Origin of the sequence: Rhodohalobacter sp., from assembly GCF_034521535.1 — a bacterium.
Lineage (GTDB): Bacteria > Bacteroidota > Rhodothermia > Balneolales > Balneolaceae > Rhodohalobacter.
Window position 1 is genome coordinate 449,947 of the sequence record NZ_JAXHMF010000005.1, and the last position, 57,671, is coordinate 507,617.

Annotated in this window: 49 protein-coding genes, 1 tRNA gene and 1 pseudogene (2 of these 51 only partly in view); 29 read left to right on the plus strand and 22 right to left on the minus strand. The window is 43.3% G+C overall.

The annotated features are described in order from the left end of the window. The 7 genes and pseudogenes from U5K35_RS09015 to U5K35_RS09050 all read left to right on the plus strand — a co-directional run. A protein-coding gene (locus tag U5K35_RS09015; protein WP_322571129.1) for an acyl-CoA dehydrogenase crosses the window boundary here: on the plus strand, positions 1 to 1,820 show its 3' portion. 682 nt of this gene lie to the left of the window's left edge; 1,820 of the gene's 2,502 nt are visible here — the last part of the coding sequence; its start codon lies beyond the left edge, outside the window; it ends in the stop codon at positions 1,818 to 1,820. A 786-nt stretch (positions 1,821 to 2,606) separates the two neighbouring features. Next, positions 2,607 to 5,081, plus strand: a complete 2,475-nt coding sequence (gene thrA, locus U5K35_RS09020) for a bifunctional aspartate kinase/homoserine dehydrogenase I (RefSeq protein WP_322571130.1) — start codon at positions 2,607 to 2,609, stop codon at positions 5,079 to 5,081. 40 nt (positions 5,082 to 5,121) lie between these two features. Next, positions 5,122 to 6,073: pseudogene (locus tag U5K35_RS09025) on the plus strand (homoserine kinase). A gap of 38 nt (positions 6,074 to 6,111) precedes the next feature. Then, on the plus strand, positions 6,112 to 7,431 hold the full coding sequence (gene thrC / locus U5K35_RS09035; protein WP_322571133.1) for a threonine synthase: 1,320 nt from the start codon (positions 6,112 to 6,114) through the stop codon (positions 7,429 to 7,431). Positions 7,432 to 7,759: 328 nt separating this feature from the next. Then, entirely contained in the window at positions 7,760 to 7,972 is a 213-nt protein-coding gene (gene rpmE / locus U5K35_RS09040) for a 50S ribosomal protein L31 (protein ID WP_322571134.1), read from the plus strand. Between the two features lie 70 nt (positions 7,973 to 8,042). Then, positions 8,043 to 8,249 carry a hypothetical protein gene (locus U5K35_RS09045; RefSeq protein WP_322571135.1) on the plus strand — a complete coding sequence of 69 codons (207 nt, stop codon included), beginning with the start codon at positions 8,043 to 8,045 and terminating at the stop codon, positions 8,247 to 8,249. Continuing rightward, positions 8,236 to 8,679: an MBL fold metallo-hydrolase gene (locus tag U5K35_RS09050; RefSeq protein ID WP_322571136.1), complete on the plus strand. Its 444-nt coding sequence runs from the start codon at positions 8,236 to 8,238 to the stop codon at positions 8,677 to 8,679. The genes U5K35_RS09045 and U5K35_RS09050 overlap by 14 nt, the downstream gene beginning before the upstream one ends. A 223-nt stretch (positions 8,680 to 8,902) precedes the next feature. On the opposite strand, the gene U5K35_RS09055 is transcribed toward U5K35_RS09050, so the two are convergent. From U5K35_RS09055 to U5K35_RS09065, 3 genes are read right to left on the minus strand one after another with little or no spacing between them, the layout of a single operon-like run. Further along, positions 8,903 to 9,532: a hypothetical protein gene (locus U5K35_RS09055; protein WP_322571137.1), complete on the minus strand. Its 630-nt coding sequence runs from the start codon at positions 9,530 to 9,532 to the stop codon at positions 8,903 to 8,905. 28 nt (positions 9,533 to 9,560) lie between these two features. Beyond that, positions 9,561 to 10,076 carry an LPS assembly lipoprotein LptE gene (gene lptE, locus U5K35_RS09060; RefSeq protein ID WP_322571138.1) on the minus strand — a complete coding sequence of 172 codons (516 nt, stop codon included), beginning with the start codon at positions 10,074 to 10,076 and terminating at the stop codon, positions 9,561 to 9,563. After that, positions 10,063 to 11,352: a sigma-54 dependent transcriptional regulator gene (locus tag U5K35_RS09065; RefSeq protein WP_322571139.1), complete on the minus strand. Its 1,290-nt coding sequence runs from the start codon at positions 11,350 to 11,352 to the stop codon at positions 10,063 to 10,065. The genes lptE and U5K35_RS09065 overlap by 14 nt, the downstream gene beginning before the upstream one ends. Before the next feature lie 234 nt (positions 11,353 to 11,586). Between U5K35_RS09065 and U5K35_RS09070 the strand changes: the two genes are divergently transcribed. From U5K35_RS09070 to U5K35_RS09090, 5 genes are all read left to right on the plus strand, one after another. Then, positions 11,587 to 12,159, plus strand: a complete 573-nt coding sequence (locus U5K35_RS09070) for an RNA polymerase sigma factor (RefSeq protein ID WP_322571140.1) — start codon at positions 11,587 to 11,589, stop codon at positions 12,157 to 12,159. Beyond that, positions 12,156 to 12,857: a hypothetical protein gene (locus U5K35_RS09075; protein WP_322571141.1), complete on the plus strand. Its 702-nt coding sequence runs from the start codon at positions 12,156 to 12,158 to the stop codon at positions 12,855 to 12,857. Before U5K35_RS09070 ends, U5K35_RS09075 begins: the two co-directional genes overlap by 4 nt. Beyond that, the gene (locus U5K35_RS09080) at positions 12,854 to 14,104 is read left to right on the plus strand and encodes a glycogen-binding domain-containing protein (RefSeq protein ID WP_322571142.1); all 1,251 of its coding nucleotides are present in this window, start codon (positions 12,854 to 12,856) and stop codon (positions 14,102 to 14,104) included. Before U5K35_RS09075 ends, U5K35_RS09080 begins: the two co-directional genes overlap by 4 nt. 11 nt (positions 14,105 to 14,115) lie before the next feature. Then, entirely contained in the window at positions 14,116 to 15,003 is an 888-nt protein-coding gene (locus U5K35_RS09085) for a hypothetical protein (RefSeq protein WP_322571143.1), read from the plus strand. A 145-nt stretch (positions 15,004 to 15,148) separates the two neighbouring features. Beyond that, the gene (locus tag U5K35_RS09090; RefSeq protein WP_322571144.1) at positions 15,149 to 15,973 is read left to right on the plus strand and encodes a DUF4382 domain-containing protein; all 825 of its coding nucleotides are present in this window, start codon (positions 15,149 to 15,151) and stop codon (positions 15,971 to 15,973) included. 167 nt (positions 15,974 to 16,140) lie between these two features. Here U5K35_RS09090 and miaB read toward each other — a convergent pair whose 3' ends face one another. From miaB to pgsA, 7 genes are all read right to left on the minus strand, one after another. After that, positions 16,141 to 17,502 (minus strand): tRNA (N6-isopentenyl adenosine(37)-C2)-methylthiotransferase MiaB, encoded by a 1,362-nt coding sequence (gene miaB / locus U5K35_RS09095; protein ID WP_322571145.1) that lies wholly within the window; start codon positions 17,500 to 17,502, stop codon positions 16,141 to 16,143. A 154-nt stretch (positions 17,503 to 17,656) separates the two neighbouring features. Next, complete coding sequence (locus U5K35_RS09100) at positions 17,657 to 18,970, minus strand: hypothetical protein (protein WP_322571146.1); 1,314 nt, start codon at positions 18,968 to 18,970, stop codon at positions 17,657 to 17,659. 82 nt (positions 18,971 to 19,052) lie between these two features. Next, positions 19,053 to 19,889, minus strand: a complete 837-nt coding sequence (locus U5K35_RS09105) for an FKBP-type peptidyl-prolyl cis-trans isomerase (protein ID WP_322571147.1) — start codon at positions 19,887 to 19,889, stop codon at positions 19,053 to 19,055. Between the two features lie 33 nt (positions 19,890 to 19,922). After that, a complete protein-coding gene (locus U5K35_RS09110) occupies positions 19,923 to 20,402 on the minus strand; it encodes a hypothetical protein (protein WP_322571148.1) in 480 nt (159 codons plus the stop codon). Further along, positions 20,390 to 21,058, minus strand: a complete 669-nt coding sequence (pyrE, locus tag U5K35_RS09115; protein WP_322571149.1) for an orotate phosphoribosyltransferase — start codon at positions 21,056 to 21,058, stop codon at positions 20,390 to 20,392. Before pyrE ends, U5K35_RS09110 begins: the two co-directional genes overlap by 13 nt. A gap of 100 nt (positions 21,059 to 21,158) precedes the next feature. After that, a complete protein-coding gene (locus U5K35_RS09120; protein WP_322571150.1) occupies positions 21,159 to 21,638 on the minus strand; it encodes a phosphatidylglycerophosphatase A in 480 nt (159 codons plus the stop codon). Continuing rightward, positions 21,635 to 22,225: a CDP-diacylglycerol--glycerol-3-phosphate 3-phosphatidyltransferase gene (gene pgsA, locus U5K35_RS09125; RefSeq protein ID WP_322571151.1), complete on the minus strand. Its 591-nt coding sequence runs from the start codon at positions 22,223 to 22,225 to the stop codon at positions 21,635 to 21,637. Before pgsA ends, U5K35_RS09120 begins: the two co-directional genes overlap by 4 nt. A gap of 113 nt (positions 22,226 to 22,338) precedes the next feature. Between pgsA and U5K35_RS09130 the strand changes: the two genes are divergently transcribed. The 4 genes from U5K35_RS09130 to U5K35_RS09145 are packed head-to-tail and all read left to right on the plus strand — an operon-like array spanning position 22,339 to position 26,497. After that, on the plus strand, positions 22,339 to 23,625 hold the full coding sequence (locus tag U5K35_RS09130) for a competence/damage-inducible protein A (protein WP_322571152.1): 1,287 nt from the start codon (positions 22,339 to 22,341) through the stop codon (positions 23,623 to 23,625). After that, positions 23,622 to 24,617, plus strand: coding sequence for a hypothetical protein (locus U5K35_RS09135; RefSeq protein ID WP_322571153.1), 996 nt, complete (start codon positions 23,622 to 23,624; stop codon positions 24,615 to 24,617). The genes U5K35_RS09130 and U5K35_RS09135 overlap by 4 nt, the downstream gene beginning before the upstream one ends. Continuing rightward, positions 24,580 to 25,596: a putative porin gene (locus U5K35_RS09140; RefSeq protein ID WP_322571154.1), complete on the plus strand. Its 1,017-nt coding sequence runs from the start codon at positions 24,580 to 24,582 to the stop codon at positions 25,594 to 25,596. Before U5K35_RS09135 ends, U5K35_RS09140 begins: the two co-directional genes overlap by 38 nt. 10 nt (positions 25,597 to 25,606) lie before the next feature. After that, on the plus strand, positions 25,607 to 26,497 hold the full coding sequence (locus tag U5K35_RS09145; protein WP_322571155.1) for a cell division protein FtsX: 891 nt from the start codon (positions 25,607 to 25,609) through the stop codon (positions 26,495 to 26,497). Positions 26,498 to 26,540: 43 nt separating this feature from the next. On the opposite strand, the gene U5K35_RS09150 is transcribed toward U5K35_RS09145, so the two are convergent. After that, complete coding sequence (locus U5K35_RS09150; protein WP_322571156.1) at positions 26,541 to 27,053, minus strand: transcriptional repressor; 513 nt, start codon at positions 27,051 to 27,053, stop codon at positions 26,541 to 26,543. A 169-nt stretch (positions 27,054 to 27,222) separates the two neighbouring features. On the opposite strand from U5K35_RS09150, the gene U5K35_RS09155 reads away from it, so the two are divergent. Then, entirely contained in the window at positions 27,223 to 29,106 is a 1,884-nt protein-coding gene (locus tag U5K35_RS09155) for a long-chain fatty acid--CoA ligase (protein ID WP_322571157.1), read from the plus strand. 1,072 nt (positions 29,107 to 30,178) lie between these two features. Here the strand turns inward: U5K35_RS09155 and U5K35_RS09160 are convergent. The 4 genes from U5K35_RS09160 to U5K35_RS09175 are packed head-to-tail and all read right to left on the minus strand — an operon-like array spanning position 30,179 to position 32,743. Beyond that, positions 30,179 to 30,556, minus strand: coding sequence for a hypothetical protein (locus U5K35_RS09160; protein ID WP_322571158.1), 378 nt, complete (start codon positions 30,554 to 30,556; stop codon positions 30,179 to 30,181). Between the two features lie 13 nt (positions 30,557 to 30,569). Next, positions 30,570 to 30,989 carry a DUF1499 domain-containing protein gene (locus U5K35_RS09165; protein ID WP_322571159.1) on the minus strand — a complete coding sequence of 140 codons (420 nt, stop codon included), beginning with the start codon at positions 30,987 to 30,989 and terminating at the stop codon, positions 30,570 to 30,572. Positions 30,990 to 31,035: 46 nt separating this feature from the next. Next, positions 31,036 to 31,572 (minus strand): TIGR00730 family Rossman fold protein, encoded by a 537-nt coding sequence (locus U5K35_RS09170; protein WP_322571160.1) that lies wholly within the window; start codon positions 31,570 to 31,572, stop codon positions 31,036 to 31,038. A gap of 1 nt (position 31,573) precedes the next feature. Further along, positions 31,574 to 32,743: a cysteine desulfurase family protein gene (locus tag U5K35_RS09175; protein ID WP_322571161.1), complete on the minus strand. Its 1,170-nt coding sequence runs from the start codon at positions 32,741 to 32,743 to the stop codon at positions 31,574 to 31,576. A gap of 205 nt (positions 32,744 to 32,948) precedes the next feature. Here U5K35_RS09175 and purL point away from each other — a divergent pair, with 205 nt between their 5' ends. After that, positions 32,949 to 35,186: a phosphoribosylformylglycinamidine synthase subunit PurL gene (gene purL / locus U5K35_RS09180; protein ID WP_322571162.1), complete on the plus strand. Its 2,238-nt coding sequence runs from the start codon at positions 32,949 to 32,951 to the stop codon at positions 35,184 to 35,186. A gap of 111 nt (positions 35,187 to 35,297) precedes the next feature. Next, a complete protein-coding gene (locus U5K35_RS09185; RefSeq protein ID WP_322571163.1) occupies positions 35,298 to 36,017 on the plus strand; it encodes an SDR family oxidoreductase in 720 nt (239 codons plus the stop codon). Positions 36,018 to 36,532: 515 nt separating this feature from the next. Here U5K35_RS09185 and lat read toward each other — a convergent pair. Then, positions 36,533 to 37,873, minus strand: a complete 1,341-nt coding sequence (gene lat, locus U5K35_RS09190) for an L-lysine 6-transaminase (RefSeq protein WP_322571164.1) — start codon at positions 37,871 to 37,873, stop codon at positions 36,533 to 36,535. Between the two features lie 57 nt (positions 37,874 to 37,930). After that, positions 37,931 to 39,196 (minus strand): ornithine--oxo-acid transaminase, encoded by a 1,266-nt coding sequence (rocD, locus tag U5K35_RS09195; RefSeq protein WP_322571165.1) that lies wholly within the window; start codon positions 39,194 to 39,196, stop codon positions 37,931 to 37,933. 380 nt (positions 39,197 to 39,576) lie between these two features. On the opposite strand from rocD, the gene U5K35_RS09200 reads away from it, so the two are divergent. From U5K35_RS09200 to U5K35_RS09230, 7 genes are all read left to right on the plus strand, one after another. Continuing rightward, positions 39,577 to 39,649 (plus strand) — tRNA-Met (locus tag U5K35_RS09200). A 423-nt stretch (positions 39,650 to 40,072) separates the two neighbouring features. Then, positions 40,073 to 40,321 (plus strand): GIY-YIG nuclease family protein, encoded by a 249-nt coding sequence (locus U5K35_RS09205; protein WP_322571166.1) that lies wholly within the window; start codon positions 40,073 to 40,075, stop codon positions 40,319 to 40,321. A 787-nt stretch (positions 40,322 to 41,108) separates the two neighbouring features. Continuing rightward, positions 41,109 to 42,548, plus strand: coding sequence for a sodium:solute symporter family protein (locus U5K35_RS09210; protein WP_322571167.1), 1,440 nt, complete (start codon positions 41,109 to 41,111; stop codon positions 42,546 to 42,548). Between the two features lie 75 nt (positions 42,549 to 42,623). Then, on the plus strand, positions 42,624 to 43,070 hold the full coding sequence (locus U5K35_RS09215; RefSeq protein WP_322571168.1) for a GNAT family N-acetyltransferase: 447 nt from the start codon (positions 42,624 to 42,626) through the stop codon (positions 43,068 to 43,070). A 67-nt stretch (positions 43,071 to 43,137) separates the two neighbouring features. After that, positions 43,138 to 44,211 (plus strand): alanine/ornithine racemase family PLP-dependent enzyme, encoded by a 1,074-nt coding sequence (locus U5K35_RS09220; protein ID WP_322571169.1) that lies wholly within the window; start codon positions 43,138 to 43,140, stop codon positions 44,209 to 44,211. Positions 44,212 to 44,466: 255 nt separating this feature from the next. Next, entirely contained in the window at positions 44,467 to 44,649 is a 183-nt protein-coding gene (locus tag U5K35_RS09225; protein ID WP_322571761.1) for a hypothetical protein, read from the plus strand. Positions 44,650 to 44,819: 170 nt separating this feature from the next. Next, positions 44,820 to 45,410, plus strand: coding sequence for a peptidoglycan DD-metalloendopeptidase family protein (locus tag U5K35_RS09230; RefSeq protein WP_322571170.1), 591 nt, complete (start codon positions 44,820 to 44,822; stop codon positions 45,408 to 45,410). Positions 45,411 to 45,730: 320 nt separating this feature from the next. Here U5K35_RS09230 and U5K35_RS09235 read toward each other — a convergent pair whose 3' ends face one another. The 3 genes from U5K35_RS09235 to U5K35_RS09245 all read right to left on the minus strand — a co-directional run bounded on the left by U5K35_RS09235 (position 45,731) and on the right by U5K35_RS09245 (position 52,921). Then, complete coding sequence (locus tag U5K35_RS09235) at positions 45,731 to 48,667, minus strand: PAS domain S-box protein (RefSeq protein ID WP_322571171.1); 2,937 nt, start codon at positions 48,665 to 48,667, stop codon at positions 45,731 to 45,733. Next, positions 48,660 to 51,782 carry a PAS domain S-box protein gene (locus U5K35_RS09240; RefSeq protein WP_322571172.1) on the minus strand — a complete coding sequence of 1,041 codons (3,123 nt, stop codon included), beginning with the start codon at positions 51,780 to 51,782 and terminating at the stop codon, positions 48,660 to 48,662. Before U5K35_RS09240 ends, U5K35_RS09235 begins: the two co-directional genes overlap by 8 nt. A gap of 728 nt (positions 51,783 to 52,510) precedes the next feature. Continuing rightward, a complete protein-coding gene (locus U5K35_RS09245; protein ID WP_322571173.1) occupies positions 52,511 to 52,921 on the minus strand; it encodes a transposase in 411 nt (136 codons plus the stop codon). Between the two features lie 309 nt (positions 52,922 to 53,230). Between U5K35_RS09245 and U5K35_RS09250 the strand changes: the two genes are divergently transcribed. The 3 genes from U5K35_RS09250 to tnpA all read left to right on the plus strand — a co-directional run bounded on the left by U5K35_RS09250 (position 53,231) and on the right by tnpA (position 55,713). Continuing rightward, positions 53,231 to 54,358: an amidohydrolase gene (locus tag U5K35_RS09250; protein ID WP_322571174.1), complete on the plus strand. Its 1,128-nt coding sequence runs from the start codon at positions 53,231 to 53,233 to the stop codon at positions 54,356 to 54,358. A gap of 25 nt (positions 54,359 to 54,383) precedes the next feature. Further along, the gene (locus U5K35_RS09255; RefSeq protein ID WP_322571175.1) at positions 54,384 to 54,524 is read left to right on the plus strand and encodes a hypothetical protein; all 141 of its coding nucleotides are present in this window, start codon (positions 54,384 to 54,386) and stop codon (positions 54,522 to 54,524) included. Between the two features lie 727 nt (positions 54,525 to 55,251). After that, positions 55,252 to 55,713: an IS200/IS605 family transposase gene (gene tnpA, locus U5K35_RS09260; RefSeq protein WP_322571176.1), complete on the plus strand. Its 462-nt coding sequence runs from the start codon at positions 55,252 to 55,254 to the stop codon at positions 55,711 to 55,713. A gap of 870 nt (positions 55,714 to 56,583) precedes the next feature. Here the strand turns inward: tnpA and U5K35_RS09265 are convergent. Both U5K35_RS09265 and U5K35_RS09270 read right to left on the minus strand, forming a co-directional pair. Continuing rightward, positions 56,584 to 57,339, minus strand: a complete 756-nt coding sequence (locus tag U5K35_RS09265) for a DUF1670 domain-containing protein (protein WP_322571177.1) — start codon at positions 57,337 to 57,339, stop codon at positions 56,584 to 56,586. After that, positions 57,336 to 57,671, minus strand: partial view of a DUF1670 domain-containing protein gene (locus U5K35_RS09270; RefSeq protein ID WP_322571178.1) — the end only. The gene runs 489 nt beyond the window's last position; the window shows 336 of its 825 coding nt (coding positions 490–825); its start codon lies beyond the right edge, outside the window; the stop codon is at positions 57,336 to 57,338. Before U5K35_RS09270 ends, U5K35_RS09265 begins: the two co-directional genes overlap by 4 nt.

Here is a 57,671-nt window from a genome sequence, read left to right on the forward strand (position 1 = left end):
GTACCCAGGAGCAAAAAGATCACTATCTGCCGCGACTTGCCAAAGGTGAAGAGATGCCGTGTTTTGCACTGACAGAGCCCAATGCAGGCTCAGATGCGGGCGGTATGCAGAGTGAGGGTGAAGTATTTAAAGGCGATGACGGTGAACTTTATCTGAAGTTAAACTGGGATAAGAGGTACATCACACTTGCGGCTATCTCCACAGTCATTGGTTTGGCTTTTAAACTAAAAGATCCCGATAACCTTCTTGGTAAAGGCGAGAATCTGGGAATTACGGCTGCTTTGGTTCCAAGTGATACAGAGGGCGTTGAGCTCGGTAAAAGACATGATCCGCTGGGTGTTCCGTTTTACAACTGCCCGACGCGCGGTAAGGATGTAATCGTTCCTGTCGATGCTATTATTGGCGGAGTTGAAGGCGCAGGTAACGGCTGGAGAATGCTGATGGAATCGCTCGCGGTGGGACGAGGAATTTCTCTGCCCGCTCAGGCGATCGGCGGTGCCAAAACAGCAACTCGTGCTGTGGGAGCCTACGCATTGATTCGAAAACAGTTTGGATTGAACATCGGTAAGTTTGAAGGTATAGAAGAGCCGATGGCCAAGATTGGCGGCTATACTTATATGATGGATGCTGCAAGGGGTTACATCTGCGGAGCCCTGGATAAAGGTGCAAAACCTGCAGTTGTTACCGCTATTGCCAAGTATAACTTTACCGAACTTGGCAGGGAGATTGTCAATGATTCGATGGACATTGTGGGCGGCGCAGGCATTTCTATGGGGCCACGGAATATTTTTGCCCACAGCTATATTGCCATGCCAATTGCCATCACCGTGGAAGGCGCGAATATCCTGACAAGGACGCTAATGATCTTTGGACAGGGTGCAATCCGAAGCCACCCTTATGCGCTGAAGGAGATCGAGGCACTGATGAATAAGGACGTGAAGAAGTTTGATGATGCTTTCTGGAAGCACATCGGTCATGTGGTTAAGAACGAAGTGCGTTCCTGCTTGCTTAGTATTACGCGTGGACGACTGGCTTCCTCGCCTGTAAGCGGACCCGCAGCGAAGTACTATCGAAAACTGGCGTGGGCTTCCGCATCCTTTGCGTTTATGGCCGATATGGCTTTGGGATCATACGGCGGCGCGTTGAAAATGAAAGAGAAGCTTGCCGGCCGCTATGCTGATATTCTCAGCTGGATGCTTCTGGCAACGGCTACGCTGAGAAGATTTGAAGCAGAAGGCCGTAAAAAAGAGGATGAAATATTTCTGCACTGGTCTATGCAGCACGCATTCTACAGAATCCAGACAGCATTCGATGAGATCTATTCAGAGATAGAAGTTCCGGGTCTGAGCTGGCTGTTCAGAGGTCCGGTTGGATTATGGTCTCGAATGAATCGTATAGGGAAAAAACCATCCGATAAGCTGGGTCATAAAGTTGCTCAAGCGATGCAGGTTAGGGGAGATCAACGAGATAGATTGACGTCAGGAATATATGTGCCTGAATCAGCGGATGAAGCTCTTGGTAAGTATGAGTACGCGATGAAAGTGATTGAAGAGTCATTCCCGATTTACAAGAAGCTGTACAAAGCGACCAAGGCGGGAGAAATCAAGAAAGCTCACGTACTGAAGCAGCTTGATGCGGCTCTCGAAAAAGGTGTGATCACCCAGGACGAAGCTGAGATAGTCAAGAAAACCGAGGAAGCTCGTTTTGACGCAATTCTTGTTGATGAGTTTACCCTCGACGAATACAATCGATCCGCTGTTTCCGAGGATGAAATTCCACTGGGCTATCGTAAGGATGACGGTGAAACGGTTTTGGTTTAGCCTTTAAAAGAGAGGATCCGGAGTAGGGTAAGGGTTTATCCGTGAACTCCGGATCACTTTTAAGAGACAAAGTGGATTGTTTTTTTGATGGCCACAATTGTGGATCATGCCTACGGCATTCTGAAATTCGTATGTATTTCATCTACCACAGGTTGAAACCTGTGGCTATAGGTTGAGCCACAGCTACGCTGTTTGGGTTATTCATCCTAATCAATTCGATAGTAATATAGATGTCTTCTTCCCGTTCGTTTTTGACTTTAAAAATTCATCTACAATTAAGGGAAATTCATATATGAGTCCAATCCTGTGTCACTATATGCGATTCATATTATAACGAGGTTGTCCAAAAAGTGAATAAACCAAGCTTAAATAATTTAGACTTTATATCCCTCTCTATTAGTTAGAGAGGGATATAGGGTGAGTTTGAAGGAGAAAACTAAATTATTTAAGCGCTACTCGAACTAATGTCCCTTTTTGGACAGTCTCATTTCTCATGTTGCCATATTCAATGACATAAAATTGAACTCACGATAATTCGCGATAAAATTCAGAATTGAAAGACCACCTGTAAAAGGGAATTATTTTGAGATATTGATCAGGAGTACTATAATCTCACCTCTCAAACTTCTGGAATTTTCCTAATTCATATTTGGGCTAAAATATCTGTTTCTTTCTAAATGCTTGGAAGCCCTTCGTGTTTAAAAGATGCTTTGACTAAAGATTTTGTTGAAGACAGCAGTGCGATTGGGTAACATTGCAGGTATATATTAATCATGAATGTGCAGAATGAGAATTTTAAAATTTGGTGGAAGCTCCGTAGGGACTCCTGAAGCGCTCGAACGTGTAGTTGCAATTATTAAGGAAAAGCAGAAAGAGGACCGACTGATTGTTGTTGTATCTGCATTTAAAGGTGTTACCAATCAGCTTTTTGAATTGGCTTCCCTTGCTGAGGAATATGATAGCCGTTACGAGGATATTTTAACGGATATCGAAAAAAGGCATATCGATACAATCAACCAAGTAATACCTGTTAACAACCGCAGCGATGCTATAACTGATTTCAAGATTATGCTCAATGAACTTGAGAATGTTCTCAAAGGGGTGTCGCTGGTTCAGGAGCTATCAAATAAAACCCGTGACTTTGTTGTTGGATTCGGAGAACGATTTTCTGCATCCATTTTGAGTGCCTGTCTACAGAACAGGGGAATAGATTCGCTTTATACGGATACCCGTCAACTCATCAAAACAGACACAAGTTTTGGCGCGGCCAAGGTAATTACTTCGACTACTTATATGAATATAAAAGAGTTCATCAAGCGGAATGATGAAAATGTAATTGTGGCCACAGGGTTTATTTCATCATCAGAAAAAAATGAATCCACAACCTTGGGCAGAGGCGGATCGGATTATACGGCCTCACTCTTCGGGGCAGCTACCGGCGCAAAAATGATTGAAATCTGGACGGATGTGGATGGTTTAATGACCGCAGATCCAAGAAAAGTTGAGCGTGCATTTTCGGTTGATTACGCCTCCTATGAAGAAGCCATGGAAATGTCTCATTTTGGCGCGAAAGTTATTTACCCGCCAACTATTCAGCCTGTGTTGAAATTAGGTATTCCAATTTTAATTAAAAACACGTTCAAGCCCGAACATCCCGGGACACTTATTCAGCAGAAAAGAGAGACGGTGAACGGGAATATAAGGGGTATCTCATCCATTGATAACATTGCGTTGATTACCATTAAAGGGAGCGGTATGATTGGCGTCAGCGGTGTGGCAGCACGAATTTTCAGTGCACTTGCCAAGGAGAGTATTAATATTATTCTCATCACCCAATCATCTTCGGAACACACGATTTCAATGGCAGTGATGCCAAACCAGGCTCATGCAGCAAAAACGTCGATTGAACTGGAGTTCAGTGAAGAGATTAAGCACGATATCATAGACGAAATACGGATTGAAAAGGAGATGTCTGCCATTGCCGTTGTAGGAGAAAATATGCGCCAGATACCGGGTATTGCCGGTCAGGTATTTTATGCGTTGGGTCGTAACGGTATTAACGTTGTTGCCATTGCACAGGGCTCATCCGAGCGAAATATCTCTTTTGTGGTGGATAGAAAGAATGAGAAGAAAGCCGTGAATACTATTCACGATGCATTCTTCCTATCAGGGGAAAAATCTATCAACCTGTATTTGGTTGGTACGGGATTGATAGGAGGTATGCTTTTGGAACTTCTGGAGAATCAAAAAGAGGAGTTGAGAACCAAATACCAGCTTGATATTCAGTTAAAAGGTCTTGCAACAAGCCGGAAAATGCTGATTGGTGAATCGTCAGTTTCATTGTCAGATTGGGAAAGAGAGCTGGATGAGAATGGACGGGAAATGTCGCTCAGCAAGTTTGTGGAAGAGATGAAAGCGGCAAACTTGTCGAACAGTATTTTTATTGATTGTACAGCCAGCCCGGATATTCAAACGGTGTATGAAGATATTTTGAAACAGAGTATTTCAATCGTTTCACCAAATAAACAGGCAAATTCCTCATCGATGGAGTTTTATAATCTGCTCCAGAAAACAGCCGACAAACATAATTGTGCATTTAAATTCGAAACCAACGTAGGGGCCGGACTCCCGATTATTGAAACCATTCATGAACTGGTGCGAACCGGCGACAAGGTAGATCGTATTGAGGGAGTATTGTCAGGTACACTGAGCTATATTTTCAACAATTTTGATGGACTGTCGTCTTTTAGCGACGTGGTAAAAACCGCAAAAGAAAAGGGATATACCGAGCCCGATCCGCGTGAAGATCTGAATGGCAATGATGTGGGCAGAAAACTTTTAATACTGGCAAGGGTGGCCGGTAATAATGTTGAGATGGAGGATATAGATATTCAAAATCTGGTACCGGAAGACGCCAGGGAAGTGGAAAGTGTGGATGAATTTTTCAATAAATTGAAGAAACACGACGATCACTACAACCGCCTGCAAAAAGAGGCGTCCTCAGATAATAAAAAGCTGTGTTACATCGCCCGATTTGAAAATGGGAAAGGTGTTGTGAAACTGGAAAAAATTGATGACTCACACCCATTTTACAATCTATCGGGCAGTGACAATATTGTAGCATTCTACACAACTTACTATGATGAGTCTCCGCTGATTGTGAAAGGACCGGGCGCAGGAGCCAAGGTTACTGCAGCAGGCGTAATTTCTGATATTTTACGTGTTGCAAATACAAAGGCATCCAATAATGCGGGAGACTAAATTTTATGGCTTGCTTAATTAAACGTTCTAAATAGATAAGATGGGAGAAAGTAAAAGGAAATCAGTTACGGTTTTTGCCCCGGCCACCGTTGCCAATGTGGCGTGTGGGTTTGATGTACTGGGATTTGCAATACACGGGTTGGGTGATGAGGTTACAGCCACGGAAAGTGATCAGCCCGGAATAACGATTGCGGCCATTGAGGGAGATGGAGGTAAACTTCCGCTTGAAACCGAAAAGAATACAGCCGGACTTTCAGCAACATCACTTCTTAAAGAATTGGGCAACGGGGATACACCTGGAATTGAACTCAGAATTAAAAAAAATATGCCTCTTGGCAGTGGTCTGGGTTCCAGTGCCGCAAGTTCAGCCGCAGCAGTTGTAGCGGTTAACGAACTTTTAGGGAAACCGTTTACAACATCAGAACTGTTGCCATTTGCGGTAGATGGAGAAATGGCGGCAAGTGGAACAGCACATGCCGATAACGTAGCCGCTTCACTTTTTGGCGGATTTATACTTGTGAAAACACATCAACCGCCGGATGTAATTACTTTACCCACGCCAAAAAATCTTCACTGTACAATTGTTCATCCGCATATCGAAATAAAAACCAAAAATAGCCGGAAGATCTTGAAAAAAGAGATTCTTCTGGAGAAAGCGGTGACTCAGTGGGCAAATTTAGGAGCGCTGATTGCGGGGCTTTACACGAATGACTACAGCCTGATTGCCCGTTCTCTTACATGATGAAATTATTGAACCGGTACGGTCAGTTTTGATACCCGGCTTCAGTGAAATGAAATCAGCAGCTATACAAGCTGGTGCTTTGGGATGTAGTATTTCAGGATCAGGACCTTCTGTTTTTGCCCTTAGCAAATCAAAAAAAGAGGCTCAGGTTATTGGAGAAAAAATGGGAGAGACCCTGAAAAATTTGGGGCTCGATTTTGATATTCATATATCTAAAATCAACACAGAAGGTGCCAAAGTTACGGGATGAATTCGCTTTGGATATTAAACAGTTAAAATGCCAAATAGATGAAATTTATTAGCACCAGGGATAACTCTCCTGCAGTCAGCTTTTTTGAAGCGATGCGCAGAGGTCTTGCACCGGATGGAGGCCTGTATATGCCGGAGCAAATACCCAAGATTTCGGAGGATTTTTGGTCATCCATTCCGGGCAAAAGCTTTCCGGAAATAGCATTTGAGATGGCCAAACCTTACCTGGAAGAGGAGTTAACGGAAAACACTTTAAGAACTGTAGTTGAAGAAGCTTTCGACTTTCCGGTTAGAATGAAAAGCCTTGGAAACAGACAGCACGTTCTCGAACTATTTCATGGCCCGACGCTTGCTTTTAAAGATTTTGGTGCCCGTTTTATGGCTCGCCTGTTCTCTGAGAATGCTCAAAAAGAGAGTGAAGAAGTGACTATCCTCGTCGCAACATCGGGTGATACAGGAGGGGCTGTGGCGCATGGGTTTTATAAGGTGCCCGGCGTTAAAGTATGTCTGCTGTATCCAAAAGGGAAGGTGAGTCCTCTGCAGGAGAAACAGATGACAACCCTTGGCGAAAATATTACAGCTCTTGAAGTGGACGGTGTATTTGATGATTGTCAGCGCCTGGTGAAGAAAGCGTTTTTGGATAAAGAACTGAATGAAAAACTTCAGCTCAGCTCAGCCAATTCCATCAATATTGCCAGGCTTCTCCCTCAGTCTTTTTATTATGCATATGCGGCCGGGAAACTAATGGAGCAGGGTGTATCTGATCCGCCTGTCTTTTCGGTACCCAGCGGGAATTTCGGTAATCTAACAGGAGGGATGCTTGCCGGGCAAATGGGGCTGCCCATCAAACATTTTCTGGCTGCTACCAATGTGAATGATGTAGTGCCTGAATACTTGAGAAGCGGGGATTTTAAACCTAAAGATTCTGTTCAAACCATTTCTAACGCCATGGATGTTGGCAACCCAAGCAATTTTTCCCGAATGAAATTTCTGTTTAAAAGTTCAGGCAGTAAGATGAAAGATCAAATTTCAGGTTATTCGTACTCTGACGAAGAAACACGCCAAACCATATTGGATGTCTATAAAGAAGAAGAGGGTTATCTTCTTTGCCCTCATACAGCCATTGGGTATCGGGCAGCGATTGAATATCAGTCTGAAACAAATACAGGCAACCATTTAATTACACTTGCCACAGCACACCCGGTTAAATTTCGCGATGTAATTGAGCCTGAAATTGATAAAAAGATAGAGCTGCCTGCCAGGTTAAACCGCACCCTCAAGAATAAAAAAAAGGCACTATCAATAGATAAGAATTACGGATCATTCAAGGAACAATTAATGCAATTACATTCACGCTGAATATTTTGATAAGAATGTAAATTGACCTGTGTTCGAGATATGGAACTGAGTCTAGAAAGTCCCCCTTCGAAGGGGGAAGAGTCCGTCAGCCGACGGACGAGGGGGGATGACCTAATGGACTGAGATTTGGCTTAAAAATTCATCAATTAGCTTCGAATCTATTACTTATCATCCCCTGCCCACTATATCAGAAAAGGGACACTCTTTGGCAAATTTTCATCTCTAACCCACGGTAAGTTATTTCATTTTCACCTATGGATTGCAAAAGCGAAAACGATCCCGTATCTTTGAATTCTATAAAAGATTCAACCAACGCCAGACCACGATTATGAAAAAAGGAATTCATCCCGATTATAAAGAAATCACAGTTGTACTAAGTGATGGTACTGAGATGAAAACAAGAAGTACCATGAACGTTTCAGATGGTATCTACAAAAGTGAGGTAGATTCTAAAAACCATCCGTTTTACAACAAAGACCAAAAAATTACGCAAAAAGCGGGACGTATCGATCGTTTCAACAAACGATACGCGAAGAAGTAAAGCCGCTTAATAACCCATTATCTGAGGATGTAGTGAATTTCGCTACATCCTTTTTTTATATCTGACAATTATGGACGTGAAACAGTATACCGTCGGCCCGTTCGCTGAGAACATCTATCTGCTAACAAAAAATCAGAAAGCCATTCTGATTGATCCCGGGTTTTTTGATCCGAGAGAATTTGCCGTTTTTAAAAGTGATCTTGAAGAATCGGACACTGAATTGATTGCAGTAGTTGCTGACACACGCCCACATCGATCACATCATGGGACTGGATAAAGTTCTCAAGGAGTTTGATGTGCCCGTATATCTAAATCACAGCGATCTTTATCTCTGGAATAACTATCCGGATCAGGCTAAAAGATTTGGTTTTAGAACTTCCGGATTTGATTTTACTCCGGAAGAGATGGCGGAACAGCAGGGCTTGTCAGTTGGTCCGTTTACGTTTGATGTGCTTTTCACTCCGGGCCATTCACCCGATCATGTTTCACTTTATTTCAGTGATGATCAGCTCCTTATTGCGGGAGACGCACTGTTTCGTGAAAGTATAGGCCGTACGGATTTGTACAAGGGAGATTTGGATATTCTTACAGAATCAATCAAAGAGAAACTCTATACGCTTCCTGAAGAGACGAAAGTACTCCCAGGTCATGGTCCATCAACTACCATTGGTTACGAAAAAACCAATAATAACTTTGTGAAAGGATAGATCGGTCGGCTAGCGATCTTTTTTTAAACGTGAGTACGATATGTCTTCTTTATAGAAAAGACTTATACCGGTTTTTAAGTACAAGGTAGCCACGGCACATCTTTTGACACGAAGCGAAACACGGAAGCCACTGAATTACTTCTGTAATTTAGTTGCTGATATCAGTGGCCAGTTATATAACACATGATGTTTATGAACTTCTAGCTCAGATTTTATCTCGAGCTCACGTTTTTTTGTTTTCCGCCAGCTTTTGCTGAAGACGGAAAATCTGCTCATCGTAATACTCTTTCTTAGCCGAATTGGTACGTCTCAACTTTTTAAACGTTTCAATTGCGCCTTTGTAATTCCCCTGCTTTTCATGGATTACTGCAAGTGTTTCTGTAACGATATCATCAACATTGTTACTTGCCTCACTTAAATCAGGTTGTTCCTTCTCATCTTCTGAAAGATCCGGTTTGATTCGCTTTTTTTCTGCAGAAGAGAGTTTCGCAATGAGTGAATCGAGATCCTGGATGGGGTGTCCTCTGTCGTTGTTGAATTGACGTTTAAATGGTTCACGTGTGGGCTCCGGCTCCCACGCTTCAAAATGATGGGGGTGGCTCATCATATAGTGCAGACGGTCCATCAGCTTGCTGCCGGGTGCAAGAATTTTTGCGTGCATTGCCGCCTGTACAGCTTCTTGTTTCCGGCTGTTGCGATGATAGAACCATGCCAGGAAAAAATACCCTACCGCACCCGCATTGCGTTTGGTGATATGATTTTCGAGCCGTTCGATTGCAGCCTCCGGATCGGAATCAAACTGCTCGACGTAACTCTGAAGTGATTTGGGTATTTGTTCTGCCGTTAATTGCATGGTCAAAAGTAGGTAATGAAGAGATGATTTACCAATTGCTTACCGCATCGTTGAACATATTATTTGCAATCTGCTGTAGTGCGGTTTCTGCAGCTTCCATTTCACCCTCAACTGGGTTATCAAGAGTATTATATGTAGCACTGCCGCTAAAGCTTTTGTTCCACAATGGTTCATCATCTTTTTGATACTGAAAAGTAGCTCTTACGGTAATCTGAATTTCGTTGATATTTGCCTGTTCATCTCCGCGGACACTGAACGGACGATTTACGTATCTCTGTATCGCACCCTCAACAAATGCATCTGATGATTCCTGATTGTTTGCGAGTGACAACCGGCTCTGATTTACAAAACGATTGATCAACGCCCGGTTTAAACGATCACTCAGATCTCCCAGACCACTTTGAGACTGATCAGGAAAAAAGGGAATATTAATTGTGTTGACATCTGATGGAATAGATGTACCTGTAAAACTATAGCTGATACATCCCGATACAAATACGGAAAGCAGAAGCACAAAAAAGAGGTTTCGTTTATTGAAGGTCATATTGGTCCAATTTTCTGTAGAGTGTACGCTCACTAACACCCAGCGCATCAGAAGCCTTTCTTCTATTTCCTTCAAAACGCTTTAAAGCCTGTTCAATCAAAAACTTTTCAGCCTCTTCAATCGATGGAATCTCTTTATCTGAGAAGAAATCCTGAATTTCATCTGTTTCCTCCTCTTCAGGTGATTCGGCCGGACTTGATATGCCAAGTGAATCCTTGCCAGAAGGATCCCGGTAAATGTGTCCGGAAATATCATTTGGATCGATGTCGCGCGGCACGGCGCTGGGAAGTGCTTTTAATTCTTTATCCGAAAATGTTGAATAGACAAACTTTGCGAGCATCTTTTTCAGGTCGGTTATGTCTCCCTGCATCTCAAGCAGAGCGCGGTAGATAATTCCCATGTCGGTTCCGCCGGGACTTTCAAAAGAGTCATCTTCATCATCCGCGTATTCACTTCTGGAGAGAATGGGCAGGTTATCCGTTGACCCCAGGTGCTGCCGCCCTTTCAGGTATTTTTGCAGGCGGTCTTTATCAATGAATTGAGATTTTTCGAGAACCACCAGCTGCTCCGCCACATTTCGAAGCTCACGGATATTACCCGGCCAGCGGTATGATATCAGCAGATCCTTGGCTTCATCAGAAAATCCCTGAAAAACTGAATCGTACTTTGAGGAGAATTCGGTAACAAATTTTCTAAATATAGGGATGATATCATCCTGGCGATCCCGAAGTGGCGGTAGTTTGATTTTGACCGTGTCCAGACGGTAGTAGAGATCTTCCCGGAATTTTCCCTCTTTTACAAGTTCCCAAAGATCCTGGTTGGTTGCGGCAATTACCCGAACATCGGCGGTGAACATTTTACTTGATCCAACACGGAAAAACTCACCGCTTTCCAGAACCCGAAGCAGTTTTACCTGAATGTTTTTGGGAGTATCACCGATCTCATCCAGGAAGATGGTTCCATTGTCTGCTTTTTCAAAATATCCTTTACGAGCTTCATGTGCACCGGTAAACGAACCTTTCTCATGACCAAAAAGCTCACTCTCTATAATTCCCTCGGGTATGGCGCCACAATTTACAATTACCAGATCATTACGGCTTCGATTGCTGAGCGAATGGATTGCACGTGCAGTTACATCTTTACCAACACCACTTTCACCCTGTAATAAAACCGTTATATCCGTACCGGAAACCTGCATGATTTTATCGATCACCTGCTTAATAGCAGTTGATTCACCAATAATTCCGTAACGCTCCTGTAATGCTTCTCTGTCCATAGTATGTCTTTATTATTTAGACCTTAAAGGTAATAAAGTTCTGATTCTTGGCATAGAGTCGATTTAAGCTTTAGTGGCTTAAAATTCATAAAATGAAGCTGAAATTTATAAATCTGCGGTGTATTAAATTAAGATGCATGGTTACTCAAAATAATTATCAGTAACCTTTTGTAAAATGGATCGTCACACCATCGTATACGCATGCAGGCAAGTTATTAGCTTAAAGTATTTTAGATGAGCGAAGAAGCTGAACACGAGGAATTTCAATTGGTGGATAAAATCCTGGCGGGACAGCGGGATCTATATTCTGTGCTGGTTGAAAGATATTCGTCTATGGTTTTTCATGTAGTACGCCGTTTCGAAAAAGATTCGGATGAAGCTGAAGAGCTGGCTCAGCAGATATTTGTTAAAGCGTATGAAAAGCTTGATCGGTTTAATAAAAAATCAAAATTCTCAACCTGGCTTTATTCATTAGCGATGAACCACTGTCGAGACTATGCGAAGAATGTAAGGCGTGATAATCGAAGGATCAGCGAAATGGAGTCGGGGTTTTTAGACTTGAATTTTACGGATCAGCAAACTCCTCATTTAAAACTGGAGATGAGTGAGTGGAGTAAGCTTTTAAAGCAGTCGTTGCTTGAGCTGTCTGATGATTACTCTCTGCCTTTTTTAATGAAGTACAGGGATGGAATGAGCTATAAAGCGATGTCTGAAAAAACGGGTGTATCCATAAGTGCTTTAAAAGTAAGGGTGCACAGAGCACGGAAAGAACTAAAATCACGATTGGAAAATGAGGTGCAACCATGAGTAACAAAAATTTAAATAATGAGGAACTGTTTCAGCTTTATCTGGACGGTGAGTTGAATGAAGAGCAGGAAAAACGCGCACTGCACATGATTGCTGATGATCCTGAAATGCGTTCCATGCTTCGTTTCGAGCGAACACTGACTCAAAACTTTAACAGCGAACCGGATCCCGATTCTTTTTCTGTGCCTGAAAACTTCAGCAGTAACGTAATGAATCGAATTGAAAGTTTAGACAGAGAAAAAGAGAAAAGTGCAGCAAAAGGCTTGTCTCTTCTGAAGCCCAGAGAGGTTTCGATTCGGCCCATTTATGCAGCTGCGGCAGCTATTTTAATGATGTTTACCTTTGGTTATCTGCTTTTGAATGAACAGGAACAGGATGAAATGGCTTCATTTGTTGAGGAAGACCGGTCTGTCCAACAGGTTGCAGAGCAGGAATCTGAAGTATGGATTCGATTTATCTATTTTGATGAAGAGGCTGAAACCATGGCTGTTGCCGGTGACTTCAGTGATTGGGATCCTGTAAGTTTAACGAGAGATGAAGTTAATGGTAAAACAGTCTGGACAGGCATGATTCCGGTGGTAAGGGGAGAACATCACTACATGTTCGTGAAAAATGGAAATGAGTGGGTTACGGACCCTCTTGCAGACGTAAAGGTTGACGACGGATTCGGGAATAAAAATGCTGTGCTCTATTTATGAAAAAGTGGTTAGCTGTACTTATCAGCGTATTATTTATACCGTTTGACGCTTATGGTCAGGAGTGGGACACTCTGCTTCTTTTAGACGGCAGAACCGGGTATACATCTAATACTTACTTAAACCCGATGTTGTCTGAATGGAGTCGGGAAAGCAATACAGGCTACGGCACAATTACTCCAATGGGGAATATTTTTGTGTCTAAAAATCAATTTTCAGCTGATCTGACTACAGGTGGGTCGTATAGCCAGTTTACGGACGACAACAATGCATGGACGTCACTTTTTCTGCTCCTCAATGCAAATTATCGAATTACAGATCGCTTGGGACTGGGGATTGAAACCGGCGGCAGCGATTATTCTATGCAATCCAAACAGTCCATCTTTTGGGCACAACCGGTTTTAAGTTTTTCTCCCTCGCTGTTTACCAGAGTGAACCTCAAAGCAGGCTCTTCATTTAGGAAGATTAATTTTGATGATGTGGAAGAGCAATCAGGTTATGAACAGTTTAATAACTACGCTGTTGAGTTTGAAACATGGCCGACCTTTAGATGGCAACTGAAATTAGGTGTCTTTGGAGATCTGGATAATCCTGCGGAAAGTTTAGGTGCACGTGCTTCATCAGACATTAACCTAACGAGAAATTGGGATATGAACCTGCGTGCCGGTATTGAAAGGTACCGGTTTCAGATAATGACGGATGGGGGAGGTGGCGGTGGTGGATTCCCTCCGGGTGGCAATCCCGGAAATGAAACGACCACTACCGATGAAGCAGATATTCTTTACAGGATTTCAGCCGGGGTTAAATACCGGATTAATTCAATTTGGGAGGCCTCTGTCAGCACAGACTATTTGAACTACTACTCTACGGTTACAGAAGAGTCGGTTTCCGATATTCACGCTTCAATAGGTTTTCGAGTAACTTTATTTAATAGTAGTCGTCATACCGATGAAGCAAGAGTTGAAGTGAGGCAAAACGGAACGCAGTCAATTTTCTTGAATTTAAAATACGATGGAGAAGGTCATTTATATATCCTTGGTGATTTTAATGACTGGCAGAAACCGGGGATTCCACTCGTTAAACAGAGACGAAATAGATATGCTGCTCAACTTTCGCTGGATTCAGGTGCTTACGAATATAAAATTTTGCTGATTGAAGGAGATGAGGAAAAATGGCTTGAACTATCTGAAGACACCTATACGGTGAATGATGGCTTTGGCGGAGAAAATGGATTGATTATTACTGATTAAACACAACAACTATGAAAACGATAATTAAAACAATCAAAAGAAGTTCGAAGGTGGCAGGTTTGGTGCTCCTGCTTGCAATTCCGGTTAATTTATTTGCCCAGGAAACAGTTGAGAGTTTATTGGATCGTGCAACTGCATCGGGAATAGATCAAACCAGAATTACGGAGGTTCGGCAGCGAGTTCAGGAAAGAGGTATGAGTGATCAAGAATTTATGAGCATCATACAGCCGGCTATAGATATGGCAGATGAAAACTTACCTTATGAAATGATATTTGAAAAAGTACTTGAAGGTTTATCAAAGGGAGTTTCTACTCAGCGAATGGCTCCGGTACTGTCCTCTATTCATGAGAATGCATCAAGATCTGCACAGTTTGTTGACCGATGGATGCAGCGATCAGAAGTGCGAAAGTTTGTTGAAAGAGGTGAGGGTCGAATGGAGAGAGAACAGTTTCGAAATGAGATGGTTAAGGCCGGATCTAAAGCCATGATGCAAAATATTGATGAAGGGATATTGATTGAAACCTTAAACAATGTATCTGAGGGGAATATGGATAAGGTAAAGCCGTCCGGTTTGTTGGCTGCTATTAATATTTTGGGTGATCTGCCTAACGGATCTAATTCAGCCTCACAAAATGCAAGATTGGTACTCAGAGCATTGCAAAGTGGTTTTGAAGCTGGGGATATTCAAAAATTACCTGCAGCCCTAAATATGGCTCAAAGAAGAAGCCAGTTGCCGGCAGCAGCAGTTGGAAAAGGATTTATGGAACAGATAGAGAGAGGTTTTCCAAGTGAGAGAATATTGCAGAATATGTTTAATGGTCAGGTAGGAGGCGGGCCTCCCGGTAACGTACCGGGCGGTATAATGAATGAAAGACCGGGAAGACCCGGCGGGAATTAAACAAAAAGGGCGCTGATGGCGTCCTTTTCTTTTTTAGAGAGTTTTTTAAAATAAATGTAACGCTTTTGATTTAGGGTCGTCGTACTTGCAAATACACGAAACGAACACAGTAGCAATTTCAAATAACAACAAAACAGATAGAGTTATGAAAACCCTAAATAGCATTTTCAATAAAACACTGGCCGCAATCCTGGCTATCGGAATGATCGCTTTCGCAGGTTGCTCAATTGACAGCACACCCGGAATGGGAACACTTGAAGTAAAACTGCACGATGCACCGGCCGACTACGATGAAGTAAATGTTTTCATTGAACGAGTAGAAGTAAATAATAGTGAAGATGAAGAATCAGGCTGGCAGGTGGTAAGTGAGCCAAATCAGCAATACAATCTGCTGGAACTCACAAACGGAGTATTTGAAATGATCGGAGAGGTAGAGCTTGAAGAAGGCTTCTATCCGCAGATCCGTCTGATTCTAAGCAGAGACAATAACAATGTTGTAATTGACGGTGAAGTACATGATCTCTTTATCCCAAGCGGTGCACAGACAGGTGTTAAACTGAACGTTAATGCGGAAATTGAGGAAGGATTTACATACACCCTCCTATTGGATTTTGACGCGCTCCGTTCCGTACATAAAACCGGGCAATCTCCTGTATTGGATTATATTCTCAAGCCGGTAATTCGTGCAACAAACGAAGCTGTTACCGGAAATATCGGAGGAGTTGTTAATCCTATTGAAGCCAGAGCGGCGGTATTTGCAATTGCAGGAGAAGACACACTCTCTTCAACCTATGCGAATGAAGAGTCCGGTGAGTTTCTGCTGGTTGGTCTTGAAGATGGAACCTATGATGTTTCTGTTGAACCCAGAGAAGAGGGCTTTGGCAGTGAATATCTCGAAAATGTAGAAGTGACTGTGGGTGAGACTACAGATCTGGAAACCATTGAACTGACCACAGAGAGTAACGAGTAGTTACCTTTGTTTGTTTGTTAAGTTTGAGTATTGACCCCGAACTGTACCGGATCAAGTATTGGTAATACTTCCATAGATCCGAATACAGATGAGAGAACACAAAAAAAGCTCCGATGGAAATCGGAGCTTTTTTCTTTTAAATCTGAAATGGTTGGTAAATTTTCCTGCTATGCAGTAACCGCAGTCTGACCAAAAAACTCTTCAATAGAGCTTTTTCGAATAGGTTTGGTAATCAGCGTTGCTGATGTGTAGTCGGTAACTTCAACTTCAACATAGTCGCCCTTTTGAAAATCTCTTCTGTCAAAAACGGCCATCTTATTTGTGTCTGTTCTTCCGGAGAGTTGCTGATCTGATTTTTTACTGGTCCCTTCAACAAGTACAAGATGTCTTTTGCCAACTTCATCCTTGTTATTCTTCTCCTGAATACTCATCTGCTGCTGAATAATCTCAGATAATCTTCGCTTTTTAACATCTTCAGGCACATTGTCCTCATATTTACGAGCGGCAAGTGTTCTTTCCCGTTCAGAATAGGCAAACATGTAAGCCAGATCGTATTCAACAGTCTTCATCAGAGACATGGTTGCTTCATGCTCTTCTTCAGTCTCATCACAGAAGCCCGCAATGATATCTGTGGAGAGAGACACACCCGGAATGATCTCCCTCATTCTGTCAATTAATTTAAGATACTGTTCACGGGTATAGGGCCGGCGCATTCTTTCAAGCATGGTATCGCTACCCGCCTGAGCCGGAATGTGAATATAGTTGCAAAGGTTTGGTCGCTCAGCAATAAGATGTAAAAGCGGCTCCGGAAAATCTTTCGGGTGAGGAGAGGAGAACCGGAATCTTATTTCAGGGTTAGCCTTGCTGATCTCATCCATCAGCCTGGTAAAATCGATATCCTCGTATTGGTATGAATTTACATTCTGCCCCAAAACGGTGATCTCTTTATAGCCCTGCTCATTCAGCTGATTCACTTCATTCATGATACTGCTAAGAGGACGACTCCGCTCACGGCCACGTGTAAACGGTACAACACAAAAAGCGCACATGTTGTCGCAGCCTCGCATAATGGATACAAAAGCAGTTACTCCATTGCCGCTTGTCCGAACCGGTGTAATGTCGGCATAGGTCTCTTCAAGGGAGAGAAGAACATTTACGGCTTTCCGTCCATCGTTTACTTCTTTGAGGAGATTGGGAATATCCCGGTAGGCGTCCGGACCCACAACGATATCAACCAGCTGCTCCTGTTCGATAATATTCTCTTTGATGCGTTCGGCCATACAACCCAGAACACCGACAGTTAACTCTTTTTTCTCTTTCTTGAGTGAGCGAAACTCCTTTAAGCGATTCCAAACACGCGTTTCGGCATTCTCACGGATTGAACAGGTGTTTACAAAAATAACATCGGCTTCTTCGGCAGATTGAACAGGGCTCATACCCTCATTCATCAGAATGGAGTTCACAACTTCTGAGTCGGCCATATTCATCTGGCAACCGTAAGTTTCTATATAAAATCGTTTATCACTCATAACAGCGAATTTGGAAAGAAAAGTTATTGAAATAAAATAACGGACATGGTTGACCGCAATAGAGCATGAAAAGATACAAATTTAAAAAATGGATGTCATAACAGAATCAGGATCTTAATTCTGCTTTCGTGTTCTGAAGTGAGTAAGACTTTAGTTACTCAATGTCACCTTCAGGCGAGGTAATTAATTTGAATATATCTCTGCCGGATTTTTGTGGGCCGCCAAAATCGCCGTCATTGGAAAGAGTCCATCCGGTGAATGCGATGTTGCCATTGGGTAATCCAATGACTGATTCGGCGGTTTCATCAAGTTCACCGCCATAGGTTTTCAAATAGTTCAGAGATCCGCTTAAACTGAGGTTAACCAGGAAAATATCTGTATTACCCAGGTTTAACTCTTCAAAATCTCCGTCGTCAGATGCTGTGTGACCAACCGCTGCAATGTTGCCGTTCTCAGTTTCAGCAATTCCGGTTAATCCTTCCGTATTGCTTCCTCCAAAAGTGTTGAGCCACTGGATGCTTCCGAAATCCGAAGTTTTTAGAACAAAGGCATCATTTTCGCCGCTATTCGAATTTTGGAAGATTCCATTATTTGAAGAAAACCGTCCGGCGATGGCAAATCCATTATCTGATGTGGTAACAACAGAGTTGGCAATTTCCGCACCGGTTCCACTGTATGTGTAGAGCGAGTTGAATATCCCGTTTGGTTCGAGTTTCAAAAGAAAAGCTCCGCTTTCACCCGGCTGCCGCCCACTGAAATCACTGTCGGATGATGAGTATGAACCTACAACAGCAATTTGTCCATTAGGGCCAATAGTCAGATCCAATGCTTCGTCATTTTCTGCACCGCCAAATGTTTCAAGCCATTGAATTTGCCCGCTGTTGTCGGTTAACATGACAAAGGCATCTTTAGAGAAGTTTGAGCGACCCGAGAAATTCCCGTTAACTGAACGCGTGGATCCCGCAATCAGATATCCACCGGTCGGTCCTTGAATTAAAGCATAACCGTAATCCTCATTCGCCCCGCCATATGTTCGAGTCCAGATCAGCTCACCGTTGGAGGGAGATATTTTAATCAAAAAAATGTCATTCTCTCCGCGATTCATGTTTGGAAACTGATCGTCATCTGATCGGTTATATCCGGTGATGAGGAAATCTCCGCGAGCATCCTGAATGACATCCATTGCCCAGTCGCTGTTGGAACCGCCATAGGTATTTACCCACTGTTGTGTTCCGTTAGCGGTCAGCTTTAGTACAAAAACATCTCGGTTTCCGCGTGCCTGACCGGAGAAAATACCATCTACAGAAGTTGTAGTCCCAATGATCAGGAAGCCGCCATCTTGCGTGCGAATAATGGTTTTACCAAGATCATCATTGGTTCCGCCATAAGTGAATTCGGACTCCGGTTCGGTTGGTTTTTCCGGAGGCTGGGTGATCGACTCTGCATCACAGGATACCAGTGAGATCATTAACAGCAATGAAATAATTATGGAAATGAGACAACGCATGGCTGATAGGATTAATTTGAAGCCGTTAAGTGTAGTTAATTAACTACCCTGCATTCACCAAGAGTTCCACTTCAAACACTAATACGGCACCTTCCGGGATTGATTGTGGAGGAGATTCGCCATAACCGAGGTTAGCAGGTACAAATAATTCATAAATACCACCTTCCTTCATGAGTTGTATTCCTTCAGAAAATCCGGGAACTACGCCCTGAAGATTAAATTGTGAACCTTCGGGTGGAGATTGATCGAATACATAACCATTGGTAAATGTGCCGGTATAATTTACCCGGACTTGACTATTTTCATCTGGGCTTGATCCGTCACCTTGCTCAATGATTCTGTATTGTAACCCGCTTTCCGTCACTTGTACATCTTCTCGTTCGGCATTATCAGCTAAAAACTCGTTGGGCCGCTGAAGGAAGGAGTCGAGTGTCATGTCAAAAATCAAAACGGATCCGGGACGAATAGGGCTCCCTTGTGGTGGGTTATCTCCGTAGCCCAGTTCGGGTGGGATCACAAATTCATACTCAGACCCAACTTCCATCAGCTGAATTCCTTCATATAATCCGGATAAAACGTCGCTGGTTAAAGGAAAATAGTCGAGCTGAGTTGTGCGAACAAATACTTCGTCGTTGATGAGGCGTCCCTCATATTCCAAAAATACGACGGCACCGTCGTATGGTCTTTCACCGTCACTCTCTTCCAGGACTCGATATTGAAGTCCGCTTTGCGTAACCGTTACACCCTCTTTTTGGGCATTCTCTTCGAGAAATTCAGTTTCGTCAACGGGTTCTCCAAAAGGATTACCCGGATCACTTAAACAACCGGTTGTTAAAAACGAAGCGAGCAGTAGAGGTAAAATTAGGTAATTGATCTTCATAAATAGTGTAAATTGAAAGGTGTTAAAAAAGGATCAAAGTGTTGCTGATTCCGGCAGTTTTTGTATCAGCGACTGTATATTCAGGACATCGGATGATACAGAGTGCTCGATGTCTGAGCTCAGCTGTTCACTGTAAAATTGTTCATTCGTGTAGCGGCTCCAAAACTGTCGCTGACGGTCAATGACCGGAATGATGCTTTCAATCTGATCAGGCTCAAAGAAAAGAATCTTTCGATGGAGCTCTTCCAGAGCATCATTGATCTGACTTGCCAATGTAACGACAAAAGGAGAGCGATGTTTCGTTTCATCCTCCAGTAAATTTTGGAGCCCAAACAAGTCAAGCCTGATTTTGTGGCAGAGCATAAGCAGATCAGACTTGCGGATAACTTCGGGCTGTCCGGCTTGTTGCTTGTAGTAATTATAATTTCTGATGAATTTTCGGCTTGTGGTAAGCGTGGCTGCAGCAGCTGCAGCCGTAAACTCAATCAAATCTTCAGGATCTAGTTTGGCCACTCTTCCGGATTTTCCCTCCAGGCACTTAACATCTTCAGATCACTCTCCGCAATATAATCCTCTTCGAGGGCTACCTCGATCAGTGTGGAGTAATCCGTAAGACAGTAAACCGGAATATTCAAATTGGTGAATTGTTCAATGGCTTTCTGAAAACCGTATGTGAAAATACAAAGTACCCCTCGTACATCTGCACCGATAAACTGAAGAGCTTCAATAACGGAAACGGCCGAACCGCCTGTTGAAATCAAGTCTTCAATTACAACGGTTGACTGGCCTTTATCAACTCCACCCTCTATTTGATTGCCCAGGCCATACGCTTTGGCTTTAGCTCGTACATAAGCGAGTGGCATGTCCAGATTTTCAGCAATCCATGCTGCATGAGGTATACCGGCTGTTGCAGTTCCGGTTATAACTTCAACGTCACTGAAGTCTTCATTGATGATGTCTATAAAAGCCTTGGAAATTTTCTTTCTGATTTTTGGATATCTCAGAGTCAGGCGGTTATCGCAATATATGGGTGAATTCCATCCTGACGACCATGTAAATGGGTCGTTGGGTCGTAAAATAACGGCGTCTATTTCCAGTAGGTGCTTGGCCAGTTCCCTGGCAAAGTCTTTGTCTACGATTCTATTGATTCTGTTTTTTTCTTCTAACATGTTGTATTTATCTATACTCCTGTAATCTGAAAAGGCTGTAATTATTCAAGCCTTAACTTATAAAACTTGTATTAACTGTCTGTTATTATTTGTGGGGATTTTATCCTAGAATGGATCCCAATAGTAATTTTAGCAACTCCAGGCAAATGAGTGCATAAACACCGGCTGCCAAATCATCTAACAATATACCAAATTTTCCTGGCAATTTCTCCAATCGAACAATCCCCAAAGGCTTGAAGATGTCGAAGATACGGAAAAGTATAAAACCGGCTAAAAGCAAGCCTGTGTTTGTCAGGGAGCTGTAGTGAAATGAAGTAAAGAGAAATACAACCGCTTGCCCTGCGGTTTCGTCGATTACAAATTGACCGGGATCGTCTCCAAATTTTTCGACACATGCACCTGTTGCCCACAGTGAAATAAGCGAAGCCAGCAAAACTAAACCGGCCATGCCGAATAATGGATCAACCAAATAGGCCGCATATACAAGTGGAAGAGTAAACAGGCTCCCCCAGGTGCCGGGAGCTTTGGGGAGTAAGCCTGAACCGAAAAGAGTCCCGAAAACAATTTTCAGAGTTTTCATGCCGGTTGGGAACTCTTAAAAAGAGATCGGTTAACAAAAAGGTATTCAATACCGGAATAGACGGTGATAAATACAACGATGACCATTCCCCAATAGAAGATGTCCAGGCTATAAAAATTAAGCACGAACTGACCCACAGCCCCATCAAACAGCAGTAAAAATCCAAAAAGAAGGGCTACGTATAAATAGCCCATTTGAATAGCTGTTTTAATTTTTGCTGTTTTCCTGGTTTGAAGCGTGATGTCTCTTCGTTTAGTGTAGATTCGAAGCCCTGTAATTGAGAGATCCCTGAAAACAATAACGGCTACAGCCCACCACGGAAACTGGGTCGGATCCAGAAAAGGGAGGCAGACAAATCCTGCAAATGTCAGAAATTTATCGGCTAAGGGGTCCATGAAGATGCCGTACTCGCTCTCTACATTGTATCTTCGGGCATAGTACCCGTCAAGCGCATCCGTGATGGCAGCTATCGCAAAAACTACCAAACTAATTCCTCTGAACAGAAGATCGTCCTGGATAAAAAGAAGTAGAAAAACAGGCGCCATGCCCATTCTTAGGGTGCTGAGTATGTTAGGTAATTTTTCCACAATAAAAGGTAAAGTTCTCAGTGAACAAATGATATATTAAATCCCTTAAAAAGATGGGCAAAAAGAATACAAAATTTCATTGATCATCTGCAAAATCCTATTTTCAACATCATATGAGAAAGGCACACGTTATATCTATCGGAAACGAGCTATTAATTGGAGATACCATCAACACGAATGCCTCTTGGTTAGGTGGGTTACTTACCGAACAGGGTTTTTATGTTGAACAGGTTTCCACAATTCCCGATGATTATGATCTCATTTTTGAAAAAGCAAAAGATTCTCTGCATAAAGCGGATATAACGGTTGTAACGGGTGGGCTGGGTCCAACTCACGACGATATCACCAAGAAAGTGATGGTTGATCTTTTTGAGACACAACTTGTCGAAAACAGTGAAGTATTGGAGTTTATCAAGTCAATTTTTGAAAGGCGAGGGTTCAAATTCAGCCCGTCTAATGCGGCTCAGGCATTGGTTCCTGAAAATTGCGATGTTCTTTTCAACAATAAAGGTACCGCACCGGGAATGTGGTTCGAAAAAAACGGAAACGCTTTGATTGTACTTCCGGGTGTTCCTACTGAGATGAAATTTTTAATGGAGAAACGTGCGCTTTCAAAAATCCACGCCCTTTTTCCGGATCGGGATGTTTGGGCTACCCGCTACTTTAAAACTGCGGGCGTACCGGAAAGTACTCTCAGTGAACAGATAGGAAACCTGGATGAGTTTGTCAACAATGGGGTTGGAGTAGCATACCTTCCGGGTCCGGCGGGCGTTACGATACGGATTAGTGCCAGTGCTGACACAAAGAAACAGGCCGAAGGCAAACTCACAACATTGAAAGACTTGCTTTATGAAAAAGCCGGGAATGTGATATTCGGCGAGGGTAAAAATCTGAAGCTGGAAGAGGTGACGGGTAAAATACTGACGGACAATAAACTGACAATTGCCGCAGCAGAGAGCTGCACGGGCGGTTTACTATCCAGTAAAATCACCGATATTCCCGGCAGCAGTGCATATATGAAAGGTGGAATTGTTGCTTACGAAAATGCAATTAAAATATCCGAATTGAACGTTTCGGGAAAAGATCTGGAAAAAGACGGTGCGGTGAGTAAAAATGTGGCACTGCAAATGGCCAAAGGCGTGGCAGAAAAAATGAAAGCTGACATTGGAGTATCAGCTACCGGAATAGCAGGACCGGACGGCGGCACGGATGAGAAGCCCGTTGGTACAGTCTGGATGGGCTTTTGGATAAAGGGTGATCATTTTGCAATTAAAGCCGTACTTAGCAACGATAGGCTATTGAACAAGGAGCGCACGGTAATGATTATTTTGGAGACAGTACGGCGTCGGCTACAAGGCATGGATGAACTTCCCTATCAACTGAAACCCCATTCAGCTTGATCTACCTTTTAACCATATGGACAGCATTTACCTTTTCGCTGCAGGATACAATTCCGTCTCCTATTCAGGCTGATACGCTACTTAAGCCGGTATCAGCTGATACTATACCTGAGACAGCTGAAGCGGACACGACCCGGATTGAGGAGGTTGAAGCTGAAACCCAAGAACCCGATACGGTTTATGTTTGGGAGTACGATATGCGCCATACCATGGACGTTGCAGAGACCGACAGTACTCTTCGCTGGATTAATATGATAAACCTTTTTGACAGGTTTTACGGTGCTAGAGGAGCGATTACCTATCGGACAGGAAAATCGGGCAGGCCTGCCGGTTTGGAACTGCACACATACGAATCCAGACATCTGAACATGGAGATGGAAGGGTTGAGTATTAATGACCCGCTGACCGGCGCCGTTCACTGGAATCGCATACCCATCCGGAAAATACGTGAGTACAGGGAAGCCGACTATGGGGCAACGTATCAAGGGGAGATTAAGCTGATTGATCACTACTTAACACAACCCCGTACATATCTGAATTTTGACGAGAGTAAGTACAACTATAGGAATCTGGATTTTGTGTTCACGCAAAATTTAAGGGCTGACACCAATCTGGAGTTCTCATACTGGGACAGGCGGGATGGAGGAGGTTACAGCCGGTCAGGAGTGGAGGGAAGGCAGGCTTCAGTTAAAATTTACCATCAGCTTTCAGATCGATGGCTGTTGAAAACACTCTATCTCAATAATGCATTGGATCGTGAAGAGTCCTTTGGCTACGTAGTTAATGACCCTGAGCTTTTTGCATTTAATCCATTTACGGCGAGTCCCATAGAAAACAACGCCAATTCAAATCAAACATCGAGCGATATTTATATCCAGGCTCACCACAGGCCGGATATCAACAGTGCCTGTTCAGACGGAGTTTGGCCTTCACTATCAAACCAACAAGTGGTCTTTGAACTACTCGGCCGATTCGATAGCTACCGATTTTAAACAAGCGGAGCTATTTGCGCGGCATCGGCTCAATTTGGGAAGAACTGACGTTTCATTTCAGGGGAGCGTAAACTGGCTGAACGAATCGGCCCAGAAAAACCTGACGGAAGAAAGCTGGCTTGGCGCTCAAGGCAGGATTGATTTGAATATCAGGCCGTTTTCGTGGCTGCAGCTTCAATCCTATTCAACGGCTGAATACTGGGATGATGAGCGATTGAGTTCAGAAGTATCGGGAAGGCTTACACTGTTTCCCGATAGCAGAATTACACTTTCAGGTTTTGGCGGGTATCTGAACCGGTCGCCCGATCTGCAGGCCCTCTATTGGCAGTCGTCGTTCTATACCGGAGATTCGACTCTTGAAAATGAACAGGAAATTTCGATGGGAGGGATGATCGAATATCAAATATTAAACTGGATGAATACGGGAGTGCGGGCTGATCTGAGGCTCAACGAAAACAGTGTGTTTATCAATGCATCCAACCAGTTTGAAAATATTGATCCGTACACCAACATAAGCGGAACAGGCTGGATAGGACTGGATAGCCGCATATTTGAAGGAGAGTTCTCCGCAGTTTATAAATCATTTTTAAATGATTCTGATAATCCGGTAAACCTACAGCTTGAAGAATCGGGCGACCGCATCTGGCTGAAAGGTCATTTGTACTGGAAAAACTATCTGTTTGATCGGGCTACGTATGTGAAAGCAGGAATATCAGGGATGATGTCACCGAGTGTTTTTGGGACGGCAGAATATATCACACCGTTGAATAGGTGGCAGCACGGAACAAATTCGCTGGGGAATCCTTCCTATCATAGATTGGATGTTGATGTTTCGGCGCGAATTCGCTGGTTTATGCTTTTGTTAAAGTGGGAAAATGTACTTGACGGAGTGGATCAGCTGGGCTACTTTGAATCAACCGGATACCCCATGCCCGAGCGACGTTTTCGACTGGGCTTGAGAATATTATTTACAAATTAGATAAGCAAAAATGAGCTTGGGATATGTTTTAAAAGAAGGAGTGGCGGGACTTAATCGTGCCCGTTTGGCAGCCTTTACATCTGTCTTTTCACTATTTGTTGCCGTACTTCTGGTGGGCGTTCTCTCCCGGGTGGGGTACAACGCGTACGAGGTCATGCAAATACTGAAACAGCAGGTTGAAGTAGAAGTATTTCTTCAAAACATTGATGATCGAACATCTCAGGAGATCCGGGAAAGAATTGAGAGCGAATCGATTGTAGCTGAACTTTCCTATATCTCCAGAGACAGTGCGTCGAAAATATTTCAGCAGGATTTCGGAATTGGAAGCGATGCTTTGGCTGACCTTCAGTTTCTTCCCGCATCATACAAGGTGAAGATTGTTGAAGATGCAGAAATCGCACAAATCGACTCATTGGTTCAGCAGGTTTCGAGCTTCAGTGGAGTAGATGAGGTGCGCTTCAACCAGGCACTGCTGCAGACTTTGGAATCCAGAACGGAGACCCTGTTTGTTATTGGCGGTGCGATTGGTGCTTTTATACTTTTTGTGGCGATGGTGCTTGTTTTCAACACTATTCGGCTGACCATTTATGCCAAGCGGGATCTGATCCGAGCCATGAAACTCGTTGGGGCCACAAACAGCTTTATACGCAGGCCTTTTTTGGTAGAGGGAATGATGCAGGGTGTAATTGCGGGAACCGCGGCCGCGGCTATTATTTTTGGTTTGTTCGAGTGGGTTGTACCTCAATTTGTGCCGCAGCTTGGTGTTCTTTCCTGGCCATTTGGAAGATGGTATTTCCTGTTGGGCGGAATTCTGCTTCTCTCAATTTTGATGGGTTGGTGGGGAAGTCGTTGGGCGGCGAGAAAGTTTATCAGGGAAACAAAAGTTTATACGACAAACTAACTGACGGTTGAAAATTTAAACTGATCGAGGTTACTGCTTTCGATCAGGCCTCTTCTTTCTTCAGGGATTTGATTTTACCGCCACCCTCTTTTCGTCGCATGCACGCTTCTACATCTTTACAGCGCCCGAACAGATGCAGTGAATGCCCTTCAACATTAAAATCATGAATCTCTTCCATAAGCCTCTGAATCTCTAAAATGCGAGGATCACAAAATTCGATTACAACTCCGCACTCCTTACAGATCATATGATCGTGCTGCTGGTAGGCATAAGATCGTTCGTAGTAGTACTGGTTTTTTCCAAACTGCTGTCTCTGAACCAGTCCGCATTCAATGAGTAAATCAAGAGTGTTATAAACGGTAGCTCTTGAGACACGTGTTCCGGCATTTTTCATGTTGAAGAAAATATCATCCGCATCAAAATGACCTTCAGCCCGGTAGATTTCTTCCAGTACCATAAAGCGTTCCGGAGTCTGACGCTGATTTCTCTCTTTCAGATACGTTCTGAAAATTTCTTTAACCAAAGTAATTGTTTCTTCCTGGGCCGGATGTGCCATAATGTTTCAATAATTAAAAATTCAATGAATGTAATTGAGGAGGTTTGAATTTAACTATATACTATCTGAACCTTTAAAAACATCAGAAATTATGCGGTAAATTTAAAAGCCTCGTAATATTTGGGTAATATGTTATCTTTTATCAAACTAGTTAACAAAATTTGAAGATATGCCAACGCTCGTTGCTTTTGAGACCATAACTGACCTCTACCAAAACTTAACTCAAAAATACGAAAATTCTCCTAAAACTGCTTTCGCATTTAAACCTACTCCAGATGGCGAGTATAAAACTGTTACCTGGGATAAGGTCAAAGAGGATGTAAATGCTCTTGCAAGCTATTTAATCGATTTTGGCATTAAAAAGGATGACCGGGTTGCCATATTAAGTGAGAACCGGTATGAATGGGCGATTGTGGATCTTGCCACACAGATGGTGGGAGCGATAAATGTGTCGCTATATACTACACTTCCACCAAAGCAGTGTGAATTTATCCTGAAAGATTCTGAAGCCAAGCTGTTTTTTGTGTCAACAGGAATTCAGGTCAAAAAAGCCGTGGAAGTTTTTGACAACTGCCGGGACCTGAAGCATGTGGTTGCTTTTGATAAACCAAAGGTTCAGAAGTATATGGACCAGAAGTATGTGAGCCTGTTTGAAACCGTACGTGACGCGGGCTCAAAATCTTTTCCGGATAACGAGGAAAAAATTAAAAAAAGAGCTTTAGAAACTTCTCCTGAGGATATTTCAACACTTATTTATACATCCGGCACTACCGGAAACCCGAAGGGAGCTATGCTTACTCACAGGAATATAGTGAGCAATGTAAAGTCAGCACATGAGGCAATTAGTATTGGTGAGACAGATCGCTGTCTTTCATTTTTACCCCTCTGTCACTCATTTGAACGAACGGGCGGTTACTACGCAATGATGGCCGGCGGAGCGGAAATCTACTATGCAGAAAGTGTGGACACGGTTGCTAAAAATATGCTCGAGGTTCATCCTACGATTGTGATTAGCGTCCCACGCCTGTTTGAGAAAATTTACAATCTGGTGATGAACAATGTGAAAGAAGGAAGTGCTATTCAGCAATCCATCTTTGATTGGGCACTGGATATTGGTAAACGTTACTGGCATGGTGAACGTGGAATTGTGAGCATGCAGAAAAAGATTGCTGACAAGCTGGTCTTTGACAAACTGAAACAGCGCACCGGTGGAAATATCCGGTTTTTTGTTTCAGGTGGGGCAGCGCTTCCGGCCGATATCGGAGCATTTTTTATGTCGGCGGGCCTAAATATCTTGGAAGGGTATGGGTTGACTGAAACTTCCCCGGTAATGTGCTGCAACCGATATGGTGATGAAAAGATGGGAACAGTCGGCAAAGTGATCAATGGTGTCACGGTTGGGATTCAGCGACTGGAAGACAGTAAAATCATTGCTCAGCTGAGCGGTGAAGACTATCCGTCTGATCTGACATCCGAAGAGGGAGAGATCTTGAACCGCGGACCCAACACCATGAAAGGGTATTGGAAAAATGAAGAAGCGACGAAAGAGATGATTGACGATGATGGCTGGTTACACACCGGTGATGTCGGAAAATTTGAAAATGGCCGACTGAAGATTACCGATCGAATTAAACATATGATTGTGAATGCCGGGGGTAAAAATATCTATCCAGGGCCAATCGAGGATATGTTCAAAACAAGCCAGTGGATTGATCAGCTGGTGGTAGTGGGTGAGAAGAGAAGCTACATGGCCGCACTGATTGTTCCCAATTTTGAAGCGTTGGAAAAATATGCGAAAGATAATGACATCAAATACTCCGATATGGAGGAACTGCTGCAGCATGAATCTATTCAAAATCTCTACAACAAAGAGATACGATCATTCTCCAAAGACTTGGCATCACACGAAAAACTGCGTGACTTCCGTCTCATAGCAAACGAATTCACCGTTGAAACCGGAGAGCTCACACCAACCCTGAAGGTGAAGCGAAGAATCATCGAAGATAAATATGGTCACCTGATCGAGGATATCTTCGAAGGGGACAGTGCTTAAAAACCAATTTGTTCACCGCGGAGACGCAGAGGTTAAGGCTTTTTTTGCAATCTCCCCTGCCAGTGTTTTTCTGGCCCCGAGTGCATTTATCGGGGAGGGGAGTACTCTCTGAAGCTTTAGCGAAGGAGAGGGAGGGGTGTTCAATGCGCAATTTGAAGCGTTTCCTAATCTGTTACTGGTAGCAATTAATTCTGCCAAAAAAATGGGCAACACCACTATGGATGTGACAGAACTCGCTTTCACAAAGAGGGACTCTTTTGAGTATGATTTAGAAACTGCGCAAAACGTCACCCCTTCATTGTGCCGTGCGTTTGCGGCATAGGGAAGGGGACGGGGGATGGGTCCGAACCAACCTGTCACCGGTAGCAAGCACAGCAGCGAGTCTAAGTATCCATTAAACGTCAAAAATATTAATCGTTTACGTTAGTTTGATCCGCTGGTCTGAATATAAAGAACAAAATCGATGAATGACCGCCTCTATCCAGTAATGTGCTTCAAACCAATCTCTCTGTTCGGCGGATGATAGATGTTGCCTTATATACCCCAGGTTTCGCTTCGCTGCACCTGGGGCTACCAATATTCTGCCCCTACAGGGCAAGTTTCCAGCTTAGATTTAGAAAAGCGACATAGCACCAAATTACCAATAAATACAAATCCTGATACGCCGCTACCACAACATCTTTCGCTGTCATCTCGAGCAATTAATTTTGCCTAAAAAAATGGGCAACACCATTATGGATGTGACAGAACTCACTTTCACAAAGAGGGACTTTTTTGAGTATGATTTAGAAACTGCGCAAAACGTCACCCCTTCCTTGTGCCGTGCGTTTGCGGCATAGGGAAGGGGACGGGGGATGGGTCCGAACCAATCTGTCACTGGAAGCGCAGTCCCGACGGCCTGTTCCACTCTATTAGGTAGGAGTTCTTTACTGTCGTCGGGACGAAGTCGAGAGATCTCCATGAGATGGTTTGAAAATTCATCATTTCGCTTTGAATCTACTACTTATCATCCCCCATTCCCCCTTCGATGGGGGACACTTTTAAGCAAATTCATAACCCGAACTCACGAATTTTAACCCTTCTTCGCCTTACGGGCATCTATGAAAGATTTAACTCCCAAAATCACAAATAGGATACAGAGTACCGCCATCACAGCCTGACTCGCTGCCGCTGTAAACCGTTCGGGCATGTCGCCGCCCAGAAGAGCAGAGATTATCTGTCGCAGTCCGGTAAACGAGCCGCCAAGTCCAAGGAGAGCGAGGAGTACCGCCGCGTGCATGGAATGTTTTTGAAGGTTATCAGATTTTTTTGCAAGCAGGCCGAGCCCTATAAAAACAAATCCAAACAGTGAAGGAATCAGGGCAGTCAGGCTTACCATATCTGTTGCGATGTAAGAGAAAAAACCGAGTATTACGAGTAGTATACCAATATTAATAGATAGCTTAGGCATGGATTAAAATAGATTAGTCTGAATTATTAAGAACGATTAAATAGCTTTCCAGTTTTCTGAAAATTTTCTTCACTCTTCTGCGGTTTACACCCAAATCTGAATAGCCAACCCGGCTGGAGCTTTTAATGTGCACAACAGAGTTTGCCCCGTCCGCTTCAACAATTGCGAGTACATCGTCTTTAAATCCAAAGAGTGGAATTTTGAATACAGACTTAATTTTTAATTCTGATAAGTCTGCTTCAGATTCATGAGGATTCAGATCGGCAATTGCTTTTTCCAAAAATTCGTACAGTTGGTCCGCCTCAGTTTCAAACCGTTTTGAAACAACAATACAGTTTGGCGAATCCGGACACTCTTCAATATCCGGATGCATCTGAGGATTGGAAGGGATGTCGGAAGTTTGTGAACCCTGAAGTGGAAAGTATACCGCCATGGCTGCTGTAATGAGAATTACTGTGAAAACCCCGAGGAGTAAAATTTTACGCTTGCTCACACAACTCCAAACACTCTTCCAGCGTTTCAGCTACCTGAACAATTTTACGGTTATTAGGTTTGATGAATCCGGCTTCTACGGAATGATCCATCATCTCAATCAGAGAGTCGTAATAGCCGTTCAGGTTCATAATTGTTACCGGCTTATCTAAAAGCCCGATTTGATTCCATGTAATAATCTCAAACAACTCCTCCATGGTTCCGAATCCTCCGGGAAAAGCAACAAACGCATCCGCCAGTTCTGCCATGTGGGACTTTCGCTGATGCATATCTTTCACGGTAATGAGGCGCGTAATTCCGCGATGGGCCACCTCTTTGCTGAAGAGATTTTCAGGGATAACTCCGATAACCTCACCGCCGTTAACCATCACTGAATCGGCAATGGTTCCCATAATTCCGAGTGAAGATCCCCCGTAGATGAGATTGTGATCATTTTCAGCGAGAAGTTTACCAAATGCTCCTGCTCGGTTGATGATGTCGGGATCATTTCCTGGCGAGGAACCACAATAAACACAAATATTCATACTAAGAAGCTACTTTCATCATTCTGTCGAGTACGCCTTCCAGTTTGTCCAGAAAGAAGTCAATCTCTTCTTCACTGTTCTGCTTGCCGAAGCTCACTCGAATGCTGGAGTTTGTGATTGCATCATCCCCTACAACTTCTTGAAGAACGTGAGACGGTTCAGTTGCCCCGGAAGTACAGGCCGATCCATTGGAAACACAGACACCTTCAATGTCCAGGTTTAGAAGAAGCATTTCACCGTCCAATCCCTGGTTGCTATCTGTCTTAAACCCGATATTTATGATATGCGGCACTCCGCCATCTTTAGGTCCGTTGATGGTAAATTTGCCCTCAAATCTGCTTTCCAGTCCGTCGATCAGCTTCTTCCGCAGGGCGACAAATTTTTGAGTACTTGCTTCCATGTTTTTGTCGCAGAGCTCCATCGCTTTTGTAAGTCCGACGATACCCGGAATATTGGAGGTTCCTCCTCTTCGCCGTCGCTCCTGTGATCCGCCCTGAAGCCAGGGAATCCAGGGAGTTCCGTTTTTTACATAGAGAACTCCAATTCCTTTCGGGCCATAAATCTTATGAGCACTGATACTCAACATGTTCAGTCCAATCTCTTTTACATCAACAGGGATTTTTCCCACGCTTTGAACAGTATCGGAATGAAAGGGTACTCCTGCTTCATTGCAGACAGCCGCAATCTCTTTCACCGGGTTGATGGAACCGATCTCATTGTTAACGTGCATCAGGGAAACGACTGCCGTTTTATCGGTGATTGCCTCTTTAACCTGATCGGCCGTGATAATGCCGTCTGAATTTGGTTTGAGGTAGATAACTTTTGCACCCTGTCTTTTCAGTGATTCTGCGGGATGCATAACAGCGTGATGCTCGATCGGGGAAGTAATAATTTCGTTCTTTCCTGCAGGCGACAGTGCGGAGAATACGCCTTTAATAGCGGCATTGTCACTTTCCGTGCCACCGCTGGTGAAAATAATTTCCGAGGGCTCAGCATTTAAGAGGCGAGCAATTTCTTCCCGGGCATCTTCTACTGCAACCTTACAGTTTCGGCCAAACTGATGGGCCGCATCAGCATTTCCAAAATCTTCTGTAAAGTAAGGTAGCATGGTTTCGAGCACTTCCGGGTCAACAGGAGTGGTGGCCGCATTATCAAAGTAAACAGGATCCATATTTAATTAATCAGTTATGATTTTTTTCGAGCTCAATAAAAATATCCAAATTGATCGTGAAAAACAGTTTTGAATTTTATCTTCTTCGCAGTGGATTCAATAACCTTTTTAGAGCGATATTATTTCAAGGATTAAAACAGATCGAATCCTGAACTTTTCTTACCTTTAGCGCACATCGAATTTCACACGTCACAGATTCAAAAATATGTCAAATACATCTCCAAAAGAACCAGAAGTAACTCTCGATCTGGCCATCGAACACGGCTTAAATGAGGAAGAGTATGAAATGATTAAGAATTTTCTAGGGCGAACCCCAACATTTACGGAACTGGGCGTCTATTCTGTGATGTGGAGTGAACACTGCTCGTATAAAAATTCAATTCTGGAGATCAAAAAGCTGCCTAGAGAGGGTGATCAGCTTCTGGTGGATGCCGGTGAAGAGAATGCGGGACTGGTGGATATTGGGGATGGATTGGCATGTGCGTTTAAGATTGAGAGCCATAATCACCCGTCGGCTGTTGAGCCATATCAGGGAGCGGCAACCGGAGTGGGCGGAATTCACCGCGATATTTTTACGATGGGTGCGCGTCCGGTGGCGTCGCTAAACTCGCTTCGATTCGGATCGATGGAGAATCCACGTGTTCGATATCTGCTGGATGGAGTTGTAAGAGGGATTTCAGATTACGGTAACTCTTTCGGCATTCCAACCGTGGGCGGGGAAATCTATTTTGATGAAGCGTATGAAGGGAATCCGCTTGTAAACGCGATGAGTGTGGGAATTGTGAAGCACGGAGAAACAGCATCAGCCATTGCGCACGGAATTGGCAATCCGGTTCTGATTGTAGGCGCCAGCACGGGACGCGATGGAATTCACGGGGCAACATTCGCCTCGGAAGAGATCAGTGAGGAGAGTGAAGCTAAACGTCCAAGTGTTCAGGTGGGTGACCCTTTTACGGAGAAATTGCTGCTTGAAGCGAGCCTGGAAGCATTGAAAACCGGCGCCGTAGTTGGCCTGCAGGATATGGGTGCTGCCGGAATTACCAGCTCATCATCAGAGATGACGGCTCGCGGCGGAGAGGGTATGACGCTCGATCTGGATAAAGTGCCGATGCGTGAGGAGGGCATGACCGCTTACGAACTGCTTCTGAGTGAAAGTCAGGAGCGGATGCTCGTGGTTGCAGAAAAAGGCCGCGAACAGGAGATTATTGATGTATTTGAAAAGTGGGATCTTAATGCTGTTGTTATCGGCGAAGTTGTTGAGGGCAATAAGCTCACCTATATCAAGGATGGTGAGGTGAAAGCGGAAATTCCGGCCGATTCATTGGTGCTGGGCGGCGGAGCTCCGCAATATGAGCGCGAAAGAAAGAAGCCGGCCTATATTGATGAGGTTCAGAACTTTGATTTTTCTACAATCAAACATCCTGAAGATGTAAATGAATCTCTTCTCAAAGTGCTGGCTTCTCCGAATGTGGCCTCAAAACGCTGGGTTCATGAGCAGTACGATACAACGGTTCGAACAAATACGGTTAACGCTCCCGGCGCTTCCGATTCCGGTGTAATCCGAATAAAGGGTACCAAAAAAGGGCTGGCCGTAAAAACAGACTGTAATGGACGATATGTCTATCTGAATCCAAGAAAAGGCGGCCAGATTGCGGTGGCTGAATCTGCACGAAATGTAGTTTGCAGCGGAGCGAAACCAATGGCTATTACCAACTGTCTTAATTTTGGAAATCCGTACAAGCCGGAAGTGTACTGGACATTCAGTGAAGCCCTGGGCGGAATGGGCGATGCTTGCCGTGCACTCAACACTCCGGTTACGGGCGGAAATGTGAGTCTGTATAACGAAAATCCAAAAGGTGCTATTTTCCCAACTCCTGTGATAGGAATGCTTGGCCTGATTGAAGACGTGGATAATCATACTATGACGCCACAGTTCAAAAAAGAGGGAGATGTAATCTACTACCTGGGAGCCGACAGAAAAGGATTGGGTGGTTCTGAGTACATCAACACTGTGCACGGATTAACTACCGGAGATGCTCCGGAATTGGATCTCGATATGGAGGTTAAGCTTCAGCAATCTGTTTTAAATCTGATTCACAACAAGACCGTAAATGCTGCGCACGATGTGTCTGATGGCGGATTGAGCATCACGCTTGCCGAAATGGCTATACACTCCGGCTTAGGTGCTGACGTATCTCTTAAAAAAATGAGCGGTGAGCTTTATGAACTTCTCTTCAGTGAAGCGCAGTCAGGGATTGTTGTAACGGTTTCAAAAGAGAAGGTATCAGAACTGGAAAAAGCGATGACCGATAGCGGTGTGCCGTATCATGTCCTGGGAACCGTTTCAGGAGAGACGCTGACAATCAATCAGTCTGTTAATCTTCCGGTAGCCAAACTTACTGAGGTGTATGAATCTACAATTCCGAATGCCATGGAGCAGTAGACTGAGCGTGAACTAATCCGGAAAACGATTTTAGTTATCTCACATATTTGTGAACGATTTATATCTCTTTGGGATTCTTGAAAGTGAAAATTTCAAACCCAAAAGAGAATTATGGAAGATAAAATTATACTCATCGTTGGTGGAACAGGCGGAATTGGAAGAGCATCGGCTGATCTGTTTGCCAAGGCCGGCGCCAAAGTTGTACTGGCAGCCAGGGATAAAGAGAAAGCAGAAGAGAAAGCCAAAGAGATTAATGACAATGGCGGTGAAGCCTTCGCCATTAAAGTGAATGTGACCGATCTGGGTTCGGTCTCTGATATGGCCAGGGAAGTAACCGAAGAACTTGGCGATATTGATGTGTTGGTCAACGCATTCGGCCTGGGAATGATCCAACCTCTGCTCGACATCAAACCCGAAGAGGCAAAAGAGGTTTTTGATGTAAATGTTTACGGTACTTTTCTGGTAACGCAAACCGTAACCCGCTACATGGCAACGGCCAAAAAGGGGAGAATTATCATGTTTCCGGGAATACTAGGAAAAGCGGTCATGCGAAATTCATCAGTCTATTCTGCTTCCAAATATGCGGTAACAGGATTTACCAAGGCACTTGTAGAAGAGAATAAACGATCCGGTGTTAAATTTTCACTGCTCTATCTTGGAGGAGTAGCAACGGATTTCTGGGAGAATCCAAACATCGATATGCGAGTTCAAAAAGATAAGATGCTGACGCCCGAACAGGTTGCTAAAGCAGTCTACTATTCCGCATCGCAGCCGGATGATTCAGTTTTAAATGAAATTACGATTCAGCCTGAATCACATCAGATGGTGTAAATAAAATCTCCGTCAGACCGCTCCAGGCAGTAAGACGGATACTTTTTTCCCCCTTTGAAGGGGGACAGGGGGATGATTCCATCAACCAATCAGACATCAAATCCTGCAAGATTCATGTCAGCGTTGAGTATTCTTGTTCAATAAAACGAGATCAGCACCAAAATATGTGCCGCTTCTACGAAGCTATCTTTTTGATCCGGTATTGGATCCCGGGGTTGAAACCCCGGGCTATTATGTTGTACGCTCCGATGGAGCTCTGATTAAAAAAAGCTACGCATAGCCCTTATATTTTAAAGTCGTAGTTACTCGGAGTCGAAGGGGGACAGCGGGATGATAAGGCTTAACCCATCATCTTATTCATGTCACAGCATTTTATAATTCTACTTAAACCCGACGCTGTCAGGGCTTTCGCTTCGCTTCAGACGCTGACAGGTCTCAGTAGCGAGGAAAAAATAACACTCGTGGCACGACTCAAAGTCGTGCCACGAATACTTGATATTAGGGAATCTGGATCACTACCCAACAACCGGGCACTTCTCGATCGCTGTTTTGTAACTCTTTCTGATGATATCGATACCCTCATCAATCTGAGCTTTTTCAACGGTAAGTGGTGGACGGAATCGAACGGTCTTTGTGCCGCATCCGAGAATCATCAGGTTGTTGTTCATGCACTCTTTCACCACTTCGTCTCGGGCATGGCCATTTGGGAGATCCATTGAGCAGAAGAGCCCTTTGCCTCGTGGATTTGAGATATACTCAAACTCGTTTGCCAAGTTTGCGATTTGATCTTGCAAATGCTTGCCTACAGTAGCAGCATTTTTAACAAGTTTATCTTCCTCTATGATCTCAAGGATACGATCGAACCGGACCATATCCACCAGGTTACCGCCCCATGTTGAGTTGATTCGGGATGATACGTGGAAACAGTTGGTTTCGATATCATCAATTCTGTCGCTTGCCAGAATACCGCACACCTGTGCTTTTTTACCGAATGCGAGGATATCCGGCTTTACATAGTATTCGTGAGCCCAGAATTTTCCGGTCAGGCCAACACCGGTTTGCACTTCATCGTAAATCAGAAGAGCGTCAAACTCATCACAGAGATCTCGCAGAGCCTTGTGAAACTCAACTCTGAAGTGGTTGTCGCCGCCCTCGCCTTGAATTGGCTCGAGCAGTATACAGGCAATATCATCCTTGTAGGTTTCGAAATACTGACGTGCCTGTGCCAGCGCCTGTTCCTCTTCCATCTTCACTTGTTTCTTATTCTCGGCATTCAGTGGAAATTTAACGGCAGGATTATGAATGCGTGGCCAGTCAAATTTTGGAAAATATTTCACCTTTTTGGGATCGGTATTGGTAAGCGAAAGAGTATATCCGCTGCGTCCGTGAAACGCTTTATCCAGATGAAGGGCTTTTTGGCCTTTTTCAGTCCGATATCCTTTCTTGAAATTTTTCTGAACCTTCCAGTCGAAAGCCACCTTCAGGGCATTTTCTACTGCAAGTGCACCGCCGGAAACAAAAAACGCGTACGGCATGTAGTCCGGTATCCCGACTCTTGAAAACGTCTCTACAAAATGTGCCATCTCTTCAGTGTAGACGTCAGAGTTGGACGGTTTGTTGATGGCTACCTGTCCAAGTTTTGCAACAAAGTCAGAATCACCGGCCAGTTTATCGTGATTCATTCCCAATGGATTGGAAGCGAAGAACGTGAAAAAGTCCAGGTAATCTTTTCCTGAGGCAGAATCGTGCAGGTAAGCTCCTTTACTTTTTTTGAGGTCGAGAACCATCTCATAACCATCTGCAAGAATATGTTTTTGTAGAGTTGAGCGTACGTTTATTGGTTGAATTCCTTTCATACAATGTGTCGTTTAAATTTTATTTTTAGCTCCTGTTTTGATCGTAAGTAGAGGCTTTTAAGCTTCAAATTCAAGGAAAGTTTTCCGGATAATTTGGATACATTTTTGAAGCTGTTCCTCATTCATAACCAACGGCGGTGCAAATCGAATAATGTTGCCGTGCGTCGGTTTGGCAAGCAGGCCGTTATCTTTTAATTTTACGCAGATATCCCACGCTGTTGAGCTGTCGGGCGAGTCGTTAATTTCAACTGCATTTAACAGGCCTTTTCCGCGAACAAGATTGACCAAATTGCACTCTTCTTTCAGCTTGTTCATCGCTTCCCGGAAAGTTTCTCCAAGTTTTCGTGCGTTTTGTGATAGTCTTTCATCCCGAACCACTTCGAGAGCTGCTATTGCCACACGGGCGGCCAATGGATTGCCACCAAATGTAGAGCCGTGTTGCCCGGGTTTGATTACGTCCATGATCTCATCATCAGCAAGTACCGCAGATACCGGATAAACTCCGCCGGAGAGGGCTTTACCGAGAATTAAAATATCCGGTTTGACATAGTGATCGGGCTGACGCTCACAACTTCCCTGGCAGGTACAGTTCCCACATACAGCAAGCAGAGATCCTGTTCGGGCAATGCCGGTTTGAATCTCATCCGCAATAAAGAGAGCGTCATGTTTTTTGCAGAGAGCAGCTGCTTTTTTCAGATAGTCTTCATCGGGGACCATCACACCCGCTTCACCCTGAATCGGTTCGATCAAAAATCCGGCAATATTCTCTTCCTTGAGTGCTTTCTCCAGATCGTCCAGATTGTTGTACTCAACCTTGACAAACCCCGGTGTAAACGGTCCGAAATTTTTATTGGCATCTTCATCATTGGAGAAAGAGATGACGGTTGTTGTGCGGCCGTGAAAGTTGTTCTCGGCTACAATAATTTTGGCTTCATTCTCCGGAATACCCTTTTTCTCATAGGCCCACTTACGGCAGATTTTTATAGCCGTTTCAACACCTTCGGCTCCCGTGTTCATGGGAAGTACTTTTTCAAATCCGAACATGTTGGTGATAAACTGCTCATACTCTCCCAACACATTATTATAAAAAGCCCGGGATGTAAGCGTGAGTGTTTCAGACTGTTTTTTAAGAGCTCCAATAATATGTGGATGGCAGTGCCCCTGGTTTACAGCAGAATAAGCAGAAAGAAAATCGAAATAACGGTTGCCTTCCGGATCCCAAACGTACACACCGTCACCTTTAGCCAGAACAACCGGCAGTGGGTGATAGTTATGGGCTCCATATTTATCTTCGAGTGCAATAGCGTCTTTGGTGGAAAGCATAAAATCAGAAAGTCGTTTAGAATTATTTATTGTCATAAAGATAGTAAATACCCCGATTCGGGGCGAGAGGAGGCATATTCTATTTGTTTTGATCCAAGAACCATGCCTATAACTTTTAAAGTGTGAACTGTGGGATAAAATTGCCTTGGATGTAGTTTCTCAGAAAACGGGATCAGAGCTTTCTGGAGGCCGTTTTGAGAGTGAGAATCGGATTTACTCCTTATATTTTTATGGAATTTGTAATCATTACGGCGGAGTTTATTGGGGCAAGAATATTTCATTTTATACTTGACTTGGGGTGCAATTAACCCTTATCTTAGGAGTCTTGATGGGAGATGGTAATGACATCAAAAAAACCACCAAGAAAAACATATTGAAATCGCGGGGTGGAGCAGCTGGTAGCTCGTCGGGCTCATAACCCGAAGGTCGTAGGTTCGAATCCTACCCCCGCCACTATTACAAAAGCTCAATTGCTCTCGCAGTTGAGCTTTTTTTATTTAAGAGTATCTCGTCGGGCTCTTATCCGCCTAAGGCGGACGTAGGTTCTTTGAAAAGATACACCGCCACAAATTATAAGATTCAGTTGTTTAACTGCTCACGCATTTGAGCTTTTTTTATTTAAGAGTATCTCGTCGGGCTCTTATCCGCCTAAGGCGGACGTAGGTTCTTTGAAAAGATACACCGCCACAAATTATAAGATTCAGTTGTTTAACTGCTCACGCAGTTGAGCTTTTTTTTGTTTAAGAGTATCTCGTCGGGTTCTTATCCGCCTACGGCGGACGTAGGTTCTTTGAAAAGATATACCACCACAAATTATAAGATTCAGTTGTTTAACTGCTCATGCAGTTGAGCTTTTTGCTATAATTACATGTAATCATGTTTACCGTCTATATTTTATATTCAGAAGAATACGACAAAATTTACATTGGTTATACGTCCAATCTTGAAGAGCGGTTTAAGTCTCATAACGAACTTGGTACAAAAGGATGGACGATTAAGTACCGGCCCTGGAAAATTATTTACACTGAAAGATTTAATACAAAGAAGGAAGCGATGAGAAGAGAGAAGAAACTCAAAGGCGGCCAGGGCAGGAAATGGATCAGAAACACTTTACTTAAGGGGTAGCTCATTGGGCTCATATCCGCCTGAGGCGGACGCAGGTTCTCGAAATTTACCCCCGCCACTATTACAAAGGCTCAATTGCTCACGCAGTTGAGCTTTTTTTTATGAGGAGACCTCTCGACTACGGCCTTCTCCGCCACCGCGTCGAATGCCTTCGCTCGAGGTGACAGACTCTATAGTCCCCTCTTGAGAGGGGAAAAGCGTAAACGAAACGGCGAAGCCGGGTGAGTTTAGCGAGGGGTGTGTTGCATGCGTTGATCTGGAGAAGAAAAGGTTTTGCGTTTCACGGCCTTATTCGAACACACCCCTGAATCACAAAACCAACGCTTCGCGCTGTTTTGTGATTCTGTCCCCTCTCGAGCCTGCCTGTGCTAAAGCTTCGGCAGACAGGAGGGGATTCCGAAGCCTCTAAAATATTTTTGCATGCAATCTGTCACCGGTAACGAAACGTAGTGGAGTCGAGACATCTCCTTTTGTTTACCACTGAGTTGGATTAAGGAGACCTCTCGACTACGGCCTTCTCCGCCACCGCATCGAATGCCTTCGCTCGAGGTGACAACGTGGTTTTATTAAAGTGGGCGGCGCATCAAAGAAAGTAGCAGTAGATAAAAGGTAGAGAGCCGCGCAACGGGTAACAATCCTTCGCTTTACTCAAACCAAATTTGAAGCTCATCCGCATACCTCTTACCTTATGACGTATCAAATAACTGAAGAGCAACTTTTTCAAACTGACTATAATAAATTGTCATGATTGAGTACACCGATGAACAGCCAATCGTAACGGTGTCCCATGCATCCGGTTGATCTATCCATATTTATCCTTTACATCGTGGGCTTGCTTGGTTTTGGTTATTTCTTTTTCCAGAGAAATAAGAGCGGTGACGACTACTATGTAGGCGGCCGGAAAATGAAAAGTTATCATGTAGGTCTGTCCGTTGTGGCCACAGATGTGGGAGGCGGTTTCTCCATAGGTCTGGGTGGTTTGGGTTTCGTGATGGGACTTTCAGGCTCCTGGATGCTCTTTACCGGCTTGATAGGCGCTTGGCTTGCAGCCGTGTTTCTGATTCCCAAAGTAAAACAGAACCGCGCGTTCGACAATGCCTATACATTTCCCCAGGTTTTCGAACACTACTACTCACCGAACGTCGCGCTGGTTGCTGCAATAATTTCGGCTATCGGGTATGCCGGTTTTACCAGCTCTCAAATGCTGGCGGGAGCAAAACTCGCAAGTGGAACTTTTGCCGATCTCGATCAAACCATGGCACTGTACATCATGGGGACAGTTGCAGTGGCTTATACGGTTTTAGGAGGTCTGAAAGCGGTCATTTACACCGATACCATTCAGTGGGCCCTGTTAATGTTTGGTCTGGTTTTTATCGGGGTTCCGATTGCCTACATCGAAATTGGAGGAATAGAGGCAATTCGTGCAACAGTAGCCCCCGAGATGCTCACATTAACCAATGTTAGCTGGCAGGACATTGTCTACTGGGCGGTAACTATCATCCCGATCTGGTTTGTGGGAATGACGCTTTATCAAAGAATTTATGCCTGTAAAGATGAGAAAACTGCGAAGAGAGCATGGTATCTGGCCGGTGTTTTTGAGTGGCCGATTATGGCATTTTTAGGAGTATTACTGGGGCTTTTTGCAAAAGTAGGTGCCGATCAGGGGATGTTCGAGTATCTGGGTGCAGCCGATATTTCAGATACAGATCCGGAAACCGGTCTGCCAATGTTATTGAGAACCGTTTTACCGGTAGGACTTTTGGGAATCATGATGGCAGCATACTTTTCAGCCATTCTTTCTACTGCCGACAGTTGTTTGATGGCCTCGTCAGGAAATGTGGTAACCGATATCATCGGTCGGTTTGTTCCGTTTGATTCGGATAATCCCAAGTTTGTGAAAATTTCTCAGGTGGTAACACTCATAATTGGTGTATTGGCCATTCTGTTGGCGGGAACAATGACCAACGTTCTCAATTTAATGCTTGATTCCTACTCCTTCATGGTGTCCGGGCTTTTTGTACCCGTTATTGGTGCGTTATTTTGGAAGAAAAGTACACCGGCCGGCGCTATGACAGCTATGCTGGTAGGAGGTTTTACAACAATAGGTTTGCGATATTCGGGTATCGAATTGCCCTACGAATTAGATCCGAATGTTTTCGGAATTACAGCATCAGCAATATCATTTATCGGGGTGAGTCTGCTGACGAATGAAAGTAAAAATGACTAATTTTGAATTTAAAATGTTGAATTGGATTTCCACTAATCCAACATTCACAATTCATCATCCAAAATTTAATAAAGAATGAATATTGAATATACAATCATAAAAAACGACAAAGACAGCGATCCCAAATTTTCGAGGGATGAGATCGCAGATTTTCTGTTTGAGCATCTGGACCAATACGGCGACGAGCGCGAAGCGATTTTGAAATGTATCTCCTATGCTTATGCCGATAATGTGGGGCAAGGAGGCTTTATTTTAGTAGCTCATAATGAGGATGAAATAATGGGTGTTGTAATAATCAACAACACCAACATGGGTGGATATATTCCTGAACATATATTGGTGTATATTGCAGTACACGAGAAAACACGTGGTCAGGGTGTTGGGAAAGCGTTGATGGAGCGAATTATTAATGAAACAGAAGGAGATATTGCTCTTCACGTTGAACCCGATAATCCTGCCAAATTCCTCTACGAGAAGTTTGGTTTTACCAACAAGTACCTCGAAATGAGATTAAAAAAATAGCAATCTAGAGTTATTTTCGGCGATTTTTTAAAAACTTTGACGACTGACATTCAGTCTATTGTATAATATGGCATACGTAAAACTTTATAGAAGTGAGCTGCAGCATAATTTCAAATTTCTTGACTCACTATTCAAAAAAAACGGTATTAAGTGGGGAATTACATCCAAACTACTCTGCGGAAACCGGGATTTTCTGGAAGAGGTTATCAATCTTGGAATCGGTGAGGTTCACGACTCCAGAATCAGTAATCTGAGAAGGATTAAGGAGATTGATCCGAGTACGATGACAATCTACATCAAACCTCCGCCGAAGGATATTATTCCGGATGTGGTGAAGTACGCAGATGTAAGCCTGAACACCGAACTTTCAACACTTTATGAGTTATCTGATGAGGCTCAACGTCAGGACAAAACCCATAAAGTGATCATCATGATTGAGATGGGTGATCTTCGAGAGGGTGTGATGCGTGAAGATCTGATCAATTTCTATGAGAAGGTGTTCAAACTACCGGGAATTGAAGTGATTGGCCTGGGAACCAACCTGAACTGCATGCACGGCGTGATGCCTGATGGAGATAAACTCATTCAGCTTGCACTTTATAAGCAGATTATTGAACTCAGGTTTAAAAAAGAGATTCCATTGGTATCAGGCGGTACTACGGTTACTATTCCGCTGTTGATGAGAGATCAGCTGCCCGACGGAGTGAATCACTTTCGTATTGGAGAAGCACTCTTTTTTGGAAAAGATCTCTTTACCGATGGGCTGATTGATGGCATGAGTGATCAGGTTATGGAGCTCTATACGCAGGTGATTGAGATATCAGAAAAGCCGGTTGTTCCTTCCGGTGAACTGGGAATGAATCCACAGGGGAAACAGACGGAAGTTTCTCAGGAGGATTTTGGTAAAACTTCCTACAGAGCCATTATAGACATTGGGGTTCTTGATATTCAGCCCGACTATTTAATCCCTGTGAATGAAAACATCAAAATTCTGGATGCCAGTTCGGATATGCTCATTCTGGATGTTGGCACAAACGAAAAAGGATATAAGGTAGGGGATGAGATCCGGTTTAAGCTGAAATATATGGGAGCTCTCGGTTTGATGAGTTCAGATTATATCCAAAAACGAGTGGCGGATTAAGGATCTGTTTCTCGCAGATTACCGCTGATGAATTACTGAGTCACGCAGAGGAGTAATCTGCGGTCCTCTCCGTAAAACTAGGTATTGATGTATTAATTTGGAAGTGCTAATACATACCAGTTACCGAACAGCGCTTGTAGCTCGTTTTTTCGAGATAATAGCATTATTTTCAAATTCGTTGTTTATTTAGAATAATGTTTAAGTTGGGAATAAAGATACATCGAGTAACACGTTAATTAATTGAATAAAATAGCTATGGACTTGCCTCAGTTAAAAAAAGAGATGGCAGATTTGCTTGACGGATTACCAGATGATGCAGATTGGGATGATGTGATGTACAGCATTTATGTTCGCCAATCTATCGAGGATGGATTGGTGGATTCAAAAAAAGGTAATGTTGTTGATCACTCTGTTATAAGGGAAAAATTTCTGGAATAAAATGTGAAGTTTTTGGACTTATGATAAGTGCAAAAGTCATTTCTCGCAGATTACCGCTGATGAATCGCTGAGTCACGCAGAGGAGTAATCTGCGGTTCTCTGCGTAAAAATCTGCGAAAATCAGCGAGAAAAAACCTGTATGAGTAAAAAAAGCATATCGTCAATTTTACATGATTAAAACAAAAAAGCATCCGGTGATGAACCTGCCGGATGAATATGAAGTTTTTAACTTCTCTGACGGATACGATCCCGATCAAATGGCTCAGTTTGTTAAGAGCGGAGGCTGGGGAGTTGGTGGCTACAGCGAAAAGCGCAAAAACATGTATTTGGCACCTCAGTATGAGAATCGCCGGAATATCCACATGGGAATCGATATCTGGGCCCAAGCCGGTGAACCGGTCTATTCTCCGGTAGACGGTGAAGTAGCCTACATAGCAAATCATGCGCAAGAGGGAAATTACGGGGGCACACTTGTCCTGAAGCATCAAGTTGAAGGTGTTACCTATTTTGCGCTTTACGGCCATCTATCACCCAAAAGTATTTCTGATCTTAAACAAGGCCAAAAAGTAGATGCCGGTGAAAAAGTGGGGGAGCTCGGTGATGAAAGTGAAAATGGAAACTGGCCGCCTCACCTGCATTATCAGATCAGTATTCAGGATCCCGGTGAAGCAGACATGCCCGGAGTTGTATCAGATGAAGAACATGAGGAGGCTTTGAAAATCTTTCCCGATCCCAGGATTTTGATTGGCGAGATTTACTGATTCCGGACCTGAAAGGTTTTCAAAACCTGTCAGGTCTCCACGGTGATTAACGGAGTTCGATACAAAAATTTTGGTAAATAGGCTCACTTCTCTAAAGTTGAATAACTCAGACCAAGCTTAAACAACCAGCTTTATATCCCTCTCATTAGTTAGAGAGGGATATAGGGTGAATCTGAACTAGAAAACTAAATTATTCAATGCGACTATTTAGGACACCCCTTAATTTCGTTACACGTGTCCCTAACGCTCGGATCCCTTTGATAGGGGAGGATTCTTCCTAAACAATTGGAAATATATACGAATCAAACTCAGGTTTAAAGCTAATTCATCAAAGCACTTGCGGATCCCTTGATATCGGCACTTTTAAACTTCAGTTCAAACGTAGTTCCGGTGCCATTAGACAGATATCTATTTTCTCCTTCCAACTGTTTCGTTAAAAGATCAATCAGCTCAAGTCCAAGCGACGAGTTTTTTTTCTCATCAAAAGCATCCGGTAACCCAACACCGTCATCCGTTATTCGAATGGTGACCAGATTATTTTCTGCATGGGTTTGAATCTGTATCCTCCCCTTACTTCTACCGGTAAAGCCGTGTTTTAGGATGTTGGTGATTACTTCATTTATCAGCAGGGAACAGGGAACACTTTGGTTGATATTGAGCTCAATGGTTTCGAGGTTCAGCTCAAGCTCAACATCCGTTTCGGTTTGAAGCGTATCTACAATATTTTCCGACAAGCTCTTTAAGCTATCGGAGAACTGGAGCTTTGAAAAATTCTTGGCCTGGTAGAGCTGTTCGTGAATTCCCGCCATCGATTTTATTCGAAGCACGCTCTCCAGAAGCTGACGGTTTAACTCCTCACTATCACTGTTCATAGCCTGCATCTGCATTAAGCTTGATACAATAGCCAGGTTGTTTTTTACGCGGTGATGAATCTCGGCAAGAAGCGTTTCCTTCTCCTTAATCGACTCTTTAAGCTCTTTTTCATTCTGCTTGTAGTCCGAAACATCACGCCCGATAATAATCCAGTGAGTATATTTGCCAAACTTATCTTTAACGGGAGCCAGTGAAAAGTTATTCCAAAAGGTTCTTCCGTCTTTGGTGTAGTTCAAAATTTCAGCTTCACAAGGCTCAATGTTCTCTACAGAATCCCTGATCTTCTGAATTTCTTTAGGATCTGTTTTCGGGCCATTCAGAATTTCAATCGATTTACCTAATACCTCATCTTTAGAGTAACCGGTGATTTTCTCAAAGGCGTCATTTACGTAGATGATTTTTCTCCAGTTCTCTTCTTCATCCGGTTCGGCTTCAGTAATAACTACCGTATCGTTGGTATTGGTAATTACCGAATCCCGAAGCTTTAACCGTTGTTGCTCGATGGTTTCTTGAGTAATATCCTGCATAGCACCGATAATTCTGACCGGCTCACCGGTTTCATCTTTCAGAATAAATGCCCGGTCAAAAATATACTTATAGTCACCGCATTTTGTCTTAAATCGATACTCCAGTTGAAACCGTTCAGTTCGGTTTGCAATCGCCTTACGGAACATCTGATTTACGTAAGCGCGGTCTTCGGGATGGATATGGTGTTTCCACCAGTCAGAGATATTTTCAACCTCATCCAAATCAAATCCAAACATCGAATAGATGTTATCGTTGTATTTCATTTTACCGGATGCAAGGTCCATATCCCAGATGGTGTCGCTCGTTGCTTTTGATACAACTTCGAATCTCTCTACACTTTCCCTAAGTGTAATCTCTTTTTCTATTTTTTCTGTCACATCCCGCTGTATAGCGATAAAGTGAGTGCACTCGCCATTCTCATTCAGAATAGGATCAATATTCACTTCCAGCCAGTAGGTACTGCCCGATTTTGAGTAGTTGAGTACGATTGTGCTTACCGATTCATATTTATCAATTGCCTCACGCATCGTTGCCCGGGCGACTTCATCGGTGTCAGGCCCCTGTAAAAAATCTCCCGGCTTTCTTCCGATGACTTCTTCGAGTAGGTACTCCGTTAACTCTTCAAAAGCACGGTTAACCCAGGTAATTCTCTCCTCTGCATCTGTTATGATAACTACATCGGTTGTTTTGGCAGCTACGAGCGACAGCTCTTCCAGCTTATGCTCCCTTTTCTGCTGGCGAGTAATATCCCTGGAATTTACTATATATCCGTTGATTGCAGGATTATTCAGGCTGTTGGTAATAACTGTTTCAATCCAGCGCCAGTTGCCTTTATTATCGCGAAATCGGAAAGGATCGATTTCAATTCGCTCTTCAAATTCTATAGAGCCAATAATTTTTTCGATCCTTAGAAGGTCGACCGGATGGATAAATTCTGAAACATTTTTGCCAATAAAGTGTTCTGCGGGAAATCCTAAAATGGCTTCAGAGTTCGGGGCAACGTAAGTGTAAAATGCGTTTCTGTCCAGTATTCCAATTAAATCTCCACTATCCTGAACAAGTGATCGAAATCGCTGTTCACTTTTGAGAATTTCTTGTTCGGCAAGCACTTTGTCCGTGATATCCTGAAAACTACCGAAAAGACGGACGCATCGGCCATTTTCAAATTCTGTTTCTCCTTTGCATCGGACCCACTTTTTATTTCCTTTTGCGGTATTAATTTCCAACTGCAGATCAAAAGGAGTTCCTGATTCAAGGGCGGCCATAACAGCATGTTCAATAGCGTCTCTGCTTTCTCCTATGTAATAATCATAATTTTCCGGTAATGAAGGAGAATAGTCCGGCTCAACCTCCATGATATCCCGAGTAGTTTTCGACCAGTAGTGCGAGGGTTGATCTTCTCCTAAATACATTTCCCAGCTACCAATTTTGGCAAGTTCACTGGTTTGATGAAGCAAATTTTTTAGCTTCATTGTCTGGGTAACATCTCTTCCAAATATGAATACAAGATTATCTTCACCGAACAGGTCGGATGAGCTCCAGGAGATCCATCGATAGTCACCCGATTTGGTTCGCCACCGATTAATGTAGTTGTCAGCATTTCGCTCGCCGGAAATAGTCTCTTCGTACTCTTTCTTGGTTTCTTTTAAATCATCGGGATGAACAAATTCTTGATAAGGGGTTGATGTAAGCTCCTCTTCGCTGTAGCCGGTAATTTCACAGAAAGCCGGATTGACACTTACAAATTTCCCATCCTGTGCAGTTAGGGCAATAATCTCAGGCGCACTTTCAAACAATAACTGAAGCTCTTCTTCCTGTTGACGTCTCTTAATTTCGGCTCCCAAAAATTCACCCAAAGAAGAGATCTGCTGTATTGAGTTTTGCTGTTCCTTCAGTGGTCTGATCGCTTGACAGCAGAAGTACGCCAACAAAGTTTTCATTATGGGTTAAAAGTATTCCATAAGCTGATTTTAGTCCGGCCTTTGCGGCTACTTCAAATCTAAGATACTTATCGGACTCAGAAATATTATCCCAAAAAAGATTTTCCTGTTGTTTCCATACCATTCCCGGAAGACCTTCACCATGCAGAAACTTTTTGATATCAGAGCTTTCTTTATAAAAACGACTCCCGTTTTCATCCTTTGCGAATGTAGAATATAGGTTCAGGTGGGTTTGGGTCTGACTTAACAGCCAGACTTCAGAGGTGTTAAAATCTCCGAAATCGGCTAAATATTCCAGGGAATCCGATAAAATGTCTTTCAGACCGATGTTTTTGGTGAAAATCTGAGACAGATTGTTCTGAATGGTTTTTTCTATTTCAACAGCTTTGCTTTCGGTGATATCTCTTATCGCCCCAATCATCCGAATAGGCTCACCTTCTTCATCTCTTATTATGTAGCCAATATCAGAAACATAGGCATATTCGCCCGTAGCTTTTTCAAGCCTGTACTCAGCAGAAAATTCACTCTTTTCTGTTTCGTAAAGGGTGTGATGCATTTTATCCAGTATTGTATCTTTATCACCGGGATGCAGAATGTTTTCCCATGAGTCGGATGTTTCATTCATTTTTTGGGTATCGAAGCCAAACAGAGATTTAAACCCGACTCCCCAGTGCTGGTCATTATCAATGATATTCCAGTCATAAATGGCATCTCTGGAGGCTTTCGATACGTAATTGTACCGCTCCAGGCTCTTTTTCAGCTCTTGCTGGTAGTGTTTACGGTCGGTGATATCGGTTAAAGATCCAACCACTGCAACGGTCTCACCATTTTTAACAATGGGGGCTTCATTCGCTTCCACCCAAATTTTTTCTCCGTCCGCTTTCTCAATTTGAAATTCATAAGGGGGCTGTGGCTTACCGCTCTTAATAGCTCGCTCCGTATGCTCATAAACAGCACGATTGTCCGGGTGATCGGTAACAAAATCTTCCCATTTTCGTTTTGATTCTTCCGGGGAGTACCCAAAGAAATCATAAGATTGGGGACTCACATAAGTAAGATTTCCTTCCACATCGTGAGTATAAAACAGGTTGGTACTGTGCTCCACAATGTTTCTCAGATGCTGCTCAGTCTCCTCAAGTTTACCCTGAGCCTCTTTCAGTTCCCGGGCGTCCCGGGCAATGGCATACATTTTTTGATCCGTCTTACTCCACCTTGCCGCCCAAACAATTGGAATTATTTTCCCATTTTTATGCCGGTAACGATTTTCGAAATTGGTTTGATCAACTCCCGACATAACATCATCAGCCGTTTGCCGGGTTATTTCCCGATCTTCCGGTATCACAAAGTTGATAAACTGTTTGCCTTCAAGCTCTTCCGGTTCATATCCCCATACCTGCTTTGCAGCACTGCTAACCAGTTCAAATCGTCCATCTTCATCAATCACACAGATTACATCCATGGATTGATCCAGGATATTTTGAAGAGATCGGCGTGCCTCCTCTTTGGAGATTTCGGCCTGTTTTCTATTTGTAATGTCCTGAGTACTGCCAATAACCGCAACGGTTTCACCATTCACGATTTTGGGTTCTCCTACAGCACGAATCCATTTGCGATTTCCTTTTGCTGTAATGATCGTCAACTCTATATCGAAAGGTATTTTATCCTCAACAGCCTTTCCTACCGCTTCACTGACTTTATCCCGGCTATATCCCTCTTCATAGAAGTTGATGGCGCTTTCCAGGTTGGGTTCAAAATTGGGATCTACTTCGTGCAGCTCTTTTACATACTTTGACCAGGTCAACGTGTGATTTATAAGGTCTAACTCCCAGGTTCCGATATTGGACAGCTTATACGCTTCCTCAAGATTTTGCTGTAGAATTTTCTTCTCAGTGATGTCGAGAATCAGGCCCCGAAGTTTTTTAGGTTTTCCATCCTCAGCAACCACAGTCACAACATCTCTTACCCAAATGTAGGAGCCGTCCGCCTTTTGGATTCGATACTCAACCTCATGATTTCGTCCCTCTTTCGTCTCATTATGGCAAAATTGAATTGTATTTTCTCTGTCTTCGGGGTGGATTTTATTTTGCCAAAACCGATCTTCTTTTAACCAATCTTCAGGTGTGTATCCAAGAATTTCTTCAACCTGAGGGCTTATGTAACTAAATTTGAATGTCTCTGCCTCCGCTTCCCAGAAAATCCCGTCGATGGATTGAATCAAAGATTGGAATTTCTCATTGGATTCTTTTAGCCGTTTTTCTGCTTCAACTTTTTCGGTAATATCTCTGAAGTTGTCCACAATACCATTGATGGCGGGATCGTGCAGCATGTTGGTTATGGTACCGGCCATCCAGCGCCAGCTGCCGTTTTTATGACGCATGCGGGCCGGAGTTACGGAAATGGGCATGGCAGGATTTGAAAGAGCCACTTCAATCTCTTTCATCACGTGCGGAATATCATGGGGATGAAGAATGTTTTCCGGTTTGAACTCCATCGCCTGTTCTACACTGTATCCCAGCACATATGCAATATTCGGAGATACATATTTGGGTGAGCCATCTCTATCCAGCACAAACAGAACATCACTTCCATTCTCAACAAGCGATCGGAAACGTTTCTCACTTTTTTCTAACTGCCTAGTCTTATGCTTCTCTTTTGTAATATCCCGGATTGTATGGACGATGAATTCTACATCATCATTGTCATTTTTAATGGGGATATTTTGGAGCTCATAGAATTTTGTGTCTTTAAACTTATTGTGAACATCTCCCTCATTAATTTTTAAAGTGCCGGTCTTGTCCGGTTCTCCGGTCTCAATTACTTTTCTGAATGAGCGCAATTGCTTTTTTCCCTCAGCCCCATCTTGATCCATCGGGAATGCATCAAAAAATGGTTTGTTGAGTGCAGTGGATATCGGTTTAGAGTAGACATCCTGAAAACTCTGATTTATCTCTACGATTGTAAAATCTGCTGATTTCGCATCCAGTACGATCGCAGGCAGCGGTAAATGTTGAAATAGCGGTTTGTGGTCCATAATTTTGGACATGGTTCAAATGAGGATTTGGATTTCCGGATTGCTGACGGAAAAAGAGGCACTTTAACTAGAACTGTATCTGTCGGTCGAACCTAAACATTAAAATTTCTTAACAAAAGGTAGTGTAAATATTTATCGGAGTAAACAATCTTATTATTTATGTGATGCTATGCTTCGAAATTAGTATAAAATGATGCACTTTAATGGTTTATAAGTAGAACAATGGTCTGTTCAAATTGGAGTGAAGTCTGTTTTAATGGGTTTGAGATTTGTTTGAGCATCTCTCCTTGAAAAGAAAGGAACTGCTTTCTTGTATGCAGCTTTACTTTCAAGTCACTTTAACTTTTTTAAGTTCCGGTATTGAGCATATCAATTCGGATTCGTGAAAGAGAAGCTGTTATTTTATCAGGTGTTATAATATTGTTATTCATTTGTTTATGTGAAACAACTATAGAGATTTAACCATCTGTCAAAGTCTCAGAACCATCTTAATATTTATGAGTTGGGGTATGACTAAGCTCCAAAGGAGCGCCGGTCAGTAACATCGTGCAGCGCGCGATGATAGCAAATCAAAAAATTAAACAGCCCCAAAGCGGGCGCAAGCCTAATAGATTAATCCCACACATATCGTTCATCAAAATCAATATCATAGTTTTTTAAAAATTTTCTGTACTCATCCTTAAAACTCATCTTTTGATGATGAATGTGCTGATTTTGAATGTATTCAATCACAATATCAACGTGTTTTGGAGATACTGAGAAAATTCCATATCTCCCGAAAGCTTTCGGGACCAGTAGAAATCAGAATAGGATTTCCCCATGGTTTTGATCCATTTGGATGATCCTTGCTTGATTTGTTGAACCAATGTCATCTGGGCAACTTTTCTTGAAAGAAGGCATAACAGGTGAATATGATTTTTATGCCCTCCTACCTGAACAGGATTACATTCCAACTCTTTGCAGATACCTCCGACATAATTGTAAAGATCTTTTTCGATCCGGTTGTCAATCAGATTTTTTCTGTGCTTCGTGCTGAATATGATATGTGTATAAACCTTAGAAAGTGATTGTGGCATAAGCAATGTTTTGTCAGGTTTACGCCCTTGCAGGGCTTTTTTTACGGTCGGTGCTTTTGGCATAGCGCGCTGCACTATGTTATTGACATTGCCCTTTCAGGGCAAACGAATTCGATAATAAAAGTCATAGTATTTATTTGCTGCCATATTTTACTAAAACACATGAACCAGTAACCAACAATATTTTTGAAATTATATAAATTCAAAATAGAGCTTAAAGGATATTTTCAATCTGTTAACAAAAAGAGCTTAAAATTGTAACAAGGTCATGTTTTTAGATTAAAAGTAACAAGCAGGTTAATTCGTATTCGTCAGGGAGAATCTGTTATTTTATCAGGGCATTAATTTAATACTTGATTAACCACAGAAGCATTGAATAGAGACGAGTTAGTAAGATTAAGAAAAGAGCTTCACCGCAATCCGGAACTGTCGGGGCGTGAATCAGAGACAGCAGATCGAATCATAAAAGAACTAAAGAGATGTAATCCTGATGAGCTTCTAACCGGGTTGGGAGGTTCCGGTATTGCTGCAAAATTCAGTGGTGCGAAAGATTCCTTAAAGACTATTCTGATCCGGGCGGAGCTCGATGCAATTGCCGTTCGCGAAGAGACGGATTTAAATTACAGCTCTCAAAATAACGGAGTAATGCATGGCTGCGGACATGACGGCCATATGACAATTCTGTTAGGTGTGGCTAGGAAACTGGCTGAAGAGAGGTCAGCAAACAAAACCGTTTGGCTTCTTTTTCAACCGGCAGAAGAGACAGGGGAGGGCGCAGAGTGGGTATTAAAGGACAGTAAATTTGAGGTTGTTCAACCCGATGTTGCCTATGCGCTTCACAACTTACCCGGCTACCCGGAAAATCAGATCGTAGTAAAAAAAGGAGTATTCGCGGCAGCATCCATCGGGGTTCAGGTGAAATTTAAGGGAAAGTCGAGTCATGCAGCATATCCTGAACAGGGTGTGAATCCCTCACGGGAAATCTCGGATCTGGTTCAGTTCGCTAATCTGGAGTTTGATGATTTTAAATCAAAAAGTTCAATCAACAAAATTGTGACCACATATATCAGCCTGGGTGAGAGAGCATTTGGGATTAGCCCGGGTGAAGGTGAAGTGGGTTTTACAATTCGATCATCATCGGATGAAGAGCTAAGCGGAGCAGTAAATAAATTAAGAGATAAGGTCCACTCTTTGATGGAAATCTTTGAGGGAGATATTTCATTCGATCGGGTTGAGCCATTTGCGGCAACGGTAAATGATCCGGAGGGTGTGGAGAGCGTTATTGCCGCGGCAGAAAAAAGCGGCTTGAATCTGAAAGAACTGGATACGCCGTTTCCTTGGAGTGAGGATTTTGGATCGTTTGGCAGGAGATGTCCCATTACACTATTTGGATTAGGGACCGGTGAGGATCATCCGCCACTTCACTCAGAAATGTATGATTTTAATGACGAGTTGATTCAGGCGGGCGTGAAAATGTTTACAAATTTGATCGAGCGTTGATTTTTTTGGAAATCGCAACCGTCCAATGGTTCCGAATTCTTGGAGGGTTATTGGCAAAATCGATATCAATTTCGATTCACGGTCGCAGGTAATGGATGAACGGGTATCTGTGCCCCATGTCTACGACATTCTGAATTTCATTCGTTTCCCACACACCACAGGTTAAAACCTGTGGCTATGATGTTTGGCCACGGCTACGCCGTTTGGTTTGGCAGTCGGGATGGGATGAAATCTGAATCCATCTCTGAGTAATGGACTCGGAAAAGAGTTACGTACCTTTATATTTAGACAAAAATTCAAGTGTCGTAGACACGCTAAACATCATAGCCTCACAATTCCAAGTGTCGTAGGCACGCTAAAGCATCATAGTCCCTTCTTTCTAAAGTGCCATAGGCACGACGTGTTTCTTGCCGCGGTCAACACCCGTGGCCTATCGAAGTGCCGTAGGTACGGCCCGGTAGGCATGAATTCATAATATAAATTATGGACAAACTATCCCCGTGTCCCATGCCTACGGCATTCTAACCTTTTTCGTATTTCATATACCACAGGTTGAAACCTGTGGCTATGATGTTGAGCACGGCTACGCCGTTTTGGATCTTGCCAAATGTGATAGAGATTCTGGAGCACCGAGTATTACAATGTTAATACAGATAAAGGCTTCATTTTTTAACAACTTGAACTCAGACAGGAATAAACAAGTGTCGTTAGACACGCAATACATCATAGCCTCACAATTCATTGTGAGGTTTTAAGCGGGCACCCGAACCTATCAAGTGCCGTAGGCACGAACCACAATTATTTTGAGGTTACCCATGAAATTATAAATTTATATTTAACCGCTGAATGGATTTAACAAGGGGATCCATTCTGAACAATTAAAATCAGGGGACATGGCAAATACATACTGTAAAATTTATCTGCATACCGTCTTTGCGGTAAAGTACAAGAAAGCACAAATCAAACCGAAGTGGGAGAGTAAATTACATTCGGTAATTGGCAGTTTAATTAATCAATCAGAAGGCCAGTCAATTATTGTAAATGGAACCTCGGATCATATTCATTGTTGTTTTTATAAAAAGCCCAATGTTTCGGAGTCTGAATTGATGAAGCTGGTGAAGGCAAAGTCATCTAAATGGATTAATGAATCGGGATATACAGATCACAGATTCTCATGGCAAAAAGGGTTTGGATGTTTTTCATTTTCTGAATCTCATAGGAACCATATTTACAGGTATATCAAGAATCAAAAAGAGCATCATAAGGTATTGGGGTTCCGGGAAGAGTACTTAAGGTTGCTTCAATCCTATAATATTGAATATGATGAAAAATATATCTTTCGGGAATTGGAGTGAAATCGATAATGGTTACTGTGCCCCATGCCTACGGCATTCTGAATTTCATTCATTACTCATACACCACAGGTTGAAACCTGTGGCTATGATGTTGATCACGGCTACGCCGTTTTGGGTCTTGCCAAATAACACAGAGTTTTGGAGTCTATAGTTTTACAATGTTAATATAGATTCAGACAAGAATTCACATTGTAAATTATGAAAAAACTATGCCAGTGTCCCATGCCTACGGCATTCTGAATTTCATTCGTTTCCCACACACCACAGGTTAAAACCTGTGGCTATGATGTTTGGCCACGGCTACGCCGTTTTGGATCTTGCCAAATGTCATAGAGATTTGGAGCCTCGGGTATTACAATGTTAATACAGATAAAGGCTTTATTTTTTAACAATTGAACTCAGACAGGAATAAACAAGTGTCGTAGACACGCTATACATCATAGCCTCACAATTCATTGTGAGGTTTTAAGCGGACACCCGAACCTATCAAGTGCCGTAGGTACGGCCCGGTAGGCATGAATTCATAATATAAATTATGGACAAACTATCCCCGTGTCCCATGCCTACGGCATTCTGAATTTCATTCGCTTCCCATACACCACAGGTTGAAACCTGTGGCTATGATGTTGATCACGGCTACGCCGTTTTGGATCTTGCCAAATAACACAGAGTTTTGGAGTCTCGAGTATTACAATGTTAATACAGATAAAGGCTTTATTTTTTAACAATTGAACTCAGAATGGAATAAAACAAGTGTCGTAGACACGCCGTATACTTTATCCTCAAAATTCATTGTGAGGATTAAAGACGTCCACCCGCCCAATCCTAAGTGCCGTAGGTAAAGCCAAATGGCGCAAATGATTTATTTTTTTATAGGTTTTCATAGTCTTGAATAAGTTGAATGTACTGATTGACCACATGCTTGGCAATATTGGTTACCATATGAATATACTCTGGATCGGGGTTGGTTTGATAGACGGTTTTTACCCGATGGTAATCCTTGAGGTAATTATCGACGGCTCGTTGCGTATGATTGGTTTCCAGAGCCACCTTGGCAGGATCTTTCTTCTCTACAATGACTTTATAGACGATTTGCGGTTTATGTGTAATACAGGATCCCATATCGTGCAGGGTGCCGGGGTGGGGAAGTAAACAATCATGGGTTTGTTCATAATGAGTTCTCCATGTCGTTGCTGTCCCGCCTCGACTTCTCCAGGTGAGTAAATGTAGATCGCGCATGGAAAGCAAGCCTCCCTGCTGGTAGGCTTCCCTGAGTAACCGGGCCGTGGCATGGGCGGCGACCTCTTTAAGAGGTTTACCCTCCATACGGCGCTGAAGATCTTCTTCGGCCACCAAGGTTAAGACAACGGGAACAAATCTTCGATTGGGCGAATCCCCACGTGTGCGTTTGTCCAGGGCATTCCACAGAACTTGCCCAGGCTTGAGCATGGCGATAGAGCGATGTTGACTGTCAAAGAGTTCCAGTAAGGCTTCGGCCAGCCGGGACCGCATAACTGGGCCAAACATGTTAGGAAATTCCCGGGCAAAAAATTGCTGAATAGTAGGTTTGAGCATGCGGGCCTTGGCCGAAGCATATTGTTTGATATTGGGATGGGGATGTATCATCGGCTCGTTTTTTTTGGATGAATCTGATTTGGGTTGGTCGCCTCGCCGAGTTGTTGTAACCATTGTCTGCGATGTGCGCTTGCTGGCAGCTGCTCATAGAGGGTAAAGTAGTGGGCGGCCAGTTTGGGAGAAATACCCACCAAAAACCCAATGGTATTCACATCAAAGCCTTCCTGGGTCAACGTCACACAGCGGGTAAATTTACCGACATAATTGGCCACCGATTCCACCGAATGATAGCTATCCCTTGCAATCTGGGCATATTCCTTACCAGCCAGCCAATGGCGGATAATGTGGCTACGATGGGATATACTGCGCCCCATATCTTTGAT

Bases quoted from the DNA above. Each gene is read 5' to 3' on its own strand.
- thrA (WP_322571130.1), top strand. From the start codon at position 2,607: ATGAGAATTTTAAAATTTGGTGGAAGCTCCGTAGGGACTCCTGAAGCG.
- thrC (WP_322571133.1), top strand. From the start codon at position 6,112: ATGAAATTTATTAGCACCAGGGATAACTCTCCTGCAGTCAGCTTTTTT.
- rpmE (WP_322571134.1), top strand. From the start codon at position 7,760: ATGAAAAAAGGAATTCATCCCGATTATAAAGAAATCACAGTTGTACTA.
- U5K35_RS09045 (WP_322571135.1), top strand. From the start codon at position 8,043: ATGGACGTGAAACAGTATACCGTCGGCCCGTTCGCTGAGAACATCTAT.
- U5K35_RS09050 (WP_322571136.1), top strand. From the start codon at position 8,236: ATGGGACTGGATAAAGTTCTCAAGGAGTTTGATGTGCCCGTATATCTA.
- U5K35_RS09055 (WP_322571137.1), bottom strand. From the start codon at position 9,532: ATGCAATTAACGGCAGAACAAATACCCAAATCACTTCAGAGTTACGTC.
- lptE (WP_322571138.1), bottom strand. From the start codon at position 10,076: ATGACCTTCAATAAACGAAACCTCTTTTTTGTGCTTCTGCTTTCCGTA.
- U5K35_RS09065 (WP_322571139.1), bottom strand. From the start codon at position 11,352: ATGGACAGAGAAGCATTACAGGAGCGTTACGGAATTATTGGTGAATCA.
- U5K35_RS09070 (WP_322571140.1), top strand. From the start codon at position 11,587: ATGAGCGAAGAAGCTGAACACGAGGAATTTCAATTGGTGGATAAAATC.
- U5K35_RS09075 (WP_322571141.1), top strand. From the start codon at position 12,156: ATGAGTAACAAAAATTTAAATAATGAGGAACTGTTTCAGCTTTATCTG.
- U5K35_RS09080 (WP_322571142.1), top strand. From the start codon at position 12,854: ATGAAAAAGTGGTTAGCTGTACTTATCAGCGTATTATTTATACCGTTT.
- U5K35_RS09085 (WP_322571143.1), top strand. From the start codon at position 14,116: ATGAAAACGATAATTAAAACAATCAAAAGAAGTTCGAAGGTGGCAGGT.
- U5K35_RS09090 (WP_322571144.1), top strand. From the start codon at position 15,149: ATGAAAACCCTAAATAGCATTTTCAATAAAACACTGGCCGCAATCCTG.
- miaB (WP_322571145.1), bottom strand. From the start codon at position 17,502: ATGAGTGATAAACGATTTTATATAGAAACTTACGGTTGCCAGATGAAT.
- U5K35_RS09100 (WP_322571146.1), bottom strand. From the start codon at position 18,970: ATGATCTCACTGGTATCCTGTGATGCAGAGTCGATCACCCAGCCTCCG.
- U5K35_RS09105 (WP_322571147.1), bottom strand. From the start codon at position 19,889: ATGAAGATCAATTACCTAATTTTACCTCTACTGCTCGCTTCGTTTTTA.
- pyrE (WP_322571149.1), bottom strand. From the start codon at position 21,058: ATGTTAGAAGAAAAAAACAGAATCAATAGAATCGTAGACAAAGACTTT.
- U5K35_RS09120 (WP_322571150.1), bottom strand. From the start codon at position 21,638: ATGAAAACTCTGAAAATTGTTTTCGGGACTCTTTTCGGTTCAGGCTTA.
- U5K35_RS09130 (WP_322571152.1), top strand. From the start codon at position 22,339: ATGAGAAAGGCACACGTTATATCTATCGGAAACGAGCTATTAATTGGA.
- U5K35_RS09145 (WP_322571155.1), top strand. From the start codon at position 25,607: ATGAGCTTGGGATATGTTTTAAAAGAAGGAGTGGCGGGACTTAATCGT.
- U5K35_RS09150 (WP_322571156.1), bottom strand. From the start codon at position 27,053: ATGGCACATCCGGCCCAGGAAGAAACAATTACTTTGGTTAAAGAAATT.
- U5K35_RS09155 (WP_322571157.1), top strand. From the start codon at position 27,223: ATGCCAACGCTCGTTGCTTTTGAGACCATAACTGACCTCTACCAAAAC.
- U5K35_RS09160 (WP_322571158.1), bottom strand. From the start codon at position 30,556: ATGCCTAAGCTATCTATTAATATTGGTATACTACTCGTAATACTCGGT.
- U5K35_RS09165 (WP_322571159.1), bottom strand. From the start codon at position 30,989: ATGGCGGTATACTTTCCACTTCAGGGTTCACAAACTTCCGACATCCCT.
- U5K35_RS09170 (WP_322571160.1), bottom strand. From the start codon at position 31,572: ATGAATATTTGTGTTTATTGTGGTTCCTCGCCAGGAAATGATCCCGAC.
- U5K35_RS09175 (WP_322571161.1), bottom strand. From the start codon at position 32,743: ATGGATCCTGTTTACTTTGATAATGCGGCCACCACTCCTGTTGACCCG.
- purL (WP_322571162.1), top strand. From the start codon at position 32,949: ATGTCAAATACATCTCCAAAAGAACCAGAAGTAACTCTCGATCTGGCC.
- U5K35_RS09185 (WP_322571163.1), top strand. From the start codon at position 35,298: ATGGAAGATAAAATTATACTCATCGTTGGTGGAACAGGCGGAATTGGA.
- lat (WP_322571164.1), bottom strand. From the start codon at position 37,873: ATGAAAGGAATTCAACCAATAAACGTACGCTCAACTCTACAAAAACAT.
- rocD (WP_322571165.1), bottom strand. From the start codon at position 39,196: ATGCTTTCCACCAAAGACGCTATTGCACTCGAAGATAAATATGGAGCC.
- U5K35_RS09205 (WP_322571166.1), top strand. From the start codon at position 40,073: ATGTTTACCGTCTATATTTTATATTCAGAAGAATACGACAAAATTTAC.
- U5K35_RS09210 (WP_322571167.1), top strand. From the start codon at position 41,109: ATGCATCCGGTTGATCTATCCATATTTATCCTTTACATCGTGGGCTTG.
- U5K35_RS09215 (WP_322571168.1), top strand. From the start codon at position 42,624: ATGAATATTGAATATACAATCATAAAAAACGACAAAGACAGCGATCCC.
- U5K35_RS09220 (WP_322571169.1), top strand. From the start codon at position 43,138: ATGGCATACGTAAAACTTTATAGAAGTGAGCTGCAGCATAATTTCAAA.
- U5K35_RS09225 (WP_322571761.1), top strand. From the start codon at position 44,467: ATGGACTTGCCTCAGTTAAAAAAAGAGATGGCAGATTTGCTTGACGGA.
- U5K35_RS09230 (WP_322571170.1), top strand. From the start codon at position 44,820: ATGATTAAAACAAAAAAGCATCCGGTGATGAACCTGCCGGATGAATAT.
- U5K35_RS09240 (WP_322571172.1), bottom strand. From the start codon at position 51,782: ATGGACCACAAACCGCTATTTCAACATTTACCGCTGCCTGCGATCGTA.
- U5K35_RS09245 (WP_322571173.1), bottom strand. From the start codon at position 52,921: ATGCCAAAAGCACCGACCGTAAAAAAAGCCCTGCAAGGGCGTAAACCT.
- U5K35_RS09255 (WP_322571175.1), top strand. From the start codon at position 54,384: ATGGTTCCGAATTCTTGGAGGGTTATTGGCAAAATCGATATCAATTTC.
- tnpA (WP_322571176.1), top strand. From the start codon at position 55,252: ATGGCAAATACATACTGTAAAATTTATCTGCATACCGTCTTTGCGGTA.
- U5K35_RS09265 (WP_322571177.1), bottom strand. From the start codon at position 57,339: ATGATACATCCCCATCCCAATATCAAACAATATGCTTCGGCCAAGGCC.